This window comes from Paenibacillus sp. GYB003 (genome assembly GCF_036577625.1).
In the GTDB taxonomy this organism is placed as follows: Bacteria; Bacillota; Bacilli; order Paenibacillales; family NBRC-103111; genus Paenibacillus_AB.
Window position 1 is genome coordinate 1 of sequence record NZ_JARBDC010000073.1, and the last position, 57671, is coordinate 57671.

Consider the following 57671-nt stretch of genomic DNA (forward strand, 5'->3'; position numbering starts at 1 on the left):
TTCATCATAACGATTAAACTTTTGCCCCTTCTTGGGTGGCATAAAAAAATCCCCTCCGGTCAACAGTGCTGAATCCATGATATCATGAACTCTTTTTTCACTGTCTACCGTAAGGGGATAATATCAGCTCCTTGATCGGCGCAAGCCGTTTATTTGTCGAACAGCCGCAAGTACGATCCGTATCCTTCTTCCTCCAGCTTATGCTTCGGCACGAACCGCAGCGCCGCCGAGTTGATGCAATAGCGGAGCCCGGTCGGCTGCGGGCCGTCCTCGAACACGTGGCCGAGATGCGAGTCGGCCTCCTTGCTGCGCACTTCCGTCCGGATCATGTTGTGCGAGACGTCGATATGCTCCGTCACCTCGTCTTCGTCGATCGGCTGTGTGAACGACGGCCAGCCGCAGCCGGAATCGAACTTGTCGAGCGAGCTGAACAGCGGCTTCCCGGAAACGATGTCGACGTAGATGCCTTCTTCCTTATGATCCCAAAACTCGTTGCGAAACGCCGGCTCGGTGCCGCTGCGCTGCGTCACCTCGAACTGCATCGGAGTGAGTCTCCGCTTCAGCTCCTCCTCCCGGCCTCTGTCCTTCCAGCTTTCCTTCAAAAATTTCGCGCGCCCGGAACCGACGTAGTACGCTTCGTAACGGATCGGGTTCGTTTTGTAATAGTTCTGATGATAATCTTCGGCCGGATAAAACGGCTTCGCCGGCAAGATCGGCGTCACGATCGGCTTCGCGAACACGCCGCTTTCCGCAAGCCGCCGCTTCGACTCCTCGGCCGCCGCGCGCTGCTCGTCCGAGTGGACGAATATCGCCGTCGTATACGAATGGCCGCGGTCGGCGAACTGTCCTCCCGGGTCCGTCGGATCGATCGTCCGCCAAAACAAATCGACTAGTTTATCGTACGGAAACAGCTCCGGATCGAACGTAATTTGCACCGCTTCGACGTGGCCCGTCGTGCCCGAGCATACTTCTTCGTAGGTCGGATTTTCCACATGACCGCCCGTATAGCCGGATACGACGCGTACAATGCCGGGCAGCTTGTCGAACGGCTTCACCATGCACCAGAAGCAGCCTCCCGCAAACGTGGCCAGCTCGTAGCGCTTTTCTCGATCGCTCACGTTCATTTCTCCTTTCATTCGCCGATTGTGCAGTCCATACGGCTTTGTCTCATTATACCACTACGATTCGACGACCGAAAGAAAGCGCGCCCCCCCTCCGGCGATGTATGCTAAAATAAGGGGTGACATTTATACATACGGGAGAGATCCGCATGACCGCCATCTTGAAAAACGACTGGGCGCCGCTGCTCGAAAGCGAGTTCGGCAAGCCGTATTATAAGGAGCTGCGCGCGTTTTTGGCCGAGGAGTACCGCAGCCGGACCGTTTACCCGGACATGTACGATATTTACGCGGCGCTTCATTTGACCGGCTACGAAGACACGAAGGTCGTCATTTTGGGACAAGACCCGTACCACGGCCCCGGCCAAGCTCACGGGCTGAGCTTTTCGGTAAAGCCCGGAGTTCCCGCTCCGCCTTCGCTGCAAAATATTTTCAAGGAGCTGCAGGACGACTTGGGCTGCTTCATCCCGAACAACGGCCACCTCGTCAAGTGGGCGGAGCAAGGCGTGCTGCTGCTGAACACCGTCCTTACGGTGCAAGCCCATAGCGCGAATTCGCATCGCGGCAAAGGCTGGGAGTCGTTCACCGACCGCGTCATCGCGCTGCTGAACGAAAGGGACAAGCCTGTCGTCTTCATGCTGTGGGGCAGCCCCGCACAGCAAAAAATGCAGCTGATCGATACGTCGAAGCATTTCATCATTCGTTCGCCGCACCCGAGTCCGCTGTCCGCGTACCGCGGATTTTTCGGCAGCAAGCCGTTTTCGCGGGCAAACCGGTTTTTGCGGGAGCGCGGCATCGACGAAATCGATTGGCAAATTCCGAATCTATAATTGTAACGAATTTTTCCATACTTCCTTCCGTCCCGTTATGCTATGGTTGCTTGTACCAAGGAGATGATCGCATGAAGGCGGGACGCATCGTTTGCGCGCTGCGCGACCGTTCGCGGCCGGAGCGGTTCGGGAACGAATCCGAGCGCGGCATCGCCGTAAGCATTTACTATCCGATCGATGCGGATGCCGAAGCCTCCGAAACGATCGGCTGCGCCGACTTGTTCGCACCCGCTGCGGACAAGGCGCTTGCACTTCCGGGAAGCGGGCGCGAAACGAACCACGCCGCGATCAACCGGACGATGTCGGTTTTGTTGTCGGCTTTGCCCGGCCTTTATGAAAAACCGATGGATTGACAAAATCGCCCACGCTCCATAATATGGTGTAAATTACCGCAAAGGAGCGATTCGAATGGGAAGGTTGAAAGCGGCGATCGTCGGCGCTACCGGCATGGCGGGACAGCAGTTCGCGCTCGCCCTGTCCGGGCATCCGCAGTTTGAAGTCGTACGGATGGTTACGTCCAGAACGGTCGGCACGTACAAGGAAGCGCTGCTGGAAGCGAGCGGCGCTTCGAGATGGACGCAAAGCTCGCCGGTGCCGGACGATATGAAGGACGTCCCCGTATTGTCGTCCAAGGAGTTCCAACCGGAATCGGTCGACGTCATCTTCACGGCGATCGAGTCGGATTTGGCCAAAGAGCTGGAGCCCCGGTTCGGCGAAACGACGCCGACGTTTTCGACCGCGTCCGCATTCCGCTACTACGACGACACGCCTCTGCTCATTACCGGCGTCAACGACGACCATGCCCGCCTGATCGAGAAGCAGCGGCAAAACCGCGGTTGGAAAGGCTACGTCCTACCCGTCCCGAACTGTACCGTAACCGGCCTGGCGATCACGCTCAAGCCGCTGCACGAGCGGTTCGGAGTCGACTCCGTCCTGATGGTTTCGATGCAGTCGGTGAGCGGCGCGGGCCGAAGCCCCGGCGTCCGCACCCTCGACATCCTCGACAACATCATTCCGTATATCCCGAGCGAAGAAGGAAAAGTGCGCAAAGAGCTGCTGAAAATATTGGGGAGCCGCGAGGAAGGCTCGATCCGCGGGGCCGACGTCCGGGTCAACTGCATCTGTACGCGCGCGAACGTGCTCGACGGCCATACCGAGTCGGTTTTCGTCGGCCTGAAGCGGAAAGCGCCGCTGGCGGAAGTGCGGCGCGCGCTGGAGGAGTACGACCCGTTCGGCGGCATCGCGCTCCACTCGGCTCCCGATCGTTTCATCCGCGTATTTGACGACCCGTATCGGCCGCAGCCTCGTCTGGACCGGGAGCTCGGCGGCGGCATGACGACGAGCGTCGGCCGGCTCGAGGAGGAGCCCGTGCTCGGCGGGGTGAAATACGTGCTCGTTTCGCACAATACGAAGATGGGCGCGGGCAAAGGCGCCGTATTGCTGGCGGAATCGATGCTGGCGCAAGGATATTTATAAACGTACGGGACTACTCCGAAACGATGACGAAGGAGCGAGAGAACGTGCCGGAAGAAATCGTGCAATATTACGTAGTCAACGAAGAGCTGCCGATGTCGCCGGGCAAGCTGGCGGCCCAGACGGCGCACGCCGCGACGGTGACGGCGATCGATATGCTGCGCGGGGACGCTTCCCGCTTTCCCGCTCCCGAATTTTTGCAATGGTTTGCCGAATGGTATCGAAGCGGCATGAAAAAAATCGTCCTCAAAGGGCCGGCCGGCACGCTGCAAAAGCTGGCCGATCAAGGCTTCTATCCGATCGTCGACGGCGGTCTGACGGAAGTGCCGGCCGGCTCGCTCACCGTCGTCGGCCTGCCTCCGCTGCCCCGATCGAAGGCGCGGGCGTACGTGCAGGGCCTTCCCCTGTACTGAAGCCGGAACGAAATCGACTTGAACGGAAAGGAGCGGCTTTGCATGAAACGGGTCGTTATTCTCGGCTGCTCCGGATCGGGCAAATCGACGATGGCGCGGCGAATCGCCGAGCGAACCGGCCTGCCGGTTTATCATCTGGACGCCTATTACTGGAAGCCGGGCTGGGTAGCCGCCGATCCCGAGACGTTCGATGCGGAAGTGGCCGAAATCGCCGCGGAGGATCGGTGGATTATCGACGGCAACTATTCGCGCACGCTCGATTTGCGTCTTTCCCGCTCCGATACGGTCATCTTCTTCGATTATCCCCGGTACTTATGCTTGTACCGCGTCTTGAAGCGGCGCCTGCAGTATCGCGGGCGTTCCCGCGCGGACATGGGCGAAGGCTGCGAGGAAAAAATCGACCTCGCGTTTTTGAAATGGATATGGAATTTCCGGAAAAGGAGCCGCCCGAAGCTGCTGGACAAGCTGCGCCGCGTTCAGCCGCTGCAGGACGTCTATAGGTTCCGCACTCCCCGGGAAGCGGACGATTATTTGAAACGGCTTGCGCCGAAACCGTAAAGCCAAGATCGAATTTGCGTAATCGAAGCCGTTTCGCACGACAGGCCCCGTCCCCTTGCCGCTGATTCCGCACGCAAAAGGACGCTTTCGTCCCCACTTATCCGGCGGCTCCGAAAGCGTCCTTCCGTATTCCGTTCACATCCCGAACGATCAGCCGTTCGCGTAAATGTGCGGGTTTTGGCGGCGGCATTCTTCCATTACCGCCATTTGCTGACGAACCTGCTGAGGCGTAATTTCGAGCGGCGCCCCCGTCGTAAGCGAACGGTGCAGCATGTTGTACAGCGATCTCGTATTTTGATCGAACATCGAGAAGCCTTCTTCGGCTTCGAACTCCCACGAGCCTTCGTACCAGGTCAGCTTCTCGCTGCAGTATGCCGGTTCGCCGTTTGCGTTAAACAGCGGCGTGCGCGTCAGCTCTTGCTTCGGAGCTTCTTCCGGCTTGAAATATTTCCACTGCAGCTTGTTCGTGTTGCCGGTCAAGCCGCCGTTCGTGCCCTGCACGGTAAATTGCGCTCTCGGGAACGTGGAGCAGGACGAGATTTCCAGGTCGATCGTCGGGCGTCCTTGGCCGCGCATAATGATTTTCACGTAGTCTTCGGCGTCGCCGAACGTGTTCGCCCGGTCCATGATGCACGTAATTTGCGGCATGATGTCCGTACCGAACAGCTGCAGCGCCTGGTCGACCGGGTGCGGACCCGTGTTGAGCAGGTTGCCGCCGTTGTTCGCCTGCAGCGTTTGCCAGTCCCAACGACGGGCGAAGCCGTTGTTCGTGAAATCGACCTGCACGATCCGGCCGAGCACGCCGGAATCGATAATTTCGCGAATTTTCAAAAACGCCGGCATATAGCGCGATTGCTGGAAGACGGCGAGCACTTTGCCGGATTTCTCCGACGCGGCGATCAGCTGGTCGACTTCCGCCGGCGACTTGGCGAGCGGTTTTTCGCACAGTACGTTGAAGCCTTTATTGAGCAGGTCCAGCGAGATCGGGAAATGCAAATCGCTCGGGGACGCGTTGACGACAAGATCCAAATCTTCGTTCGCTACCATTTCTTCGTAAGTCGCGTACGCTTTGCAGCCGTATTCCTGCTCCGCGCGAACGCGGCGGTCTTCCAAACCGTCGGCGACGGCGGCGATTTTGTACTTGTCTCCCAGGCGAACGAGCAGGTTGCCGTGAATGTTTCGGCCGCTGCGGCCTTGTCCGATAATACCAACCTTCAAAATGCTCATGATTCGATTCGACTCCTTTTTCAGTTAGCTCGTTTCGAAGTTAGGCGTTCGTTTCGCTTTGAAACGTCAAAAAAGCAATTCCACGTAACTAACTATAACGTGGAACTGCTTTCGTCGCTTGCACTATTTTATTGATCGCGTTGATTTTTTTTTAGTTGTTGGACACCGCTTTTTTGTAATCCGTCGGCGTCATGCCCGTCCGTTTTTTGAACGTGCGGATAAAATGGCTCAGATGGCGGAAGCCGACCTGAAAGCAAATTTGCGTCATCGTATGCGCGCCGATGCGGATCAGCTCCTTGGCCCGCTCGATGCGCACCTCGTGCAGATATTCGACGAACGTTTGCCCGGTCGCCTTTTTGAACAGATGACTGAAATAGGCCGGCGTCATGCCCGCGATATACGCGCCCTGCTCGAGCGGAATATCTTGCCCGTAATTTTCCTGAATATACCGGATGACGTCGTGAAACTGCTCGTATTGCGGGCGCTGGCCGCTGGCCGTCTGGCGCTGCCGCTCCGTTTTGCGGAATTCCCGGTCGATCAGGATCAGCAGCTTGACGACGTTGATCTGGACGGAAAATTCGTAGCCTTCCTCGCGATGCTCGACTTCCTCCTGGATGTCTTGAAGCAGCTGCTCGACGAGAAGCTGTTTCGCCGGGGAAATGTGCAGCCAAGGCTGCAGCCATTCCGAAGACGTTCCCGATTTGCCGTATTGGACGACATGCTGAAACAGCGATCTTGAAAACGGCTTCAAATGGTCGCCGAGAAACGTCGGCATAAAATCGAGAAGGACGAACTCGCATTCCTTGTCTTCGATCGTGTTGATGCTGTGCGCTTGCCCCGGCGGAATGATGAACAGGTCGCCTTTGCCGACCGTGAGCATCTTGTCGCAAAAATGATGCGTGACGACTCCCCGGACCACGTACGCGATCTGGATGTAATCGTGCATATGGAGCCGCTGGCGGTGGTTGTTCCCTTTATGTCGAATGAATTTGAACTGAAAATCGTCCGTCAGTTGATCTTTGAAAAGCATAAGCTGGGCGCTCATGACGTTCCTCCCGTGATCCGGCTTATCCAGATGCCGACAGCCAAGCCGTTTCTACCATTAGTCTATTATAAAACGGCAAGCCAGACAACCGGGCGGCCTCACGCGCCATGTCCATAATATGTCCAAAATAGTCGATTTTCGTCTACGGCCGGTTCAGCCTCGTTACCGACCGGAGCGAGCCCCAGAACAACAGCAGCGCGACGACGGGATGCAGCGCGGCCATGGCCGGCACGGACGACAAGGCGGTTGCCGTCACGAACTGCAGGACGATGCACGCGAACAATCCGAGCGCCAGCCAGCGCTGCCCGCCGCGGATGTCCCCGACGAACGTCAGCAAAAACAGGATGAGCGGCAGCAGGGCGAACGCCCGGACGAACGACGTATGCAGCGCCCAGTTGTCGGCGCCGGCGAAAACGGCGAGTCCGGCGATAAACGCTTGCGCGACGATGCAAAATAAAAATATCCATGCCAGCACGGCGTAAAGCAGTCTTCCGGTCCGGACGATCGACGATCGTTTCGCCATACCGGCATGCTGCGGTGCGAGCGGTTGCTCCATGTAAACGGCCTCCTTGTTTCATCTCCTCCCTAATCGTAAGCTCCAACCCTAAAGAAGCCGTAAACAAATTCTAAAAAATGTATAAAAAGATTCGTTCGGCATTCATACCGGGCTCGCCGCTGACTCCGCCGGTGCAGTCGATGATCTCCGACAAAGACCGCCTTCCCGCCGGCAATGCAAAAAGCGGGAAACGGCTCCCGCTTCTAAATGGGCATTGCGGAGCATCGCGGTTACCGGACGCTCAACGAATAAGCTCCCGCACTTTGCCGAGCAGCGCCGGGTAAATGTCCGGATATGTCAACCGGTCCGGAATTTCGGACGTCAATTGGATTTCGGCCATTTCATATCCGGGCAAATCGCCCAGCTCCCGCACCTCGGCGTCATACAGCATGCCGAAGCTTTCCGCGCGGTCGCCGCGCCGCACCGAATACGCGGCAACCGGATGCAGCTCGCAGCGAACCGCTCCCGTTTCTTCGTACAACTCGCGCAGCGCCGCTTCCTCCGCCCGTTCCCCCGGCTCGACGCGCCCGCCGGCAAACTCCCACGTATCGCGCTCCGCGTGCCGGGATACGAGCCATTTCCCGTTCATGCGCGGCACGACAACGACATAATCTAGCACGCTTTCCGGCACTTTGTTCGGGTCATAGACGGCCACGTCCGTCTTGTTCATCCGGTTCCCCCCAAGCTTTTGCAAAGATCGAGCCCTTGCCCCGCCATCCATAATTCACTACAATGAGTAGAGACTACGAAACGAAGGACGGTCTTATGGTTACGATATACGATATCGCGAAACGCGCGAACGTATCCGCGATGACCGTATCCCGGGTCATTAACGATTCCGGCCGGATCAGCCCGAAAACCCGGGAAAAAGTGAAACGGATTATGGAAGAGCTGAACTATGTGCCGAATTCGACGGCGCGCAGTCTCGTCAAGCAGGAGACGAAAATGCTTTCCCTGCTCATAACCGATATCACGAATCCGTTTTTTACGACGCTGGCGAGAGGCGCCGAAGACGCCGCGATGGCGCTCGGCTACAAGCTTTTGTTCGGCAACAGCGACGAGAAGCTGTCGAAGGAGCGGGAGTACGTCGACATGGTGATGTCCACGCGCGTGGACGGACTGCTGTTCGCCCCGGCTTCCGACGAATCGGCCGAACATTTGTCCATGCTGAACATGCATCGCATCCCGTTCGTGCTCGTCGACCGGGACGTGCCCGGCGCCGAAGCGGACGTCGTGCTCGGCGAAAATCGGCCGGGCGCGGACCGGCTGACCGATTATTTGATCGGGCTCGGTCACCGCAGAATCGCCCTCGTGAACGGCCTCCGCACCGTATCGACGGCCCGGGAACGGCATGCCGGCTATCGCGACGCCCTGAACAGACACCGCATTCCGTTCGACGAATCGCTCGTCGTCGAGTACGGCTACAACCGGTTCGACGATCCGGACAAGCTGGAACGGCTGCTCCGGCTGGACGACCCGCCTACGGCGATATTCGCCGCCAACAACGTGCTGGCCGTCAGCGTCATCGCGTTTTTGCGCGACAAAGGAATCGGGGTTCCCGACCGGATATCCGTCGTATGCTTCGAAGACGTCGGACTCGCCTCGAAGCTGGACCCGTTTCTGACCGTGGCGGTTCAGCCCGCGTACGATTTCGGCTATACGGGCGTCCGGCTGCTCGTCGAAAAAATTCGCCGCAAAGAAGCGGCGGAGCGGCAAATCGTCAGGCTGCCCTCGGAAATGATCGTCCGCAAGTCGGCCGGTCCTCCGCCGCGCCGGGTTGAACCGCAACTTAACGAAAGGATGGGAGAACCTTGACCGCCGTCAACATTACCGGGCTTACGCCCGACTTTTTCATTACCGTAGCGCTGTTTATCCTGTTTATATTGTCCATGTTCGGCATGGGCGTGCTTCGGCTGTTTCAGCAAATGACCCGCCCCGGCATCTGGTTCATCGTGACCGGCTTGATCGGGATCGCGGCGTTTGCCGTCGTCTTGAACGTTTGGTACGTGTAAGGCTGCCCGGACCGGGGCCGCGGTCAGCCCCGCAGGCTGCTCGGCCATAAGACGAACGCGTCGCGGTCCGTCTCCGCGCCGATTTGCCGAAACAGCTCGGCCGCATCGGTGCGGGGAACGGAATCGCCGTCCCAGCTGTCGACCACGATTTTGCGCACCCCGGATTGCCGCATGACGACCCGGACCGCCTCCAGCACGACCTCGGCTTGCTCCCCTTCGCCTTGCAGCCGCTCGCGATCGATCGTCACGAACCGTTTGCCGTTGTTTTCGATCCAAAGCACCCATCGGCCCCGCCGGAAAACGAGAAAATTTCCGGCCTTTCGCGCGAACGACGCATGCTCGTTATCCGGCCATTTCAGCAGCGCGCCGTACGGATTCGCCGGATCGACCGAAGACAGCACGACGGTGCCTTCCCCGCCGTAAACGGCCAGCTGCCGAAGCCGCTCCACCGTATCCGGAGCCGCGACCTGCATATGCGGAACGCCGTCGATCCAAAATCCGCGCGCCAGCATGCCCCAGTCTTCCAGCTTGCGGATCGTGTCCTGCAGCCGTTCCGTTTCGGACGGGATATGCCTCGCTATGACGTCTCTCGTCACGACGCCGTAGCCTTGCAGCAAATGGTGGATCCAGGCGACGACCGTCTTCTCGGGAGCGATCTCCGCCCTTGCGGCCGCGTACCACCGGCCTAGGCCGGATTGAAACCCTTTCCTTGACGACGAACGGGAAGCGCCGCCCGTCCCGTGCATCCGGATCGGCGCGAACTGGTCGTTCGAGACGCGCCCTTCCCAAACGAGGCGAAGCAGCTTCTCCATCAGCTCGGACGGCGGCAAACCGGTTTCGCGGCTAAGTCCGGTCAGGAAGCTGGCGCCTTTGTCCCGGAGCAGAGCGAGCAGCGCGGGTTCGGACGTCGGATCGGCCGCCGGCGCGTTCGCCGCGTAAAGCTCCTTCGATTCGGCCAAGTAAAAAGCGATGCGCCCTTCCTTCTCGCCCTCCTCCTTGCGTCCGAACCATACCGCCTCGCCCGACGCGCACAGCAGGTCGAGCATTTCTTTCCGATAATCGGTGACGCGCAGCGGAAATACGAACGACTCCCAATAGGTCAGCGGCAAAAAAACGCCCTGCAGCTTCGCTATGACGTGACGCAGCCCTTCCATGCCGGACACCCGGCTTTCCGGCCAGACGTGCTGCAAGCCGAACAGCAGTCCGCAGTACCGGCTCGGCTCGACCGGCTCCGTCTGCCGCCGCATTTGCCCGATCGTGAACCGCAGCAGCCGGGAGGCGGCGCTTTTGCTCGTCCACAGCGGCTCGTCGGGCGATTTCGCGAACGGCGACCGTTCGATCGTCCGATCGTCGGCCCAGCGGCGAATCCACTGCTCGGCCGTTTCGCTCCCGATCCCGTACCGCCGCTCCAGCTGGTCCGCCGTAAAGGCGATTTGCCGCTCCGCATACCGTCTGAGCACGAACGAAGCGGAGACCGGGTCGTCCGGAAACGACGCGTACGTCTCCTTCTCATCGGCGCAAATCCATCTGCGCTCGCCCGCGATCGTTATTTCCGCGATCCGCCTTCGTTTGACCAGCTCCGCCAGCGCCGCCTCGGCCGAAACGTCGGCGCCGAGCCTGCCGGCGATTTCCGCGGGCGTCAGGTCGCCCTGCCGCTTCAGCAGCCGGTACAGCCGCTCGGCCGGACTTAATCGCCGAAGCCATTCGCCCGAATCGTCCGCATCCGCCGTCTCCTCCGGTTCGCCTTCCGGAGCTTCGGCCCCTTGCCGCCCCGCGGACGCGTCCGGCTTGTACGCGAAGCTTCCGTCGATCCACGCTTGCGCTTCCTCCGCATCCATGGCGTTCTGAAACGCCGAAGGCTCGAAAAATTGGCCGGCCAGCTGCTTGCTGACGGACAGCAGCCGGTACTGGATATCTTGCGATACCGCATCCGACTCGTAGATAAGCGTGTTGACGAATTCCCATACGAATTGGGAGGCGAACGGCGACGGATAGCCGGACGTCCGCGACTCGACGCGGACGGCGCCCTCGTCGATGCCGCGCAGCAGCCCGCGGACCCGATTCGGGTCGAGCGATTCGTACATGCAAATGCGCATCGCCTCCCGAATGAACGGGAACCGGTCGGCGTACGGAAGCGACTCCTCCAGCAGCCGCTCGCTCCGCATCCGCTGCTTCCATAACGGGATGCGCGAAAACCCGCGGGCGAGCAGCAACGACGTTTGCGCCAAATGGCGAAACGTAATGCCGAACAGCGGCGACGAAGGGATCGCCTCGGCGAGCAGCTCCTCCAAATTGTCTTCGCGAACGTTTCTCCACAAATCGGCGTACTCCGGGTTCCACTCCGGGAAAATGAATTCGATCCCGTTGTCCCGCACGTACGCGTACAGCTTGCCGGTCACCCGCGTCTCGTACATCCGCTGCAGCGCCATCATCCACGTCCGGTTCGTTCGGCGTCCGAACACCGTATGCAGCACGAGATGGTGCCGCTTCACGTCGTCCTCGTAATGCTCGACGACGATGCAGCGGCCGTGCGGTACGGCGCAGGCCGCCTTTTGCGCGGCGACTAGGCCGGTCAGCGAAGCGGCCGCATGCTCGTCCAGCCGGTATTGCGAGGCGAGCCAGGCGACGGTCGTCGATTCGGCCTCCGCCCCGGCTCTCCGCTCGAGCTCTTCCAGCAGCTCTCCGACTTTGCGCGAAAGCTCGTACGAGCGGCCGGCTCCGTCCCCCCGCCAAAACGGGATTTCGCTGTAGGCGTTCGCCTCGACCTCGGCCGCGTAAATGCGGTCCCCTTTGATCGAAACGATCCGGTACGACGCGGTGCCGAGCTGAAACACGTCCCCGGGCCGGCTTTCGTGCACGTATTCTTCGTCCAGCTCGCCGATATGGACGCGCGCGTCCGCATGATATACCGGATACGCGGAGCTTTGCGGAATCGTCCCGGCGCCGGTGAGCACCGCCGAAGCCGTTTGCCGCAGTCCGCGCAGCGTGCCGCTCTCGCGGTCCCACTCCAGCAGCGGGCGGCAATGCGGGTAATAGCCGGCGAGCACCCGAAGCGCGTCCGTCAGCCGGTCCCGCGAGACGTCGCGGAAGCTGTCGCTGCGCCGAAACAAAGCGAGCAGCTCGTCGACCTTCCACTCCCGGGTTGCGACCATCGCCGCCGCCTGCTGGCAAAACACGTCGATCGACCCTTCGGGGATGCGGATCGCCTCGATGCGCCTGTCCGTAATTTCCCGGGCGAGCACGGCGCATTCGGCGAGCTGTCCGCGATGCCGGGCGACGATAATTCCCCTGCTCACGTCCCCGACGGAATGTCCGGCGCGGCCGATGCGCTGTATGCCGGCGGCGGCCGATTGCGGCGAGTCGATCTGGATGACGAGATCGACATGACCGACGTCGATGCCGAGCTCGAGCGACGAGGTGGCGACGATGCAGCGCAGCGTGCCGTCCTTCAGCGCCTTTTCCGTTTCCAGCCGCCTCTCCCGCGAAACGCTGCCGTGGTGCGAACGCGCCATCTCGACGCCGGCAAGATCGTTCAGATGCAGCGTAACGCGCTCGCACAGCCTCCGGTTATTGACGAAGATGAGCACGGATCGGCTGCCCTCCATAAATTCGATCAGCCGGGAGGCGATGACCGTCCATATTTCCGACCGCTTTCCCTGTTGCGCGGAACGAATTTCCGGCATCGTCACCGAGACGTCGAACGTTTTGGCCATGGCGCTTTCCACGATCGTCACCGGGCGGGCGACAAGCTCGGCCGCGCCCACATCTCCGGAGGCGCCGGACTCCGCCGCTTCCGTCCAGCCTCCCAAGTAGCGGGCGACCCGTTCCATCGGGTTGATCGTCGCCGATATGCCGATGCGCTGCGGCTCCCTGCCGCACAGATGGGCGAGCCGCTCCAGCGTAACCGTCAAATGCATCCCCCGCTTGTCTTCCGCCAGGTCGTGGATTTCGTCGACGATGACGGTTTCCGCCGTCCGCAGCGTCTGCCTCGCCTTCTCGGAGGCGAGCAAAATATAAAGCGATTCCGGCGTCGTGACGAGCACGTCCGGCGGATTGCGCAGCATCGAAGCTCTCGTGCTCTGGGTCGTATCGCCGGTACGGACTCCGGCCGTAATGCCGGGCCACGTCTTGCCCGTTTCCTCCTCGTAGCGGCGCCCGTACGGCTCCAGCTCCTTGATGAAGCCGAGCAGATGATCGTGAATGTCGTTATTCAGCGCTTTAAGCGGCGTCACGTACAGCAGCCGCACGCCGTGCGATTCGTATCCGCCTTTCCTCGTGGCGATCCGGTTCAAACACGGGAGCAGCGCGGAAAGCGTTTTGCCCGAACCGGTCGGCGCGGCCAGCAGCACGTTTTCCCCGTTTGCGATCGGGTCCCATGTTCGTTTCTGAATATCGGTCGGTTCTCCGAACTTGTCCCGAAACCACGCTTCCAGCACGGGATGGCAGCCCCGTCCGGGCCCCGCCGCCCCGCGAGGCGACGAATCGTCTACTGTCATAAGGCTCCTCCTTTTTCCGATCGAATATATGTTCCTATCATACCATACATTTCCGGAAAATCGAAAAATGAACAACAGAACAAATTTTCCGAAGGATGTTGCAAAGAATTGCGCCGCCCGCTTTGCTATGATGAACGTGAATGGCACGATCACATATGGAAAGGGGCGAATATCATGGAACATCGAAACGGGGCCGAACCATCGGCGCAATCCGGTTCGAAACCGCTTTTTCGAGGGAAACGATTGACGAGGAGGTCGCTTCTCGCCTCGCTCGGGGCGGCGGGCGCGGCACTGGCGGCAGGCGCGGCGTTTCGGCTGACGACGGGCGACGCGGCGGCCGGCGCGAGCGTAATTGAAAGCGCATACGCGCCTCAGCCGGGCGCGACGTCGCCGGAAGCGTGCGCGTATCCGCAGGTCGATTTCGTCAAGCTGCTGCAAAGCCATAACGAAACCGCCGCGACGCTGTACGCGAAGGTGACCGGCGAACGGGCGCTCGACGTCCTCATCCCGTTCAAAGGGAAACGATGCGCCCACTATTCGTTCGCCAAAGATCCGAACGACGATTTCGTGAAATTTCTCGGCGGCTCCGTTTCGATTTTGGATACGGTATACGCGCAAACCGGCGCTCTCGACTACGAGACGAAAACCGGCACGTGGGTGACCGGCTTTCCGCCCAACGAATATACGACCCAGGTCGGCGCCGCGTTTTCGTTTTCGTTCGAGGGGACGGGGTTCGACTTTCAGCATTATGCCGACACGCGCGGCGGCGTATGGGAATTCAAGGTGGACGGCGCCGCGTCGGGAACGGTCAGCACCCACATCGATGCGGTGCCGACCGGGCAGCTGTCCGGCAACGTCGCCAAAAGACCGATCGCGCGCGGCTTGACGAACGGCTCGCATACGGTCGTGGCGACGTTCAAGGGAGACGACCCGAATCACGCTCCGTCGTCGGGGGCGGGGACGTCGAGAGGCTGGGTCCGCAACGCGGCCAACTATTCGAACAAGGCCGATACGTTCCGGACCGCCATCGTGTACGGAGACGACCGGCAGATGGGTGCGATCAAGCTGTTCGATGCGCTTCATTCGTGGAGCAACAAGGAGTTCGCTCTGAACGTTGCGCCGGCGGGCTCCGGTTACCCCGCCCATTGGCTGCCCGAGCATGTGAACGTCGGAACCGTATACGCCGTGTCGCAGCGCGTTTATTTCGACGACGCGGAAATAACGGACTGGACGCCGGACGCGTCCGTCCGCCCGGTCCGATCGGTGAAAATCGTCCAGCACCTGATCGGCAAGCATCCGTCCGATCCGGGAAACCCGGTTGCCGAAATCTATTGCGTCCATACGGCGTCGCCCGGAGGCGTCGCGGTCAAGTCGAAAATCAAATGGCTGAGAGCCGTCACGATTTCCGCCGGCTACGGCATGATGTTTCCCGTCTTCGGTTCGTTCGCGCGCAAATTCGCGACAAGCTTCGGCAACCTGTACGACGCCACCGCCGCGGACGGCAGCACGACCGATTTGGGCGAAAACGATCAAGCCGCAAGCTACGCCTACGTCCATGACGGCACCGGCTCGAACGGCGAGCCGGATACGGTCGTCGCGATGACGGTCCACGACATCGCCAAAACGTTCCGGCACGGGCAGCCCGGCCGGCGGAGCTCCGGCTCGATCGTCTGGCTGCAGCATCGCGACGCGGCGATGCAGAAGCTGTACCCGCAAGTGTACGATAAGTACACCGCCGCGGCAGGAGATACGTACGAAGCGGGCGGCGTCTACTTTATCGGCGAGCTCCCGCTTGCCTGCCGGTTTTACGGCTGAACCGCGAGGACCGGCCGTTTCGCGGCCGGTCGCCCCGCAGGTCCGACGACGAACGGCAATAGCAATTACGCTGTATTTTATCGGAAAGGACGAAGTTGGCGATTTGAAAGCCGGACAGAGCTTCGAGAGAGCATCACCTCGGTTGGCCCCGAGAAAAGTAACGCGACTCGCTGCGCACGATCGGCAATGCGCTTAACCAAAAAACAAAAGGAGCTAATCTCTTAGCTCCTGACGCACTTGTTTCAATAAAACTCGTCAGCTTCTCCGCTTCGTTCCAACGTCGTTGACAGCTATATTTATCGCCGGCCGTTCTCGTACCTTGTGAAGCGACGAGCAGCATCGGCCGAACCGGCAATCTTCGAATTGCGCCTTCTAACAAAGCTTGTTATCCGTTGCCTCTAAAAAAGTCCAAAATGGCTTCAAGACGTATTTTTTCGTTGCATTCCTCGCAGCAATACAACCCGTTCCTGTTTTTCTTGTATTGCTTGTATTCCTCGGTTCCTTCGTCTACTCTAAACACTTTCTTGCAGCTATAGCATTTTATCTCTAAGCTAAACACGTACATCCTCCTCAGATGCAGCCTTCCTTTATAGCCCCGAACATCGAAATCGGACCGCGAACTGAAGCTTACCGCTCCAGGCTCTCTTGTTTGCGACAATTTCGATAACCGCGAATGCAAGCTTCCGATTCGCATCCGTAAACTTCAGGACGAATAAAGGACTGGCAAGCAATAGCGTATTCGTTCACAAGCTGCTCAAGAAGCTCCTCCTTACTCGAAAAGTGATTTGCGATAAACCCGTGCCGATATTTGCATATTTCGCGATTTGTCCAAAAGAGGCTTGTGCCTATCCGACTTCGGCTAGATCCCGACAGCGACTCCACAAATATACGATCTGCTGGCTTTTTCAATTAAACAACATCTCTTTTTGGTTCGTTTTGAATCACGATTTATTTTAGCATATCATGCTAATTTTTCAATGAATCAGCAATTTCGGATGCATGTTTCCGCCAAATCGCAGACGAACCACCTGCGAACCGCTATCGCGCCGGATACTCGGGAACGCTCTAAGAATCGGCGAAATCGGCTTAAAACCCGGGTCCTTTCCGGGGCAAAACTGTGCGGCGGGATTCCATTTTTTTCAATCCGGTATGGAATCCGCCCGGCGCATGCGTTATGATGAACGCGAAGGAGTGATGGTAACGTGAACATTTTCGAACGGGCGGAAAGTTCCGGAACGAACGGCATTCGGGAAAGCCGCGGCGAAAACGTCGTCGAAGCGGGTGCGGTTCGGGACGAAGCAGCCGGTCAAACCGATTTCGTCCGGCTCCTCCGCGGCATGAACGAAACGTCGGACATCCTGTACGCCAAAATTTGCGGGGATCGCCGTTTGGAGGCGCTCGTCCCGATCAAAGGCGCGCGATTCGCCCATTACGGCTTCGGCAAAAACCAGCTCGACGACTTTATCCTGTTTCGCGACGGCGCGATATCCGACCTGGAACGGTCCGCCGACCCGACCGGCGGCGAAACGTTGAAAGCGGTGAAGCGGATCGAGCTGCTGCAGCCTTGGAGCAACAAGGAATACGCGATTTGCGTTTCGCCGGCCGGTACCGATTTCCCGCATCAATGGCTGCCCGAGCATAACCGGGTCGGGACGGTGTTTGCCGTTTCGCAGCGCATATGGCTCGATGACGAAGAAATGACGGATTGGACCGCCGAGCCTTCGTTTCGCGCCGTACGGTCGGTCCGAATCGAGCAGCATATGCTCGGCGTTCACCCGGACGCTCCTTCCGAGCCGGTGGCGGAAATCGATTGCACCCACCGCGTCGACGCCGGCGGCGTTTCGGTCCGCTCGGCCGTTCGCTGGCTTCGGCCGGTATCGATCCGCTCCGGCTACGGCATGATGTTTCCGGTAATCGGTTCGTTCGCCGGCAAGCTGGCAACCGGCTTCGGCCGTACGTACGATGCGGTCGCGACGGACCGCAGCAAAACCGATATGATCGAAGACGACCGCTGCGCAAGCTACGCCTTCATGGCCCGTCCGGAGGAAACCGGCGAAGCGGCGGACTACGTCGCCGCGATGACGGTAAGCGACCTGGAGACGACGTTTCGGCACGGGCTGGACGGGCGGCGGCAAAGCGGCTCCGTCGTCTGGCTGGAGCACCGGAACGCGTCGATTCAGAAGCTGTACCCGCAAGTGTACGACCGGTACACGGCGGACGCCGGGGACGTTTACGAAGCGGCGGGCACTTATTATATCGGGGAATGGACGAAGGCGGCTCGGGCGCATTCGTTCTGATGGAACGAGGATTTTTCAGGCGCGCGCAGAATGTGTTAATCGGGTGATCGATAATGGCTTCCATCGTGGCGGTGCCGGTCCCGGAATACATAAGGCCGGAAGACATGAACATGCTGCTGGCGAACGTTTCGCCCGAACGCCGGGACCGGGCGTCGGCCTATTATCGCGTCAAAGACCGCTACCGCTCGCTGTTGGCGGAATGGCTCGTCCGTTACGTTGCGGTCGATCGCGCCGGGCTGGCCCGTTCGCACATCCGCTTCGTCCGCAACCGGTACGGCAAGCCGTCTCTTGCCGGCAATTTCGGCTTCTCGTTCAATGTGTCGCACTCCGGGGATTGGGTCGTCCTGCTGTGGGACGCGCAGCCCGCCCGGCTCGGCGTCGACGTGGAACAAATCGTCCCGATCGACCTCGCCGTCGCGGACGGCGTATTTACCGCGGCGGAGCGCGAAGAGCTGTTTGCCGCGGCGGAGCACGAAAGGCTCGAGCATTTTTATCGGCAATGGACCTTGAAGGAAAGCTGCGTCAAGGCGCTCGGCACCGGTTTGTCGCGGGCGCCCCAATCTTTTACCGTCGCGCGTTCGGAAGCGGGCGGCTGGCATTCGCCGGAGGCGGGCCCGTTTCGGTTCGTCAGCTTTCGGCTGGACGAAGCGCACATCGTGTCCGCCTGCTCCGATTCCGGGGAAATAGCGGAAAAGGCGGATGTATGGGCATGGACGGAGCTGCGCGAAAGCTTGGCGAAACCGGCCGATCCGTTTCGATAGCCGTTGTTATCGGCCTGGGCGGCTTCGGCGCATGCCGGCCGACGTTTTGTATTCGCCGCTTCCGATATCGTGGAGAAAGCGATCCAGCGGTGTGCGTGCGCATCCTTGGTAATTGTAGTGAAAGGCTTCCGATCATACGGAAAATAACCCGACTGCATTTGCAGCCGGGCATTTCTTGTTATACCAATCATTTCGACGGCGTCGTCAAACTGCGCGGACGCATGTCCGTCCAATGCGCCTCGACATACTCGAGGCACCGTTCGCGGCTCTCCCCTTCGAACGCCGCGATCCATCCCGGCGGCACCGGGACGAACGCCGGCCAAAGCGAATATTGGCCATCTTCGTTCACGAGCACATGATAGACGCCGTCCGGCGCTTCAAACGGATTGCCCATATACGGCTTCCTCCTTTCCGCCGCGTCCGGCATCGGCGCAGGCGTCGGCACCGGCTTCGCAGCCGTTCAACGCGGCCAGCTTCGCCGCCAGCAGCCGTCCGATTTCCGCCAGCGGCCCGGGCTGGCATAAATCTTTATGGCGGCAATGCATATCGTGCCGCTCGATATGCCCGTCGATATACGGAAGCCACGTCTCCGGCTCGATCGGGTCGAACCAGTCCGGAATGACCGTGGACCGGAAAAACAGCACGTTCCCGCGAAACCGCCCCGGGACGTAAGCGCCCAAAATGCGCACCGAATTGACGTACGTCTCCTTCAGATTCATAATCGTGGCCGGCTCCAGCGAAGCGAGCGCGCTTCCGTCCCGACGCAGCAGGTCGACGGCCCCTTCCGGCGTGAGCGGCCGGTCCCCCATCCCGTCCGGATCGTAGCCGCCCAAGGCGAGCAGCGCGACGAGCGCCTCCCGTTCGTCGGGCCCCTCCTTCAAAGGCAGAAAATGGCTCGGATACGCGTCGAGCATAACGAGCAGGGCGACCCGCTCGCCTTCCCGCTGCAGCCGGACCGCGATCGCATGGGCGACGTTGCCGCCGAGCGACCAGCCGAGCAAATGGTACGGTCCGGTCGGCTGTACGCTGCGAATTCGTTCGATATAATCGTCGGCCATCGCGTCGAGACTTCGCGGCAGCTCCTCGTTTCGGGCGATGCCGCGGGCTTGCAGCCCGTAAATCGGAACTTCCGCGCCCAGCGACTTCAACAACCCCGCATAGCACCAGCTCAAACCGCCCGCCGGATGGACGCAAAACAGCGGAAGCCGTTCCCCGCCGGGCCGAAGCGGCAGCAGCACGTCGAGCGCGCTGTCGGCCGAGCCGCTATCCAGCCGTTCGGCGAGGGACGCGACGGTCGGCGCCTCGAACAGGACGCCGATGCCGAGCTCCGCGCCGAACGCTTCGCGAATGCGGCTCATCAGGCGGACGGCGAGCAGCGAATGGCCGCCGAGCTCGAAAAAGCCATCGTCGATGCCGACTCGCGGCAGGCCGAGAATGTCCGCGAACAGCTCGCACAGCAATTCCTCCCTCGGCGTCCTCGGTCCGCGTCCGGCGGCGGGCGCGATGTCCGGCGCGGGCAGCGCCTTGCGGTCCAGCTTGCCGTTCGGGGTGAGCGGCAGACGCTCGACGGCAACGAACGCCGCCGGCACCATATAGTCGGGCAAGCGGGAAGCGGCATAGTGCCGCAATTCGCCAGGCTCGACGTTTTCGCCCGCGTCCGGCACGACGTAAGCGGTCAGCCGCTTGTCTCCGGGCCGGTCTTCCCGAACGACGACGGCCGCTTGGGCAATGCGGGGATGGCGAACGAGCGCCGCCTCGATTTCGCCCGGCTCGATCCGGAAGCCGCGAATTTTCACTTGCTGGTCGGCCCGGCCCAAATAAACGAGGGAGCCGTCCGGCAGCCGCTTCGCAAGATCGCCCGTCCGGTACATCCGGTCGCCGGGCTCCCCGTACGGATCGGCCACGAACCGTTCCGCGGTCAAGCCGGGGCGCCCCAAGTAGCCGCGGGCGAGTCCGTCGCCGGCGACGTACATTTCCCCCGGCACGCCGGGAGGAACCGGCTGCAGCTCGCCGTCCAGCACATAAACCCGCAAATCGTCGATCGGTTCGCCGATCAGGCTGCCCGATTTGACGCGAGCCGTTTCCTCGTCGAGCGGAAAAAAGCTGACATGCACCGTCGTTTCCGTGATGCCGTACATGTTGACAAGCATCGGCGAATCGTCCGGATGACGCCTGTACCACTCCTCGAGTCGGGCGAGCTCGAGCGCTTCGCCGCCGAAAACGACGTAGCGCAGCGACAAAGGCGGCGAACCGGCCGGACGGTCGCGGTCCGCCTGCACGAGCTCGTAAAACGCCGACGGAGTCTGGTTGAGGACGGTAACGCCCTCCGCCGCCAACAGCTCCAAAAATCGCGACGGCGATCGGCTGTCGGCATAAGACACGACGACGAGCTTGCCGCCGTACAGCAGCGCCCCCCACAGCTCCCAAACCGAAAAGTCGAACGCGTACGAATGGAACAACGTCCATACGTCGTCCGGTCCGAACCGGAACCGACGCGCGGTCGCCCCGAACAGCCTGACGACGTTCCGGTGCGGGATGACGACGCCTTTCGGTAAGCCGGTCGAGCCGGACGTGTAAATGACGTAAGCGGGACTGTCGGGCGCGAGCGGCGCGATGCGGTCGGCATCGGCCGGGTTTGTCGAGCGGCAGGCCGCGAGCGCCTTAACGGTCGCGGGCTCGTCCAGCACGATCGCCGGGATGCCGCCGGTTCCCGGCAGCGTCGACGCGGCATCGCCGTTCGTGACGATGCACGTCGGAGCGGCATCGCCGAGCATAAACACGATCCGTTCGGCCGGATAATCCGGATCGAGCGGCACGTACGCCGCGCCGGCTTTGAGCGCGGCGAGCAGTCCGACGACCAGTTCGATCGATCGCGGAAGCGCCAGCGCGACGAACGTTCCCGGTCCCGCTCCGCGGCCGATCAACAGATGCGCCAGCTTGTTCGCCCGCGAGTTCAGTTCCGCGTACGAGACCGCCACTCCGTCGCACAGAACGGCAGCGGCATCCGGCCTGCGCGCCGCCTGGGCTTCGAACAGCTCCGGCAGCGCCGCCTCGCGCTCATGCTCTCGGACGCGGGCGGCATTCCGCTCGCGCCGCCCGGCGGTCCAGGCGTGCCGCTCCTCCGGCGACAGCAGTTCCAGCCGGCCGATCGGCAGCCCCGGATCGCTCGCGGCCGCCCGTAGCAGCCGGAGCAGCCGGTCCGCCATCGACTGAGCCGTCCTTCGCTCGAACAAATCTTCGCTGTATTCGATCCAACCGTCGATGCCGTCCGGCTTGCCGTCATCCGTTCGCCGCTCGCGCAGCTCCCAGGTCAAATCGAACTTGGCGGAGCCCGCGCTTTCGATCCGGACGTCGGCTGCGAGACCCGGTATGTCGATCGCTGCGTCGGGCACGTTTTGAAATGCCAGCATGACTTGGAACAGCGGATGTCTGGACCGCGTCCGAACCGGACTGAGCGCCTCGACGAGCCGCTCGAACGGCAAATCTTGATGCTCGAAGGCGACGAGATCGGCTTCGCGGACTTTGCCGACCAGCTCGCGGAACGTCGGATTGCCTGATGTATCCGTCCGGAGCACGAGCGTGTTGACGAACAAGCCGATCAACCCGTCGAGCGAATCGTCCGTCCGGCCGGCGACCGGGGAGCCGATCGGAATGTCGGTGCCCGCGCCCAGCCGCGTCAGCAGCGCCGCGAGACCGGCCTGCAGCACCATGAACAGGCTCGCCTTCGCTTCGCGCGCAACCGTCAGCAGCATCCCGTGCAGCTGTGGATCGATGCGCAGCTCCACGACGCCCCCCGAACGGCTCGGCTCCGCCGGACGCGGAAAATCGGTCGGGAGCTGCAGCTCGTCCGGCAGCCCCCGAAGCGCTTCCGTCCAATATGCAAGCTGCTTCGCGATCAGGCTGTCCGGATCGGCCGAGCTGCCGAGCAGCCGCCTCTGCCAGACGGCGTAATCGGCATACCGGACCGGCAGCGGCGTCCACGTCGGCGGGCCGCCCCTTCTGCGCGCGATATAGGCGGCGGACAAATCGCGGGTAAGCGGATGGAGCGACCATCCGTCGCCGACCATATGGTGCAGCAGCAAAAGCAGCACATGCTCGTTCGGCCCGAGCGCGAACAGATGGGCGCGAAAGGCCGGCTCCGACGCGAGGTCGAACGGACGGCGCACGGCGTCCGCGAGCGCGGACGGCAGCTCCGACTCGCGAACGTCGCATACGGTCAGCGCCGGCATACCGCGATCGGCGTCCAAAACATGCTGGCGCGCTTCGCCGTCCGATTCGGGAAAAATCGTGCGCAGCGCTTCGTGCCGCATGACGACATCGGCCAAAGCGGCCCGCAGCGCTTCCCGTTCCAGCTTCCCGGACAATCTGGCGACGAGCGGTATGTTGTACGTCGGGCTCGGGCCTTCCAGCCGGTAAAGAAACCAGAGCCGCTGCTGGGCGAACGAAAGCGGAATGTCGGCGGCTCGTTCGACCGGGCGAACGGGCGGCCGGGCGTTCCGCGCCTGCCCCAGCCGTTTCGCCAAGCCGGCGGCCGTAGGAGCCTCGAACAGAGTGCCGATGCCGACGTCCACGCCGAACGATTCGCGGATGCGGATCGTCAGTCGGCCGGCGAGCAGCGAATGGCCGCCCAGGTCGAAAAAGCTGTCGTCGATGCCGACCCGGGGAACGCCGAGCGTTTCGGCGAAAAGCTCGCACAGCATGTCCTCCTGCGGCGTTCTCGGCATCCGGCCCGCGGCCGGCGGGACGAAATCGGGCGCAGGCAGCGCCTTGCGGTCGATTTTGCCGTTCGGCGTCAACGGCAGCGCATCCAGGACGACGACTGCCGACGGGACCATATAATCCGGCAACACGGCGATCGCATGCTTGCGCAGTCCGGCCGGCTCGACGGCGTTACCGGCGGCGGGAACGACGTAAGCGACAAGCCGCTTGTCGCCCGGCCGGTCTTCGCGAACCGTTACCGTAACGCGCGATACGCCGGGATAGCCGGCCAACGCCGCCTCGATTTCGCCCGGCTCGATGCGAAAGCCGCGAATTTTGATCTGGTGATCGGCGCGTCCCGCAAAACCGAGCGAGCCGTCCGGCAGCCATACGGCCAAATCGCCGGTCCGGTACATTCGCGCCCCCGGCGGGCCCAGCGGGTCGGCGACGAAACGTTCGGCCGTCAGCCCCGGACGGCCGAAATAGCCGCGGGCGAGCCCGTCGCCCGCGATGTACAAGTCCCCTACGACGCCGGGCGGCACCGGCTGCAGGCCGGCGTCCAGCACGTAAACCCGCGTGTTCCAAATCGGCCGGCCGATCGGAGGAGGCCCCTCGCTATCGCCCGGCAATGCCGCGGCCGTGGACCAGATCGTCGTTTCCGTCGGTCCGTACATATTCGTAACGCTGCAGCCCGCTTCGCGCAAAGCGCGCAATAGGCCGCTCGGAAGAGCTTCGCCGCCGACCAGCGCGCGAAGCCCGTTCAATCGATGCGAAGCGGCCGACGCCAGCGCGTGCCATAACGTCGGCGTGGCCTGCATGACCGTGACACCGTTGTCCGCGATCGCCGCCGCGAGCGCTTCCGGGTCCCGTATCGTCGCTTTGTCGGCGACGATGACGGCGGCTCCCCGCAGCAGCGGCAGCAGCAGCTCCAATACCGATATGTCGAAGGCGATCGTCGTAACGGCGAGCAGCCGGTCGCGGCGGCTCAACGGAAACAACGACTCCATCGCGGCGAGAAAGTTGCCGAGGCTAGCAAACGGAATGACGACGCCCTTCGGCTTGCCGGTCGAACCGGACGTATAAATGACATATGCCGGATGGTGCGGCGATAACGGCTCGATCCGGTCGGCGTCGGACAAGTCGATATCGGGGCATTCGCCGAGCCGTTCGATGATAGCGGCATCGTCCAGCACGATCCGCGGCGGCGGCGCGAGTCCGCCCTCGGGCAGCCTCGAAACGGCTTGCGAGTCCGTCACGACGCACGCCGGCCGCGAATCGTCGAACATGTAGGCGATCCGGTCGGGCGGATAGTCGGGATCGATCGGCAAATAAGCCGCCCCCGCTTTATGGACCGCCAAAATGGCGACTGCCATATCGACGGTACGGGGCAGCGCCAGCGCGACGATTCGCTCCGGGCCTGCGCCTTGGGCGATCAGCAGGCGCGCCAGCCGGTTCGCCCGCCCGTGCAGCGCAGCGTAGCCAAGCTCCTCTTCCCCGCAGCGGAGGGCGATTTGACCGGAGCTGCGCGCGGCTTCCGCCTGCAGCCGCTCCGGCACGGAACCGTGCGGCAGCGGACGCGCGGTGTCGTTCCAAGCCGCCGTCGTCAGCCGGCGCTCCTCGGGCGGCAGCAGCTCCAGCGCCGCGATCGGCGTATCCGGCGACGCGTTCGCCGCACTGCGGAAAAGCCGCATGAGGCGCCGTTCGTGCCGCGCCAGCTCGTCCGCCCCGTATACGGCCGGATTGGCGTCGAAGTCGATCCGCAGGTCGCCGCCGCCCGCTTTTCCGTAGACGTTGATCGCCAGGTCGTCGACGGGTCCGGCCGATAGGTTGCGCGTCTCGCCCGTGCAAGGTCCGAAGCGAAGTCCGGCGTCGAACGGCATGATGTTGATTTGCGGCCCGTGCAGCCCTCTGCCGCTTCCGATCCGTTTCAAATCCCGGCGCAGCTGTTCGTGCCGGTACTTTTGATGGCGGCGCATGTGCCGAATCTCCTCCGCCGTTTGCCGCGCAAGCTCGGACAGCGTCATGTCGGGCCGCACCGCGAGGCGCAGCGGCAGCACGTTCATCACCATGCCGGGAATGCGCAGCGAAACCGAACCGAGGCGGCCCATCATCGGCAAGCCCAAAATAACGTCGGTCGAGCCGGTGAGCCGGTGCACGTAAACGGCTGTCGCGGCGATCAAAGCGTCGGACCAGACGGCCGCGGACGACGCGGCGGCACGCTCCAGCCGTTCCCGGTCCGCTGCGGCGAGCCGTTCCGTCCGCCGCAAAAAGTCGCGGGACGTTCGCGGCGCCCGGTCGGCCAGCCGGGGCGCATCCGGATCGTCCGCAAACCGTTCCAGCCAAAACCGGCGGTCCGCCTCGGCCTGCCCGGACAACCGGTACGCCTCCTCCTCTTCGGCGATCAGCCGAAGCGGGCCGAAGCCGCCGCGTTCGCGGGAAATGCCCGAAGCGCTCGCCGTGTACAGCTCGGCGACCCGCTTTGCGATCATCGAAAAGCCGTACCCGTCCATCGCGATATGATGGATGCGCTGATACCAATAATGGCGGTCCGGCGCCGCCCGAAAAAGCGCCTCGGCGAACAGCGGCCCCCGACCTAAATCGACTGGGCGGGATAAATCGTCCCTCATCCACGCTTCGGCCGCCGCCCGCGGGTCGGCTTCCCCGCTCACGTCGATTACCGGAAACGGCCAATCCGTCGACGGAACGATCGTTTGCCAAGGACCGTCCTCGTCCTCGCCGAATCGGGCATGCAGCGCTTCCGTTTCCGCGACCGTTTGCCGCACCGCCGCCTCGAACAGCGCCGTATCGATCGGACCGGCGATGTCCACGCATTCGGCCGCGTTGTAAATCGGATTGTCCGGCTCAAGCCGCTGGGCATACCAGATGCCGGCTTGTCCGCCGGTCAAAGAAAACCGTTCGTTCCGGCATGTCGTCATCGGACCGTTTGCCTCCTTTAGGTGGCGCATTCGTTCGTCTCCCCGGCCATCCGCGAAGACAGCAGCTTCGACCATTCCCCGAGCGTCGGCCGTTCGGCCAGCTCCGCGAACGTAATGTCGGCCCCGCGCCGTCGCCAGCTTTCGGCCAGGCTCATTATCCGCACGGAATCGAGTCCCCGGTCGACGAGATCGTCGTCGTCCCCTATTTCGGACGGCGTTTCATAAAGCAGGCCGGCGACCTGCTCGCGCAAGGCGCGGAGCGAAATCGAGCCGTCCCTCCGATGCCGCGCAGCGTTCGGGGACCGTTTCAACGCGTCGGCCGTTTCCTCGGCGGTCAGGACGACGGCGCATCGTTCCGCGGCGTATGTCAAGGCCATCTCGTGATAATCGCGGGAAAAATCGGCCACCGCATCGCCGACGAAAAACGGCTGCACGTCCTGCATGAAGGCGTCGCAAGCGGTCATGAGGCAGCCGATGTGCGCGTAAATGCCGCAAACGATCAGCTGATCCCGCCCCAGCTCGCGCAGCGTGTCGAGCAGATCCGTTTTGCGGAACGCACTGTACCGCCATTTCGTAATGACGATGTCCGATTCGTCCGGCGCGAGCGGCTCCACGATCCGTTTCCGCCCGGGACCGTCGTCGAGGCCGGGCCCCCAAAAATCGAGCAGCAGCGCGCGCTGCTCGGGCGTTTGTCCGCCCGGTTGGGCCGTGTATATGACCGGAACGCCCAGCTCTACGCAGTTCGTTTTCAGCCGGCGTATGTTCGCCGTCAGCTCGGTCAAAGGCGATTCGCCGGCGACGAAGGCGTCCGCAAAATATTGCTGCATGTCGTGAATCAGCAGGGCGGCACGCCCGGGGTCCGGGCTCCACGAAACGCGGTTGTCCGGCATGGCGGAGCGGCCCGGCATCGGATATGGTTGTATGGCGGGCAGAGCCATCGGTTTCCCTCTTTTCTATTATGAAAATGGATGAAAGCTAAACGGTTTGCGCTTCAAAGCGGGGTTTTCCCGTGGGCGGCCTGCCCCGCGGCCGTTTCGCGCAGCGCTTTTTTGCTCACCTTCCCGACCGCCGTTTGCGGAAACGAATCGACAAACTCGAACCGGTCGGGAATTTTATAGGCCGCGAGCCCCCGCTCCCGCAAAAACGACTTGAGCTCCGACGCCGACGGAGCCAGTGCGCGGGGGATGACGAATGCGCAGCTTTTTTCGCCCAAAAACTCGTCGGGCATCGAAACGACCGCCGTATCGCGCACGCCGGAATGGGCGAGCAAATGGTTTTCGATTTCCTCGGCGGCTATTTTGTCCCCGCCGCGGTTGATCTGGTCTTTGACGCGGCCTTCCACGACCAGATGTCCGGTGCTCAGCACTTTGACCAAATCGCCGGTCCGGTAAAAGCCGTCGGGGGTAAACGCTTTGGCGTTATGCGCATCGGCCTTGTAATAACCGCGAATCGTATACGGTCCCCGCGTCAAAAGCTCGCCGGTTTGTCCCGGCCCGACGTCTTGATCCGCCTCGTCGACGACGCGGATTTCGTCGTACGGCGACATCGGCCGACCCTGGGTGCCCATGACAAGCTCTTCCGGATCGTCCAGCCGGGTATAATTCACGAGCCCTTCCGCCATCCCGTACACTTGCTGCAGCCGGCAGCCGAGCGCACTCCGTACCCGGGCGGCCGCCTCGCTGCCGAATTTGGCGCCTCCGACCTGGAGCACGCGCAGGCTGGACAGGTCGCGATCGCGGCGCGACGCCGCTTCGATCCATTGGACGGCGAGCGGCGGAACGAGCGCCGTCATCGTGACGCCTTCCCGCTCGATCAGCGGAAACGCCGCGTCGGGGCTCGGATTCGGCGCGAGAACGACCCGTCCGCCGGCGTACAGCGTGCCGAGCGTGCCCGGCGAACTGAGCGGGAAATTATGGGCGACCGGAAGGGCGGCCATATAGACGCTGCTTTCGTCAAGCCGGCAAATATCGGCGCTGACCCGCAAGCTGTACATATAATCGTCGTGCGTGCGGGGAATCAGCTTCGGCAAACCGGTGCTTCCCCCCGACAGCTGCAGAAACGCGACGTCGGACGCATTCGGCCCCGGCAGATCGGCCGCATTGCCGGTCAGCTCCCCGAGCGGCATAAACCGTCCCGGCTCTCCAGCGACGAGGATGTGCCGCAGGACGGGCGCTTTGCTCCGGACATGCTCGGCCAAGCTCCGGAAGTCGAAGCCGAATCGATCGTCGGGTATGACGTAGGCGACCGCTTCGGCGAATTCGCACAAGTAAACGATTTCGCTTGCGCGGTGCGAAGGCAGCGCGAACACGGGCAGCGCCCCGATTCGGAACAAAGCGAAGCATACCTCGAAAAATTCCGCGACGTTCGGCAGCTGGACGACGACGCGATCGTCCTTCTTAATGCCCAGCGCGAGCAGTCCGCCGGCCAGCTTGTCGGCCCGGGCGTCCAATTCGCCATACGTCCATCGCGTCTGTCCGCTTACGACGGCGATGCGTTCGCCGTACGCCGCGGCCCGTTCTTTCAGCATGTCCCCGAACGTTTGGCCCAACCAGCAGCCCGTCTCCCGATAACGGTCGGCGAAAGGCTTCGGCCACTCGGTGCATCCAGGCAGCATAAACAATCCCTCCTTTTCGCATGTCGGTTAGCTCCATACGTCGTCGTCGTCGAGCCCCATCGCCCGAAGCATCGTGCGGAACTTGGCCGACGTCTCCGCCAGTTCCGCTTCCGCGTCCGACCCGGCTACGATCCCGGCTCCCGCGAACAGGCGCAGCCGGCGGTCCCGCACTTCCGCGCAGCGGATCGCGACCGCCCATTCGCCGTCGCCGGCCGCATCGCACCAGCCGACCGCCCCGGCGTAGAAGCCTCTGTCGAACGGCTCGATGTCCCGGATCGCGTCGCGCGCCGGTTCGGTCGGGGAGCCGCATACGGCCGGGGTCGGGTGCAGGGCTGCGGCCAGCTCCAGCGACGAAATCGACGGATCGGCGAGCTCGCCCCGAACGACCGTCGATAGATGCCACATGGTGGCGGTATGGACGAGCGACGGTTCGGTCGGAACGTCCAAGCGGACGCAAAACGGTTTTAGCGCCGCCGCGACCGCCTCGACGACGAGCGCGTGCTCGCGCCGGTCTTTGGCGGATGCCAGAAGCGCCGCCGCGCGCCGAGCATCTTCCGACGGATCGCCCCCGCGCGGAAGCGAACCGGCTAACGGATTCGACACCGCCCGCATCCCCGATCGGGAGACGAGCAGCTCGGGGCTGGCGCCTACCAGCGTCGGTACGGCGGACGAAAGCCCGTCGTTTGCCGTACCCCGCAGCGGCAGATCGACGGCGAACGTATAGCCGTGCGCATTGCGGCGGACGAGATTGCGCAGCAGCGCGCGAATATCGACGGCCGACTCCGCAAGCAGCTGCAGTGTCCGGGCCAGCACGATTTTCGACGATCGGCCCGAACGTATGCGGTCGAGTGCCCGCTCGACGCCGCGCCTATACTCCGCCGGTCCGGGAATCGGCTCCACATTGGCAACGGACGACGTCGTCCGCTCCGCGGGGGCGTCCGGGTCGGCCGGAAGCGGGCCCGCCTGCCGGACCGTCTCCGGCACGATCAGCCGAGCCGGCGATTCGCGGTCGAACGGCACCTCTCCGACAGCCAGCGGATTGTCCGTCTCGGACGCTTTCGATCGCTGCAGCGTCGCGGCGACTTCCCCGGGCAGCCGCCGCAGTCCGTCCGGCCCGCCCGGGCACGGCACCTCCGCCCGTATCCCTTGCGCCAGCATCGTTCGTTTCGCCGATGCCATGAAGAAGGACGAGCCGGGCCGATAGTCGTCGAGCAGCCGGCTTGCCGGCGATTCGGGAGTAACCGTTTGTTTCATCGTTCCATCCCTCCTGACGTATCGAATTAATTGCCCAATGTGGCGCCGCCGTCGACGCGCAGGTCTTGCATCGTAATATGCCGGGCCCGGTCGGATACGAGAAACAGCACCGCATCGGCGATGTCCGACGGCGCGGCCAGCCTTTGCAGCGGAATGCCGAGCCGGTACGCCTCCGGCGAGCCGGCGATGACCGCACGGGCTCCGTCCCCGCCCAGCCATAACGCCCGCTGCATCGGGGTGTCCGTCGAGCCGGGAGATACGACGTTGCAGCGGATGCCGAATTCGGCCAACTCCAGCCCGAGACATTTCGTAAACGCCGCGACCGCCGCCTTGGAAGCCGCATAGGCGGCCATATGCATTCTAGGCGTCGACGCGGCGTTCGATCCGACCGTCACGATCGAGCCCGACCGGCGCGGCGCCATATGCCGGACGACGGCGCGGCATATATGAAACACGCCGGTCGCATTGACGGCGAACGCCGCCGCCCAATCGCCGTCGGCGATTTCGGCGATCGGGCCGGTGCGCAATACGCCCGCCACGTTGACGACGATTTCGATCGGCCCGACGAAGCGCTCGATGCGCGCGACGGTCTCGTCGACGGACGCCGCGTCGTCCACATGCGCGGGGAACGCGCAAGCCCGGCCGCCGCCCGCGCGAATGTCGGCCGCGACGGCTTCCAGTCCGGCGGCGTTGCGGTCCAGCGCGGCTACGATAGCGCCACAGCCGGCAAGCGCCCGGGCGACCGCTTCGCCGATCCCTTGCGCCGCGCCCGTCACCAACGCGACTTTTCCGCGAATTCCCGTTTCCGTTTCAGCCATCTCCTCATTTCCTTTCCTGGCGTGCTTGGTTCGGTTCGGCTTCGGTTTGAACCGGTTGACACGGTTGGACCAGTTGGTCCGGTTGGTCCGGTTGGTCCGGTTGCTCCGGTTGGCTCGGTTGGTCCGGATTGGCCTGGTTGGCCTGGTTGGCCTGGTCGGCCCGGTTGCTTCGGTTGCTCCGAACTGGTCGGGGTCCGTCCGTTTCGTTTCGAAAACCGGCAAAGCTTTCAGTCGATTGTCAGCATCACCCCCTTTCAACATTCGTTTTTGATAATGATAATCATTATCAATAAATGGTCGGGCTCCGCCAACTACAAATCTATAGGACGGTTGTTAAAGCAATATTCCATGTGGCTAACCACCGTCATGTAACGGCGAACACCGCACGCCGGAGCTTCGCGCGGTGCGAAAAGGCACCGAAATCGTGCTTGCTGCAAGTTAGAAGTCTTTCCCGCCCTTTATTTGTCCGGAATCCGCCTTTCAGCAAAAATAGAAGATGTTCGGGACTCCTATTTCCGGCGAAATCGGACGAGTTCGCCTTTTGGACCGATTCCGGCGCCATCTAAGAGTCTCGAAAAGCTTCTATACCGGTTTCCTTTGCCGAACCGGTCAAAATAACGCGCTTCGGAGACTCTTATTTGGGCGAGTTGGAGGCGCACAGCGGTTTGTTGGCCAACGTACCGCCCGCACCTTCCGATACCATGACAGCGTGTCGGCTCGCTTCCACCCGCGCCTTGCCTGCCCTTGCTCCGTTAACCTCCGCCTTCCGAGGCAAAACGCAAAGCCCGGCTTACCAGCGCCGGCAGCACCGAAGCGTGCCCTTCGCCTTCGAACTCGTGGAACCGCGTATGCAAGCCGAGGCCGGACAAAGCGGCAAGCCGATCGGAAAGCGCCTTCGCATTGTCGTACATTCCGCTCTTGTGCCCCCGTTCCAGCTCGCCGACCCCGATCAGCAATCGGGCATCCGCCGCCCGACAGGCAAGCCGGGAAACGAATGCGCGCTCCTCCTCTTCCAGCAGCCGCTTGTTCCAGTGGATCGACGGACTGCCTGCGACGTACGTCCGAAACGATCCCGGCATCGCAAAGAGCGCGTGGAGCGTGAATAGACCGCCGAGCGAATGGCCGAAAAGCGTTTGGCGCGACGTATCGATCGGCATCGCGCTTTCGACGGCCGGCTTCAGCTCCTCCGTCAAAAACCGCAAAAACGCGTCGGCGCCGCCCTGCTCGGGCCACACCCCCCCGTCCGGCTTTGCCGGCAGCTCCGAGGCGTGCGCGGGCAGCGTATAATCGTAATAGCGCGCCGAATCGAACGGCGCTTCCGTCCGGTAGCCGATGCCGACGATGACCGCCGGAACGACTCCGGTTCTTTCCGGCCGGCGGCCTTGCACGCGCATCGCTTCCGTCAGCGTACCGAAAACGGCGTTCGCGTCCAACGCGTAAACGACCGGATACCCTGCGGGCGGAGGCGCGGCGGCCGGCTTCGCCACAAAAATGCGGTACTCGCGACCGTCGGCCCGGGAGCCGATGTCGTACTGGACGGCATGCGGAATCGTCGCCGCACGGCCGTTCGTCTCGCCGGCCCAAAGCCCGTTTTCCCCGATCGTCGGAATAGTCACCTTCAACCACGCCCCCTGTCTTTCGTTGATAATGATTCTCACCAATAATTATAAAAGCTGCTCCCCAAACCGACCATGGACGATTTCCGGAAATGCATATTCACTTTATCCGGGTCGGTAAAGCCGGAAATTCATCGAGGCGGACTCGAATCCTACAAGCGCGAATGCGCAGGAACGGGAGGCGCCCCGAAACCGACGCCGCAGCCGCAGCGCATAGATCGCGGTCCGCCCTCGTCACCCTTTTCTTTTTTGCCGATACAGCAAGTAAACGAAGTACGGGACCCCGATGATGGCGACGACGATGCCGACGGGCACTTCGGACGGCGCCAGCGCCACCCGGCCGATCCAATCGGACGCCATGACGAGCAGCGCGCCCGCGATTCCGCATACCGGAACCATTCTTGCGTGCGTCAGGCCGACCAGCCGTCTCGCGATATGCGGAGCCATGAGGCCGATAAAGCCGACCCCGCCCGAGACGGCCACGCAGGCGCCGACGATGCCGATGCCGCTCAGCAGCAGCGCCGCCTTTTCTTTCTCGGTATCGACGCCAACGCTCCGGGCGCTGCTTTCGTCCAGCTGCAGCAAATCGAGCACGTAGCTTTTCCGGACGATGACGGGAATGAGAGCCGCCAGCCAAGGCAGCATCGTGACGACGTACTTCCAGTTGGCGTTATATATGCTGCCCGCCGTCCAAACGGCCGCCATTTCGAAATCTTTCGCATTCATTTTCAGCGTCAAGTAAAGCGAAACCGCTCCGAGCCCCGAGCCGACGGCGATGCCGGTAAGCAGCAGCCGCTGCGGCTCCAGCCTCCCGTTCGTTCGGGCGAAACCGTAGATGAGCAGCGCCGCGATCACTCCGCCCGCCAGCCCGAACATCGGCATGGCGAGAACCGGCACCCACCCCGTGCTTGTGGAATGCCCTTGGAAAAAAAACAAAAACACGACCATCGCCGCGCCCGCCCCCGCGTTGATGCCGAGAATGCCCGGATCGGCGAGTCCGTTTCGCGTGACGCCCTGCACGGCGGCTCCGGCTATGCCCAAGCCGGCTCCGACGAGCGCGGCGATGACGATGCGGGGCAGCCGGAACTCGAGAATGACGAGGTCCAGGTCGGGCTGCGGATCGATGCGAAGCAGCGTCCCGAACACGTCCTTCACCGACATGTCGAACGCGCCGTTCGACAAGCTGACGTACATCGTTACGAGCAGGAGCCCGGTGCCGGCCGCCAGCAACGCGGCGTATCGCCGTTTCGAACCGTCATGCATGCTTTCCGCCCCCTCTCGTCCGGATCAAATAAAGGAAGAAAGGGACGCCGAACATCGCCGTCACGACGCCGATCGGCATTTCGTACGGCGCGTTCAGAAACCGCGCGAGCACGTCGCACAACGCCAAAAACAGTCCGCCGAGCACGCCCGCGCACGGGATGATCCGCCTGTAGTCGACGCCGGTCATAAAGCGGGCGATATGCGGAACGATGAGTCCGACGAAGCCGATTTTGCCCGCCAGCGCGACGGCGATGCCGGTCAAGACGACGACGCAGGCCGTCGCCGCCAGCTTGACGGCCGCCGTTCGCTGCCCGAGGCCCGCGGCCGCGTCGTCTCCGAGCGCAAGCACCGTGACCGGCTTGGCCAGCCGGTAGGCGAAGGCGATGCCGACGACCGCGAACGGGATCGCCAGCTTCATCAGCTGCGGATCCATTTGATGCAGCCGGGCGTTGTACCAGAAGCTGATATTTTGCGAGATTTGAAAATAGATCGAAATCGCCGCGGACACGCTGCTCAAAAACGTGCCGACGATCGTCCCCAAAATCGCCAGCCGAACGGGAGAAAGCCCGCCGGGCAGCAGCGAAGCCATCCCGAACACGAGCACGATGCTGAACGCCGAGCCCGCGAACGAGTACAAAATCATCTCCATGGACGACGAATTCGGCAAAAGCGCCATGCAAAGCGTAATCGCGAAGGCGGAGCCGTCGGTCACGCCCATAATCGAAGGGGAGGCGAGAACGTTTCTCGTCATCCCCTGCATGAGCGCCCCCGATATGGCCAAAAACGCTCCGATCAGCAAGGCGCCGACGACGCGCGGCAGCCTGGAATGCATAATGATTTGATGATTCACGTCGCCCGGATCGAATCGAAGCAGCGCCTCGCGGATCGTGACGGCGTCGATGTGCTTGGCCCCGTAGCAAATCGATACGAGCATCGTCAGCGCGATCAGGAGCGGCGCGCTCCACATGAAAAGGGCGAAGGCGGGAATCCGGTTCCGCATGCCGCTCCGGCTCATTTCGTCGGAACGATGCCGCTCGTTTTGACCGCCTCGAGGAAGCGGATTTTGCTGTAAGCGGTGCCTCCTTGGGCGAGCGGATCGACGACGTTCACGTAGACGCGGCCGTTTTTGACGGCATTGATGCTTTTCCAGATCGGATTGTTTTGCAAATCGTCGAGCGCCTTCGGCGTATCTTTATTTTCGTCCTCCGCGAACTGTACGAACAAATAGTCCGGATTCATCTCCGAAAACTTTTCCAGCGAAACGATCTGCTGCGCCTTCGCCTGCTTGATTTCCTCGGGAACGGCCGCGCCCAAGTCCTCGTAGAGCGACGGGTTGAAAAAGACGTCCGCCGGGTACAGATTGATGCTTCCGGTGCGGATGCGGACGGCGAGAACCTTCTTGTCCTTGAACACGGGCGCGATTTGTTCCCGCATCGTTTTGACGTCGTTTTTGTACGTTTGCAGCACCTGCTTCGCCCGCTCCTGCTTGCCGGTCAGCTCCGCGAGCAAATTCAGGTTCGCCTCCCAATCGGTCGAAATGTGCGACACCGGTATCGTCGTGCCGACCTTGCCCAGCTTTTCGGCCGTTTCCGCGGGAAATTTCGTGCTGCTCAGGATGACGTCGGGCTTCAGCTTCAAAATCGTCTCGATATTCGGCTGCGTCTTCTCCCCGATTCCTTGCGTCCCGTCGGTGATGCTCGCGAAAAGCGAATGGAATTTGCCGCCGACGGTAATGGCGCCGACCGGCTTGACGCCGAGGACGAGGGCGTCCTCCATCGCTTCCAGCGCGCCGGTAATGACCAGTTTGTCCGTTTTGGCCGGAACCGTGTATGCTTTGCCCAAATATGAAATCGTGCGCGGCGAAGCCGCAGCCGTCGCATTGGCCGCGCCGGCGGCCGAAGCGTCTCCCGCGGAGCCGCCCGCAGGCTGGACCTCCTCTTTGGCGCCGCATGCCGTTAGGCCCAGCAGCAAAACGGACGCCAAGCCGATCAATTTCCATTTCCGCATCATGTTGCTCGTTCCCCTCTCCGTCTCGTTATCGCTTGTTCGGAAACATCCACAGCAGCGCTTCCGGAAACCGTTTCGCGAATTGCGGCCATTCGGGAACCTCCCCCGGTCCGACCTCGAAACGCACCGTTTCCCGGCCGAAGCCGCGCTCCAGCAGCCGGTACAGCTCTCCGTTCCGCACCGCCGCATGCTTCTGGATCGTCGTCTTACCCGCGCCCTCCTCGCTCCCCGCGTACAAATAAATGCGGCAGTCCGTTTCGGGCAGCGGCGCTTGATGCATTTTGCGATCGTTTCGATCGCCGCGTGCAGCGTTTTTTGTTTGAAAATGATTATCATTTGATTGATAACCATTCTCAATGACGATTATAATCGACGTCCGCAGCCGCGAACATGGACGATTTCCGGAATCCGTTTGGACGATTTCCGTATACGAGCCGGTTCAGCGCGTCGTCGACCATCCGCTCGCACGCATATGCGGAATATTCCCGCCACGGGTCGGAGGGAATCGGACAGACGGCGTTGCCGCGAACCGCACGCAAGCCGAGCCACGCCGCGGATTGCCGCAGCCGTTCCCAATGGGCGAGCGTTTCGGGCTCCTGGCATATGTTGAGCATAATCCGGTCCGCGTCGAGCTCGGCCAGCCCGTCCACCGTCACCGCCACATGGATTCGGTCCGCGGCGGATTCCGGCGCGGCGTTCAGCTTCAAGTCGCGGTACAGCATATCGCGAATCCCCCGCGTCGGGCTTATATAAAAAGTTTGCTTGAACAGGCTGACCGCGGCGACCCGCTCGCCGCCCAGCTCGCGTCTCAGCAGCTCCCGCGCCGCCGCGACCTTTCGCTCGTAGCTTTGCAGCCGTTTCTCCGCCTCCTGCGTCGCCTCGAGCGCCTCCGCGATCAACAGCAGCTGCTCCCGCCACCCGTTCTCCCGGTACGGCACGGCGAGGACGGGCGCGATGCGCTCGAGCCGCGCTTTTTCGCCGGGCGGCAGCTCGTCGCAGCATACGATCGTATCCGGCCCGGCCGCGGCGAGCGCCTTCCTGTTCGATTCCATATCCCGGTTGTACCGGTAGGCGCTGAGGTGAACGGGAATGTCGTCCCGATACGTTTTATAGTAATAAGCGGTCCATTTCGGGTGGAGCGGCGCCGCGTAAGGCACGATGTTCAGCGCCAGCAGCTGGCCGAGCGCGGAAGACGTGTACGCGGCGATTTTGCGGCGGCGGCTTTTGATGTAAACGGTAGGCGAAACGCCGACTTCCTTTTTGAATTTGCGGCTGAAATAAAATTCGTCGTTGTAGCCGACTTGCTGGGCGATGTCGCGCAGCCGCGCGCCGGAGGCGACCATCAGCTTTTTCGCCCGGGCGACGCGCACTTCCGTCAAATAGTCGATTGCGCTTTTGCCGTACGTTTTTTTGAACAGGTCCACGTAATATTTCGGGCTAATATCGGCCATGCGGGCCAGCTGCTCGATCGTTATGCTTTCGTTGTAATGGTCGTCCATGTACGCTTTCGTCCGTTCGAGCGCCGTTCGCGAATCCGCCTGCGAGTCCGGCCGGACGCTGCGCATCAGCCAGTACAGCAGCTCGAGAAACGCGGATTGGGCGCGAAGCCGCTCCAAGCCGTCCTCACTGCGGAACGAGGCGAATGCCAGCTCCCCGAGCATGCCGATCCGCTTCTCCGGGTAAAAAGGCGCCTCACCCCGCGGCGGAAACGGCTCGCTCCTTTCCCCGCAGCGCAGCAGCTCGAATTTGAACGCGAACAAAGCCGGAACGTCGGCCTCCTCCGCGAGCAACCCGACCGTTTGGCCGGGGCGGGCGAAAAAGGCCGTATCCGGCTTCACCGTATATTCGTGCAGATCGAGCGTCAGCCGTCCGCCGCCGGTTTTCGGCAGCAGCAGCACATGCGTATCGACCAGCCGCTGCTCCATTCCGCCGCCGCCCAGCAAGTCGGCCCCCCTAAGCCGCGGCCACATTTCGTCCAGCGATCCGTATCGCTGCGGACGTTCCCGATCGTCTTCGTTGCGATGCATGACGTACGCGCACCTCCATTTTGACAATGATAATCATTATCAATATGAACGGTAGCATAACGCTCCGGCTCGGTCAAGCGGGCATTGCGCTCGGCGGCGCTCGGCGGCGCTCGGCGGCGATCGCGCCGTTTGCGCGCTTTCGAGCCTTATTTCGCCGGGCGGGCACCGCGCCGGGGCGACATAATGCTCTTTCGCGCACTACAGCCGCTTCGCTCGCATCCGCCGGCCGGGCGATCGCGCCGTTTGTGCGCTTTCGAACCTTATTTCGCCGGGCGGGCACCGCACCGGGTCGATATAAGGCTCTTTCGCGTACTACAGCCGCTTCGCTCGCCTGCACAAAAAACCCGCCTCCGAAGAGGCGGGCTTCCGAGCATAATCGGCTCGTCATGCTTTCCGGTTGCATTCCGCGTGAATAAACCGCAGCAGCTCGACAAGCTCGTTCAGCCGCTGCGATTGCGACGCGTACAGTCGCTCCGGCTTCCTGCGCCGGATCGCTAGCGCTTCCCGCACCAGGGCGTGGAAGCGGACCGGGAGCAGCAGCAGGCCGTACTCGCCGGCCCCCTGCTTGCTCGTCACATCCCGCTCCCGGATCGTGTACAGCTGCCGCAGCATGCCGAGCGTGCACCATTCGACCGCGTAATCGACCGTTTCCGCGGCGACGTCCCGTTCCGATCCGCGAAGCTGCTCCGCCAAACCGGCAAGCTTGGTCACCCAACCGGCCCAATAGCCGTTCATATTGCCGACGACGTATTCGACGAGCGGCTCGACCGGCGTCTCGAAATCGAACGGGACGCTTTCTCCGTGAACGCGCATGCCGTATTTTTTCAATATCCACCAGGTAACCGGATTCAAGTCGGCGCCGCTCCCGTCCGCATGCAAGGCTCCGTTAAAATAACACGGAACGGGACCGATCCCGGAGGCTTCCTTGCCGAGCTGCTCGCGGAGCACATACGCGCCCATCACATCGGCGCCGGGAAGCGCCTTCTCCAGCTCCGCGTGCGCCGCCGCCATGTTCCGAAGCTCCCCGGCCCCAGGCGGATGCCGCACGATGGCGATAAAGTCGATATCGCTGGCTCCTTCGACGTACGCGCCGAGCGCCGTCGAACCGTATACGTAAACGGAACCGATCAGTCCGGGACAGTTGGCATCGAGCGCGGCGCAAAGCCGGTTCATTGTCTTGCTTACGACAGCGGGCATCATGCGCATTCCCCCACGGTTTGATGACGAACGGTTCCATTGTAAACCGTTCCCGCGACGCGGGAAAATGGGCGGTGCCTGATAATTCGGTCATGGGCCCCCGATAAACCGGCTTTATTCCTGCAAATACGTGCTCACTTTGTTTTGCACCGTTTTGACCACTTCGTCGACCGATTTTTGACCGGCGAAAAACGGCGCCGCCTCCTGTTCGATGATCGCTTTCACTTTCGGATCGGTTTCGGCGTAAACGCGAACGCCGTTCAGCGCCTGCTCGATGGCGTCGATATCTTTTTGCTCCGGCGGCTGGGGCTTGAATTCTTTGCCGTCCTTCGACATCATTCGAATCTGGTTTTTCCCGTCGCTAGACCCGATCTCCTTCATCTTCGCCTGGTGCTCCAGGCTCGCCTTCCGATTGACGGCGAAGCCGAACAGCTCGCGCGTTTTTTGCATCTCTTCGGACAAGAGGAACTTGACGAACTCCCACGCTTCCTTCTTATGGCCCGACTTGGCGTTGATCGACAGCAGCATGTCGGACGTAAAGGAAAGTCCGCGATTGTCGTTGTAGGACGGAACGTTGTACAGCGTCCCTTTGCCGTCGAACTGCATTTGCTTGAACAAAGCGACCTCGTCGTAGAAGCGCGGGGTGAAACTTTCGAACAGGACGTTCATCCGATCGGGCCTTTCTTTCGTGATGAGCTTGCCGTCCTCCAACGCCTTGCTCATCTTCAGCATATCGGCGAACATCGCGGCGTCGAACTTTTTATTTCCGTAATCGACGAGCTTGCCGAAGCTCGAATCGACGATCGTGGACAGCAGCCCCGCCCCGTCCGTATTGACCATCGCGAAGCTGTCCGGATTGCCGTCCTTGTCCGCGTCTTTGGCCTGCGCCTCGACGAGCGTCTTGAAATCGTTCCAGGTCCATTTCGCGTCGTCGATTTTGGCGCCGCCGAGCGCCGGGGTGTTGCCGAACATCCAGTTGAGCGACAGCTTGGCCGGCAAAGCGTATATTCCGTTTTTATACAGCATGGCGTCGAAAACATTCGCATAATAATCGTCGCGCTTGAACGAAGCGTCGTTTTTCATCAAGTCGTTCAAGTTTTCCAGCAGCTTTTTGTCCGCGTATTTTTTGTAAGGGAAGCTGCCGTCGGTCAAAATGATGTCCGACGCTTTGCCGCTCATCAGCTCCGTATTGAGCGTGCTGACGAACTTCTCCGAGTCTTTCGGATCGGGCTTTCCCGGCGTCCGGATCATCATTTTGCCGTCCGACTTCGGGGCCGCGACGCTCTCTTTGATTTCGATTTTGACGTTCGGATGGCTCTCCTCGAACTTTTGCTTCGCCAATTCGAGGAACCGGTCCGACGTTTTGACCGACAGCGTAAGCGTCACCGGTCCGGTCGCGGCGGAACCGTCGCCGTTTCCGCCGGTCGACGTTCCGGCTCCGGCGTCGGCGCCGGCCGGTTTTTCGTTTCCTCCGCAAGCCGTCAACGCCGCCATTGCCAGCAGCGTTCCCCCCGCCAGCAAAACACGCAAAGATTTGTACCGCATGATCTTCATCCTTTCTTTCTTATAAAGGTTGTTTGCGGGGACGGCGCCGATAGCGCCGCCAACCCTAACAAGCTCGCGACAACGAACAGCTCCCGCGGCCGAATCGCGTATTCCGCACCGGTCAGCGCGGCGATCGCCGCGGTCAGGACGACCGCGCCGCATGCGTAGACGGCCAAGCGAACGATGCGCCGGTCCGGCGCGAGTCCGACCATCGCCCATTCGCGAACGCCGATCCAGACGAGCGGCAGGCCGACCAGAAAGCCGACGAGCGTAAGCCGGTCGACGAGCAGGCCGACCTTCGCGTACAAAAGCTCGGAAGTCGATGCCACATAGCCCATCGCCGCGACTTCGCTCCGCCACCATTCCAGCAGCTTGTCGCGGTAAAACGACCCGTCGATCCACTCTTCCGGCACGAGCTCGGCCGGAATATAGAAGCGGTACCGGATCGACAGCCACAACAAAACCGCGCAGGCGGACAAGGCGAGCAGGGCGGCCGCGTCAACCGAAAGCTCGCGGCGGTACCGCTTGACGACGTCCGGCCAATCTTCGACGGACAGCCCGCGCCGTATCAAGCGGACCGCCCGGCCGATCCGCAAAGCCGCAAGCCGCGCGCACAAAACGAGCCCCGCCGCGCCCGCCGCCGCCAGCAGCAGCGTCGGCTTTTGGCCGACCCAGCTTCGTTCCGCCGCCAAATTGACGATACGGTACCGGGAAGGCGGCTTCCCGATCGCGGACAGCGCCGACCGGACGTCCGTCTCGCCGGAAATCGCGGCGTTCGGCCCCGCCTCCAGCTCGATCGTGGCGACTTTGACGGACGCATTCAAATCGATGAGCGTCGTGATCGGCAGAAGCAAATCCGGCTTGCCGTTATCCGTCATCCGATGCAGCAGCGATTCCGCCTGCTCGTATACGCCGATGACGGTGAACGTCGCCCCCATCAGCTGCAGCTTCATTCCGACGACGTCGCGGGTGCGGAACAACTGTTCCGCCAAGCCCGAGCTCACCATGACGACTCTGGAATGCTCTTCGATCGACTTTTCCGTTATCATGCCGCCCCGATACAGCCATACGTTCGCAAAACGGTCGTAGCTGCCGCCGACGCCGATCGCGTCCGCCTCCGTTTCCGTGTCCCCCGCCGTCGCAACGGCCGGGGCGCGAGCGGAGTAGTGGACGGGGCGCCCCCATTTTTCGGCGAGCTTCTCCGCTTCCCGGATCGTCAGTCCCGCGGAGCCGGTCGGATCGGCGGCCAAATCGACATTGACGGTCAGCTTCCCCTGCGCGTTCGGACCGCCGAGCTGCCGCCACTGCGCCAGAAACGACTCGGACAGTCCGATGCCGGCGACGAGCAGCAGCACGCCCGCGAACAGGAGCCACGATGTCAGACGCGTTCGTTTCATGCCGCTCCCTCCTAATTCGCCATCATGACGCGGTCCCCGTCGCCGACCGATTTGCTGCTCGACACGATAATTTGATCGATCGGCGTAATTCCGCTTTCGATCGACGTTTTTCCGTCGTCGCTGTCGGCGATCGTCACGTTGGCCCGCTGTGCGTAAAATTCGTTGCCGAGCGGCCCTTTCTTCTCCTTGAGCACGAGCACGTATTTGCCGCTGTCGTCTTCCCGGACCGCGGCGTTCGAGACGAGCTGTCTCGATTGCGGCATTTTTTTCGAAACGAACAGCTCGCCCGCTTCGCCGCCCTTCAACCGGTTGTCCGCCAAATCGACGACAAGCTCCTTGCGCGAGTCGGTCGCGCTTGCCGCGCCCGAGCCGGACGTTTGTCCGGACGTTCCGGATAGCGGATCGTTTACGGCGTTCAGCTTTCCTTTCAGCCGGGCGTTGTTAAGAGACGGCACGACGATGTCCACCTCGTCGCCCGGAGCGACGTATTTCGCCTTCGACGTATCGACCGTCGTTTTGAACTGGAACCCTTTCGACTCGTCCGTTACCCGGGCGATCGCGCGGCTGCCCGACGGTGCGAGTCCCGTCGTGGCGTTCAGCTCGACGACCGTTCCGGTAACGGTCGAAACGAGCGCCGCGCCGTGCGCCAGCTGCTCGCGCAGCTGATTCAGCTTGCGCTCCTGAATTTGCAGGTCCAGCCCGGCGCTGTCGAGATCCCGCCCGAGCGAGCGCTCCTGCGCCGAGTTGCCCGCCTTCATCGCTTCGATCAGATTGTCCTGCAGCTTTTGGACGGACAGCTTCTTCTGCTCGTAGCGGGCTTCCTCGTCGAGCAGCGTCGCGCGTGCGTCGTCCGTCTTGAACGTGACGAGCGTCTGGCCGGCCGTCACTTTATCGCCGACCTTGACGAGCACCCGGTCGACCGTCCAGCGGGTGTCGACGTTCAAATCGGCGATTTCCGCCGCTTCGATCGTCCCCGTGCCGGACACGTCGTGCGACAAAAAGCCGGGCGCCGGCTTCTCGACGGTCACCTGCGGCAGCGAGTATGTAAGCAGCGTGTTCGAAAACAGCGTGAGCGTAATCATGAGCAGCGCAAATGCGACAATGACGCTGCGGACCGTACGTTTGCGCACGGATGCGGCGAGCGGCTGCGGCTGCCCTGTCTGATCGGTCAAATTCACCGTCTCCATGGCGGTTCGTTCTCCTCCGTTTCCTAGTCGTGGCGCCCGCGCTAGCCGGCGGACGAATGCCGGCCGCCTTCAGCCTTTGATGCCCGAAAGCTGGATGCCTTCGATCAAATACTGCTCGGCATACAGCATCATGAGCAGCATCGGGGCCATGTAGATGGCGCAGGCGGCGAAAGCGATCCCCCGCTCCCCTTCGCCGACGACGGACAAGTATACCGACAGCGGCTGCTTGATCGCATCGTGCAAAAAAATGAGCGGCTGCTCGACCATGTTCCAGTTGTCGACGAACGCCAATATGGCGAGCGCCGCCAAGCCCGGCTTGCACATCGGCAGGACGACGCGGGCGAAAATGCGCAGATGGCCGGCCCCGTCCGCGCGCGCCGCTTCGATATAGCTGTAAGGGACGACGAGCATGAACTGCCGCATCAGGAAGACGCCGAACGCCCCGAATATGCCCGGGAGTACGATCGCGAGATACGAGTTCAGCAAGCCGAGCTTGTCGGCGACGATGAAGTTCGGCACGAGCGTCACCTGAAACGGCATCAGCATCGTGACGATGTATACGAAAAAGAGCGGCTCCCGCAGCCGGAACCGGAGCTGGGAAAACGCGTAGCCCGCGAGCGAGGCGATGACGAGCTGGCCGGCGATGATCGGAACGACCATTCGGACCGAATTCCAGAACATCAGCAAAAACTGCTGCTTTTTAACGAGCACGTCGTAATATTGGCCGATCGTCACCCGGTCGGGAATCCATTTCAGATTCACGTACGATCCGGATATTCGGGGGTCCGACGCGTCGGGCTTGTCTTTCGATATCGCCGCAAAATTGACCGAAATTTCGCTTTCGGTCATGAGCGAGTTCGTGAACGTCAGGACGATCGGAAAAACGAACGCCGCGACGAGTCCGAGCAGCACGGCCGTAAGCAGCGCTTTCCGCGCCTTTTCGCCGAGCTTGACGGCCGTTCGCAGCTTTCGCCTCCACGGCGTCCCGGCGGCCGGATTGTCCTGACGGGCCGGCATGGCCGGCGCTTGCGCTTCCGGTTGCAATCTCTCACCCCCTTCCGCCGCGCGTCACCCAAGCGATTTGGCCATCCGCCGCTCGACCGCGAACAGGACGAGAACGAGCGCAACGACGACGGCCGCCATCAAAAACGCGGCGCTGGTCAGCTTCTGGTAATCGAGCGATTTGAACATGTTGTTCATATAGTGCTGCAGCATGTAAATGCGCTCCTGCGGATATTCGCCGGCGATCATGTACGTTTCGCGGAACACCTTGAACGAATTGATGACCGACATGATGAAGACGAAAAAGGCGGTCGGCGTCAAATAGACAAGCGTAATCGTCCGCCACTGGCGAAACTTGCCGGCTCCGTCGATCGAGGCGGCTTCGTAATAGTCGGCCGGGATGTTTTGCAGGCCCGCCAAAAACAGCACCATGTTGTAGCCGACGTTTTTCCACAAGTAGACGATCACGACGACCCAGAACGCCGCGCCGCTCTCCATCCAATCTTTCGGCGCACGGCCAAGCGCGACGAGCCAGCCGTTCAGGCTGCCGTTCAAGTCGAACAGCACCTGCCAGACGAGCACGACGGAGGCGACCGGGATGACGAGCGGCGCCAAAAATCCGATGCGCAGCCAGTTGCGGGCGTACACGCTGCGGTTCAGCAGCATCGCAAGCAGCAGCGACAGCAGCATGTTCAGCGGCACGCTGACCGCGGTGAACGCGAACGTGTTGACCGCCGCCCGGCGAAACACTTCGTTTCCGAGCAGCTCGGCATAGTTGCGCAAGCCGACGAAGACGCCGTCGATCGGCGTGTCGACGAGCGAGTAGTAGAAGCCGACCCCGAACGGGATGAAGAAAAAGACGGCGAAGCCGGCCAGGCTCGGAGCGAGGAACGCGATCGCGGCGCGGCCGTCGTGAAAGCGGAATCGTCCCCGCCTCCGCGCGGCCGGTGCCCCTCCGCCCGGATCGCCCCGTTTGCGGGACCGGCCGAAACGGAAGCGAGCGAATCGGGCCGGCGGCCCGAGCCGTTTCCAGTGCAGTTTCATCAGTGCGATGGGCACCGCCTTTCGTCCGAATTCGCGCACGGAAGTGCGCAAATGTATCGTAACCGGTCAATGTGACAACGGTGTGAACTGGTGCTACAATGGGTGCGGGAGCGTGGTTGACGATGGGCAAAACGATACTGATCGTCGAGGACGAGCGCAAAATGCGCAATCTGCTCGTCGATTATTTGCGTCACGAAGGCTACGGGACGATCGAAGCGGCGAACGGCACCGAAGCGATGGAACGGTTTGATCCGGCCCGGATCGATCTGGTCATTCTCGACATCATGATGCCGTTTATGGACGGGTTCGCCGTCTGCAAGGCCATTCGCGAAAAGTCCGACGTGCTGATCGTGCTGTTGACCGCCAAGTCGGAGGAATACGACAAGCTGCAGGGCTACGGACTCGGCGCCGACGACTACGTGACGAAGCCGTTCAGCCCCAAAGTGCTGATCGCCAAAATCAAAGCGCTGTTCAAGCGTCAGGACGGCGATTACGGAGAAAGCAAAGCCGCGGCCCTCGTTCCGGGGCTCGAGCTCGATCCGGACGCCCACGAAATCCGGATCGACGGCCGTCCGGTTTTTTTCACGCGCAAAGAATACGAGCTATTGACGTACTTGTACCGGAATCCGAACATGACGCTGTCCCGCGAGCAAATATTGGATCAGGTGTGGGGCTACGATTACGACGGGGACATCCGCACCGTCGATACGCACATCAAACGGCTGAGGCAAAAGCTGGAGCATAAAGCGGACCTGATCGCCACGGTCAAAGGGTTCGGCTACAAATTCGGGGTGAAGCGATGATCCGGCGATTCCGCAAAATATCGACAAAGCTCTTCGTGCTCGTGTCGCTGTTTCTCATCTCGTTTTTGACGCTGCTGATGATCGTCCAGTCGGGCTTTTTCGAATCGTATTACGAGCGCAAAAAAACGAACGAGCTGAAAAAGGGGCTCGAAGCGTTCAAAACCGAATATTATACCCCGACCGGCAACGTCGACCGGCTGCCGGAGCATTTTTCCGAATTCGAGAAGCGCCACGCGGCTTCGATCGCGATCGGCCAAGTGCGGGAAGGGTTTCTCGTCCTGGCGCCGCAGCCGAGGATGCTGTTCCTTCAAAAGCTGGACAAAGACGGCAATGCCGTCGAGCAGCTGCAGCAGCAAATCCGCATCCCGAATCCGTCGAACAATCTCACGACCTACATGCTGACCGCGATGCGATATTGGCAGGAGCAGCCGGGGCTCGTCCGCCGGGTGCTGGAGCTCGGCGACACGGTCACGTTCGCGAATCCGTACAGCGGCTCCTCCAGCACGATCGCGGCCGTCGCTCCGCTGCCCGGCGGCACGTCGACGGACTATGTTCTGCTCGCGATCACCTCGCTTCAGCCCGTCGGCGAGGCGGCCGGCATCGTGCGGGACTTTTACGTTTATTTTTTGCTGCTGGCGATCGCGCTTATTTTGCTGCTGACGTATGTGTTTTCGCGGATGATTTCCCAGCCGCTCGTCAAGCTGAACGAGGCGGCGGGACGGATGGCGAAGCTCGATTTTACCGCCCGCTGCGACGCCGATTCGCGCGACGAAATCGGCAGCCTCGGCAACACCCTCAACTTTTTGTCGCAAAATTTGAACGACACGCTCGGCAAGCTGCATTCGGCGAACGAGCAGCTGAAGGCGGACATCGAAAACGAGAAGCGGCTCGAACGGCTGCGGCGGGAATTCGTCGCCAGCGTCTCGCACGAGCTGAAGACGCCGATCAGCTTGATCGGCGGGTACGCGGAAGGACTGAAGGACGGCATCGTGGACGGAGAACGGCGCGACGAATATTTGAACGTCATCGTCGAGGAGACGGAACGGATGGCCAACATCGTCGGCGATATGCTCGACTTGTCGCAGCTCGAATCGGGCAAATTCAATCTGCGCCGGGAGCCGTTCCGCATCGGCGCGCTGGCCGAGTCGCTGACGGATAAAATGTTCGTGGAGCTGAACAAGAAGCGGATCCGCTGCGGGGTCGATTTGGAGGATGCGGACGCCGTCGTCATCGGCGACGAATTCCGCATCGGGCAGGTGCTGACGAATTTGCTCGCCAACGCGATCAAGCATACGCCGGAAAACGGCAGCATCCGCATCGTCACGTCGGAAGGGCCGGGCGTCGGCGTCCCCGGCAAAGCCGGCACGGTGCGGGTCGAGGTGTTCAACGTCGGCGAGCCGATCCCGGAGGCGGATTTGCCGCACATTTGGGACACGTTTTACACGGTCGACAAATCGGGCAACCGCGAGCTGGGCGGCTCCGGCATCGGGCTGGCCATCGTCAAAAACATTTTGACGCTGCACGGGAGCGACTTCGGCGTTCGCAACGAAGACGGCGGCGTACTGTTTTATTTCACGCTGCCGCTTCAGGACGCGCAGCCATGACCGGGTGCGGCTGGCGGGGCGGGATCGTGCTCGAAAGAGCACTATTCCCGCTTGTGCGCTACCGCAGGCGGGCGGGAACGGCCGGGTAGTGTTCGAAAGAACACGATCCCCCGCCTTCGCCGGCGCTTTCGCGCATATAGTGCTCGAAAGAGCACTATTCCCGCTTCTGTGCTACCGCAGGCGGGCGGGAACGGCCGGGTAGTGTTCAAAAGAACACGATCCCCCACCTTCGCCAGGCGTTTTCGCGCATATAGTGCTCGAAAGAGCACTATTCCCGCTTCTGCGCAACCGCAGGCGGGCGGGAACGGCCGGGTAGTGTTCAAAAGAACACGATCCCCCGCCTTCGCCCGGCGTTTTCGCGCATATAGTGCTCGAAAGAGTTACTACTTAGGTCAGGTTTAGCGAAAACAAAATTCACCACGAAGAACAGCAGTCAGGGAGGTGAGGACGGGGAGATTTTGCTTGCGAAGAGTGGAAATAAAACCGCGGGCACGTGCAAACTGTTCCGCTCCTTCCCACGTACGGAATGTACCGGAAATCTTTTGTTTCACTTTTGCCATGCGAATGTCGCGTTCGGCTTGGTTGTTGTCAAACGGCACACGGGCATCTTGAAGAAACCGAAGGATCGCCTCCTTGTGTAGCCGGAAGCGTTCGCCCAGATTCGCCGCCTTGCTCTTGCTTTTTCGGCCTCGGGGGCCCGTCTTTTCGCGTATCCGGCCGCTCCCCCATTCCGACTCGCCTTGCCGGATTATTTGATCGTAGAGCTGTTTAATGCGCTGCACCTGATCCGGCGGCAAGGCCCGCTTGGCTTGTCGGACTGCCCGAACGAGCCGCCAACTCACTTGCAGTAATCGTTTCATTCGGATCGCCCAGCGATGGTGATCATATTGTGCGATTCCTTGGCATTCCCGGATCAAATGGGCGCTGCACAAGGCATGGCTGTAGGCATACTTGTCTTTAAAATACGGCATGTTGCAGTCGTGCATGAGAATACCGGTGTAGTTCGGCAAGATCCCGATGTCGTCAAAAGCTTGACTGCCGCGGGTGTCATGAACCGCTTGGTAGGTCCAATGGGAAGTCGACACATTGTGGAGCCACTGCTTTTTGCCTTCGATCCGGATGCTAGTCTCATCGGCATGTGCAACTGGGGAAGCAAGCAGTTGCTTCCGGATCGTTTGCACGTGGGGCGCCAGATCCTGATGCACCGTTTTCAGATGGGAGAGCAGGGTGGCTTCGCTGGGGCGATGCCCGGTCAGATCGGCAAAAAATTGCCCGATCCTCTCGAGAGGCAACATATGATACATGTTCAAATAGACCGTCCAGGCGGCAAAGCCCGGTCCAAACTGAACCGGTGCTCGGACCTCGGCGGGGAAGCTGGCTTGCTGAAGGGTCGAGCAGTGCGGACAGCGCCGTTTCTCCGCACGATGCTCCGCTACCAGAAGACGGGGTTCGGGCAGGTCGAATATCTGGCGTCTTTCGTAGCCTTCACAAGGGATTCCCGCAAGAGAGGCGGAACATTGCGAACACGTCGTGATCGTATGCGTGATCAGCGTATCCGGATTCTCGACCATCTTCAGCGTGTGTCCTTTATGTCCCAAAGGCGCCCCTTTTTTACCGCCAGGCTTTCGAAGATTGGTCGGTTTCCGAAAACCGTCACTGGACGGAGGTTTGCTGCTGTTCTGACTGTTTTGACCCAGTTGGCGTTCGAGCTCCTTGACGCGATTCTCGAGGAAATCGATCCGATTCAACAGTTGCGTAATAAATTCGGCGATTTCAAGATCGCCTTTGCTGATTTGTAATACTTGCTCCTGTGTGAATTTCAATGAGGAGTGCCCCTTTCCCGCCTAGACTTGGCTACTTCCTTATTAACCAAGTTTCCAGAATTTGAAAAGGGGTACCTAAGTAGTAACTCGAAAGAGCACTATTCCCGCTTGTGCGCTATCCGCTCCAGCCCTGCCCGAAAAAATTAATATAACCATCGCCGCAAGCGATGGTATTTGTTCATTTTATCAACTATCGCCTGACGGCCATAGTTTTTTTGCGCTTTGGCGGAGGCAGATCCGACAGTGGAGCGACCCGGATAGACGGCTTACGAACCCAGAAATCGTTACCAGAGCCGAATGAGACGATTTGAATTTGTAACGAACTCCCATATCGTTATTCCCGGCAAATTGGTTCGTTTTCTTCCCCTTTTGGCTCAATAACGCTGCCAGGATTCGTTAGCCAGGAAAAACGATCAAATTCCCGCCAATAAGCATGATACGATTCGTTAGCTCCCATTTCCCCGGGTCCGCCCCAATGCTAAGGAGCGCCCCGAGCTCCATGGAAGCAAGGCATTATTTTCTGCAAAAAAATGGTTTTCTACATCGATGTATAAAGCTCGCTTAGGAGGCACCCTGATTCGAACAATGGGTCCATGATCATGGTTACGATTACCGGTCCGATCACCGAAAAGAAGTTCGTAGAACCTCGGAGGAGGGAGATTCGGGCGGAACGAGTACGGGCCGCCTTTGATGTCGGGTTGTTCCCCAAAAATCGGATCAAGACAGAGACTTCACCTGCGGCCGGACCTAATCCCCATTCCCTCGGTACGCTAAGAAAAGCTTCTATCGAACCTTTTCGATGGTGTACATCCGTTCTTTAGCGGCAGCTTGTTCTTGGTTAAGAATGTCGCACTTCACTTTAATGCTTTGGCGAGATTCAACCTTCTTTATCGATAAAAAAGACCGTTGGAGCGCCTTTCTCCAGCGGTCTTTCTTCATATGCCGATTCGATGCGCATAGCTATTTTTTTAACCAGACTCCATTCAACATCATACCAAAACAGAAATGTTCAGTCTACTTTTTTGCCAAAAAATGTGCGAAGCTGATGGGGCGCGCACAACCGAAGGAATGGAGCTGCTGCAAAATGACTCATGTACCGGAACGATTGAAAGCGTACGCGAAACGTTTGCCCGAACTGGAGCGGGCCGTAGCGTGGCGGACGTTAAGACGATGGTCGCTGTCCGAAGTATATCGGATCACGCTCAACGGCGGAGAGACCCGCATCGTCAAATGGGGAGGCGGCGAGATGGCCCGAGAAGCGTCCGTTTACACGGACTTGTTGATCCCGCTGCAAATCCGATCGCCCCGCCTTTACTTCGCCGAAAGCGACTCCCGGCAAGGCATGCTGCTTATGGAGGATGTCGGTCCGAACAACGTGGAGCAGCGTCCGGAGCCCGCCCATTTTGCGGAAGCGGCGAAAGAGCTGTCCCGGCTTCGAAAATGCGCCTCCGCCCATTTGAAAGGCGGGCGGATCCCTCGCGGCGTTGCGGACCGCTACATCGTTACGGCCGAAACGTTTTTGCGTCAGCTGGATCGGCTGCTGCATGCCTCCCCGTACTCCGGCAATCCCGTCCTGCCGCGCGTCCGGCAATCGCTGCCCGGGCCGCTCGACCGGTTGTATCGTTCCGAGCCGATGACGATCGTTCACCACGATTACCACGCCAAAAATTGGGTCGTTCAAAACGGACGCATCATGCCCGTCGATTGGTCCAATGCATACTTGAGCCCGCATTTGGGCGACTTATACCGCCTCGCCGTTGAAGCGAACGATTTTTGCGGCGTTCCGCGAGACGCGGTTCTGAACGCCTACTTGGAAGAACTCGCGCAGCCCGGCATGAGCGCGGCCGAGCTGAAACGGCAAACGGCCGTCGGCGGCCTTTGCTGGCTCATTCGCAGCTTGTATTGGCTCGCGAACGGCGGAACGAATGCGATTCCGGGCTCGGACGGCTGGATTCCCGATCTGATTGGCGATATGGAGCCGCTTTGCGAGGAACTGCCGTAATCGTTTTGCGGTCGGGCGCCTACTGAACCGGGACGCGTACGCATATACTGGCGTAGGCTCGAAAACGACCCGCAAAGGAGGCAGCCCGATGAACCGACACTTCCCGATCCCCCAGCCCCAACCGCCGCTGCAGCAAAAAGCGAGAAGCCTGCTCGGACAGCCCGTCGGCATTTCGTTAAAATCCGGCCAAGGCGTAGCCGGCATTTTATGCCAGGTGCAAGCCGGCGAACTATTCATCCTGCAATATTTGTACCATGCGCAGTTCGCCACGTTTCATTATCCGTTCCAGGACATCCAGGACATTCATGCATTCCCGAAATGCCGCCAAGGTCCTTTTTAAATAAGAGATGCCCTCGAAAACCTGCAACCCGGCGGTGACCGCCGCGGCGGGCTTTGCCGCTTTGACCGCTTCGATTGAGTAGGCGAAGGCCGGACTTTCCGTGATCGTAATCGCGCGCGGGATCACGCGAAGACGGACGCAATGACGCCGACTGCCACCGGCAAAAACGACGGAAAACCGGAAAAGACGGCCGTTATGCCGTCTTCTTCCCTTTTGCCCCCGTACCGCGCCGCCCTGTCCGTCCCCCGCTTGCAAACGCTCGCTCCCCACAGCGCTATAACCCTTACACAAGAAACCTGCTTTGCGAATCGAGCAACTGCGTATCGAAAAATCCGCACCTGCAGCCACCCATTACAAACAAAAGCAGCCGGACGCTGCGCATAAGCCGGACATGCTCGTGCCGTCGGATCGACAACGCCGTTTGTCCGGGGAAACCGTCCGTTTGCAGGCGCAGCTCCCGCTCGATGACGCTCATGCCGCCGCTCCTTGTTTAGTCCGGTCAAAAGCCGAAATGGACAACTGTTCGATGACTGCATTTACAGATCCGGGAATCGCCAAAAATGAATGCCGATCCGGTTCCCGAAAAAGCATGATCGGCCTATAGAAAGCGGCGATAAGCCTAATTCGTTGCCGGCTCCGGCTTTGTATGATAAAAGCGGAAAGGAAAACGCTTACCGAAAGGAGCTCGAATTGATGAACAAAGCCAAAACATGGACCGCCTCGCTGCTCTCCGCCCTGATCGCGGCCGCGCTGCTGCTTCCGGGAGCCAACGCCGCCGAGCCGGCCGCAACCGGCATGCTGCCGGCTTTTCCCGGAGCCGAAGGCGGCGGCATGTATACGTCCGGAGGCCGCGGCGGCGACGTGTACGAGGTGACCAATCTGAACGATTCCGGCCCCGGATCGCTGCGCGATGCGGTCAGCCGAGGCAACCGGACCGTCGTCTTTCGCGTGTCGGGCAACATCGATTTGAAATCGAAGCTCATTATCCGCGTCTCCAACCTGACGTTGGCCGGACAAACCGCACCCGGCGACGGCGTCAGCATCAACCATTACCCGGTCATCGTCGATGCCGACAACATCATCATCCGCTACATGCGGTTCCGGCTCGGCGACATTCCTCCCGGCGAGGAGGACGCGATGTCCATCCGCAAGCATAAAAACATCATCATCGACCACTGCTCGTTCACGTGGGCGATCGACGAAGTGCTCTCCCCTTACGAGAACGAAAATACGACCGTCCAATGGTCGATCGTCGGCGAAGCGCTGCACATGTCCAAGCATAAAAAGGGACGGCACGGCTTCGGCGGGCTGTGGGGAGCCGGCAATTCGACCTACCATCATAACCTGCTCATCCATAACGCCAGCCGGAACGCCCGATTCAAAGGAACGGTCCGCGAGGACCCGACGCTCGATTTCCGCAACAACGTCATCTACAACTGGAACTATCAGTCCGCTTACGGCGGGGACGCTTCCGACCTGAACATGATCAACAACTATTTCAAATACGGACCCGATACGGCGCTCGACAAGCGTTCCCGACTGCACGAGCAAACCGGCTCGCGAGGCTCGTTGTACGTCGCGGGGAATTACGTCGACGGCGATCCGGCCGTGACGGCCGACAACTGGCTCGGCGTCGTATTGGACGCCGGCAAGCAGGTGCGAAGCGAACCGGTGCCCGCCGCTCCGGTCACGACGCAGACGGCGGAGGAAGCGTACGAGCTCGTGCTGAACGGAGCGGGTGCGATTTTGCCGAAAAGGGATTCCGTCGACGCCCGGCTCGTCGGCGACGTCCGGAACCGCACCGGCAGACAGATCAATTCGCAAACGGAGGTCGGCGGCTGGCCCGTTCTGCAAAGCGCGCCCGCCCCGCAAGATTCCGACCATGACGGCATGCCGGACGATTGGGAGCAGGCCCGGGGGCTGAATCCGCACGATCCGGCCGATCGCAACGGCGACTTGGACGGCGACGGCTACACGAATCTGGAAACCTATTTGAATGCGATCGCCGCAAACGGATCGAACAATCCGACGGTCCGGCTCGTCAAGCCGGAGCAGCACGAGCTGTTCCGTGCGAAAAGCACGGTCGTGATCGCCGCGGACGCATCCGATTCGGACGGGACGGTAACGAAGGTGGAATTTTACGCAAACGGCGAAAAAATCGGCGAAGACGCGAAGGCCCCGTTCCAAATGACCTGGAACCACGTGGCCGACGGCACCTACTACGTCATGGCGAAAGCGATCGACAACAGCGGCACGTCGACGGATTCGACCGCCGTACCGATCCATGTCAACACGAATACGAGTACGTCGCCGTGGAAAACGGTCGATGTCGGAACGCCCGGAATTCCCGGACATACGTCGGTCACGGACGATGTGTACACGTTGAAAGGCTCCGGCAATTGGCGCGAAAACGATTCGTTCCATTTCGCCTACCGCAAGCTGGAAGGCGAGGGCGAGATCGTCGCCCGCATCGACCGCATTACCGACGTCGCGCCCAACAACAGAGCCGGCGTCATGATGCGCGAAAGCCTTGAGCCAGGCGCCCGCGAAGCGATGATGGCGCTGTCCGTGCGCGGCGAAGCCTACGTCGCCGTCTTTTATGACCGCGACGCGGTCGGAGCGCCGCTCGCCGAGACGCCGCCGATCGCCGGCCTGCATACGCCGTATTGGGTGAAGCTGGTCCGGGCGGGCGATACGTTATCGGGCTACATATCCGCCGACGGGGCAAGCTGGAGGCTCGTTTCGTCCGCCGCGCTGACCGGGGCCGGCCCGTTATACGTCGGTCTCGCCGTCGACGCCGCCGAGGAGAACAACTTGATCGACAACTATAACGCCTCCGTTTTCTCCAACGTCGCTTTGAACGGAGCGGCGAAGTAAGGAAATACAAAAAAACCGTCCGAATCGGACGGTTTTTTTGCGTTAAGACGATAGCGGTCCCAAGCCTCCTTAAATCGAGTCTTCACGAAACAAATGGCCGGCACCCCACGTCACAAACCGCGAGCAAAAGACGAAACAGAGAATACAGGCGTAACGCCCCTTGACTTTAACAAAAGAAAAACAGTAAGGAATTGCACCGGACGGTCCTTAGATGTGCAAACCCAAACTTAGGTGTGCTGGAAATAGGGACTAGGCTCCAACCGTTGGTTTTGAAGTCTTATTCGTTCCGCCTCCATCCCCGCTCCCTCTTGACTTCCTGCGAGCTGCTTTCGATTTCCATTCGCCTTCCGGATTTCGGACATACGGCTAACGAACCGAGCGATCGTTATCGGAGCCGAGCGAGGGGGGTACAATTTGTTTACGAACTCCAGTATCGCTATTGCCGGCAAATCGGATCGTTTTCTTCCATGTTTGGCTGGATAGCGATGTCCGGATTCGTTAGCCCAAAAAAAAATTCGTTTTTTCGGCGAAAAGCATGCTACGATTCGTTCCATCCCGCATCAACCGGCACGGAGTCCGGTTGCCGGGCGATCCTAAGAAAAGCTTTTGATCGGAGCCTTTCGATGCGGCGCATTCGTATTGTAGCGGCAGCCTGTTCTTGGCAAAGAATGCCGCACTTCGCTTTAGTACTTTAGCGAAGTTAAACATACTTTATCGATGAAAAAACCCGCCCTCGACAGAGAGCGGGATTTACTGTTTCGGACATAAGCAAACACAAGTAGGATTTCCTCGACATCCATATTATTAGTATAAACCGCGGGCGAATATAAGTCTATACTTTTCCCGATTTTTCCATTACTTTTTTGAAGGAACCGAAACTTCGCCCAAGGAGGCCCCGATGCCCGCATCCCCCGCCCTCGGAAAAATCCGCTTTATCGCGACCCGGCTCGCCCCGCACAAAGGCAAAGCTGCCTTGCTGTTCGCGCTTCTTGCCGCCGGTATCGCGCTGCAGGTATACAGTCCCCGCTACCTGCAGCTGTTCATCGACCAGGCAAAGGAAGGGCGCGACCTGTCCGTGCTGGCGACGAGCGCTGCGCTGTTTCTGCTGCTTACGACGCTGCGGCAGGTCGCGACGGTCGCCGCGCAGTCGATGACCGGCAAGCTGACGTGGGACGTGACGAACCGGCTGCGGCTCGAGCTGACCCGGCTCTGCCTCGACCGCGGCTCGGAATTCCACAAGCTGCACCCGCCGGGCGAGCTGCTCGAGCGGATCGACGGCGACGTCGGCAGGCTGAACAATTTTTTGTCGGCGTTCGCGCTGAAGGTCGTCGGCAATCACCTGCTCGTCGCGGCGGCTGCGGCCGCCGTCTGGATCATCCATCCGGTTGTCGGAGCGGTCGTCGCCGCGTTGACCGCCGCAGCCTTGATCGTGCTGCACGGGATGGGCGGCCGCGGCACCCGAACCGTCCGCCGGTATTTGGCCGAATCCGCCGATTTGCTCGGCTATATGGAAGAACGCATGGCCGGAAGGGAAGATATTCGCGCGCTCGACGCGGCGCCGCACGCGCTTGCCGTCTATTACGAACGGCTGCGGAGCGTGTACCGGACGCGCCGACGGACGGGAACCGTACTCGGGCTGACGCTGAACGCCGGCGAAGTGACGCTCGCCGCCGTCACGGCCGGTACGCTGCTATGTCTCGGTCTGGTCGCGCTGAACGGGGCCGATTTGTCGATCGGAACGATGTTCCTCGTCCATTACTACGTTGCGATGCTGCTCGTGCCGCTGCGCAACATCGTCGCCGAAATGTCGGACCTGCAGCAGGCGGGCGCCGCCCTGCACCGCATCGGCGAGCTGTTCGGCGAAGCGCAAGCGAACGACAACACGGCGCGCGCCGCCGGCAGGCGGGCCGTCCCCGACGGGCCGGTATCCGTCCGTTTCGAAAACGTGACGTTCGGTTACGAGAAAACGAATCCGGTCGTCCGCGAGTTCAGCCTGCATGTTCCGGCCGGGCGGTCCGTCGGCATCGTCGGCAAAACGGGCAGCGGCAAATCGACGGTCGCGAAGCTGCTGTTCCGGCTGTACGAGCCGCAGCAAGGGACGATTACGATCGGCGGCGCCGATATCCGGCAATTCGACACGGACGCCGTCGGCGCGCGCATCGCCTACGTCCCTCAGTCGGTCGAGCTGTTCGAAGGATCGCTGCGCGACAATATAACGATGTTCGACGACTCGGTGGAGGACGAACGCATTCACGAAGCGCTGCGGCTTCTGCATATGGAGGCATGGTTGAGCCGCTTTCCGGAAGGTCTCGACAAGCCGATCGGCATGGACGGGCATAACGTGTCCGCGGGAGAAGCGCAGCTGATCGCGTTCGCCCGCGCCTTCTTGAAGCGCCCGGACATCGTCATTATGGACGAAGCGACTTCCCGCATCGATCCGGAAACGGAGCGGACGATCGGCGCCGCGACCGAAACGCTGCTGCGGGGTCGGACGGCCATCGTGATCGCCCACAAGCTTGAGACGCTGGCTGCAACGGACTATATCCTCGTCATGCGGGACGGAAAAGCCGTCGAGTTCGGCGAAACGCGGTCGCCGTCGCGCGACCCGGCCGGCGTATACGCCAAGCTGCTGCGGGAGGCGGGCGAAAACGAATGAGAGACGTACGTACCGTCGTAAAAGCGATTTTCCTTTATTCCCCGTTTCGATACGGAATCGTCGCGTTCATCCGCATTTTCGGGTATGCCGGGTTGGGCGCGCTGTGCGGATTGCTGATCAAACGTTTTTTCGACCTCGCCTCCGCTTCGTCGCTGACGGTCGGCGCCGTATACGAAATCGCGGCGCTTCTGGTCGCCGTCCCGATCGTTCAGGCGATCACGTATTCGATCGATCTGGCGCTCAGCTACGGCTTGACGGAAATCGTGCGCGCGACGTTCCGCCGCAACCTGTTCCGGTTCGTCCTGGAGCGACCGGGGGCCGCACCGCTGCCGATCGCGGAAGGAAAGCTGTCGAATTTGC

44 protein-coding genes (1 of these 44 running past the window's edge) are annotated in these 57671 nt (G+C 61.2%); 17 read left to right on the top strand and 27 right to left on the bottom strand.

Annotation, left to right across the window (positions count from 1 at the left end; all coding sequences use genetic code 11):
• Positions 1–149: 149 nt before the first annotated feature.
• Positions 150–1124 carry a peptide-methionine (R)-S-oxide reductase MsrB gene (gene msrB / locus PV407_RS23850; RefSeq protein ID WP_332092514.1) on the bottom strand — a complete coding sequence of 325 codons (975 nt, stop codon included), beginning with the start codon at positions 1122–1124 and terminating at the stop codon, positions 150–152.
• 146 nt (positions 1125–1270) lie between these two features.
• On the opposite strand from msrB, the gene PV407_RS23855 reads away from it, so the two are divergent.
• The 5 genes from PV407_RS23855 (at position 1271) to PV407_RS23875 (ending at position 4392) form a co-directional block, all read left to right on the top strand.
• Positions 1271–1948 (top strand): uracil-DNA glycosylase, encoded by a 678-nt coding sequence (locus tag PV407_RS23855; RefSeq protein ID WP_332092515.1) that lies wholly within the window; start codon positions 1271–1273, stop codon positions 1946–1948.
• Between the two features lie 71 nt (positions 1949–2019).
• Positions 2020–2301 (top strand): hypothetical protein, encoded by a 282-nt coding sequence (locus tag PV407_RS23860; RefSeq protein ID WP_332092516.1) that lies wholly within the window; start codon positions 2020–2022, stop codon positions 2299–2301.
• Positions 2302–2356: 55 nt separating this feature from the next.
• Positions 2357–3424 (top strand): aspartate-semialdehyde dehydrogenase, encoded by a 1068-nt coding sequence (gene asd / locus PV407_RS23865; protein ID WP_332092517.1) that lies wholly within the window; start codon positions 2357–2359, stop codon positions 3422–3424.
• 23 nt (positions 3425–3447) lie between these two features.
• Positions 3448–3834, top strand: a complete 387-nt coding sequence (locus PV407_RS23870) for an aminoacyl-tRNA hydrolase (RefSeq protein ID WP_332092518.1) — start codon at positions 3448–3450, stop codon at positions 3832–3834.
• Between the two features lie 42 nt (positions 3835–3876).
• Complete coding sequence (locus PV407_RS23875; RefSeq protein ID WP_332092519.1) at positions 3877–4392, top strand: DNA topology modulation protein; 516 nt, start codon at positions 3877–3879, stop codon at positions 4390–4392.
• Positions 4393–4542: 150 nt separating this feature from the next.
• Here the strand turns inward: PV407_RS23875 and PV407_RS23880 are convergent, their stop codons facing one another.
• The 4 genes from PV407_RS23880 to PV407_RS23895 all read right to left on the bottom strand — a co-directional run bounded on the left by PV407_RS23880 (position 4543) and on the right by PV407_RS23895 (position 7890).
• A complete protein-coding gene (locus PV407_RS23880) occupies positions 4543–5619 on the bottom strand; it encodes a Gfo/Idh/MocA family protein (RefSeq protein WP_332092520.1) in 1077 nt (358 codons plus the stop codon).
• Positions 5620–5770: 151 nt separating this feature from the next.
• Positions 5771–6664 (bottom strand): AraC family transcriptional regulator, encoded by an 894-nt coding sequence (locus PV407_RS23885; RefSeq protein WP_332092521.1) that lies wholly within the window; start codon positions 6662–6664, stop codon positions 5771–5773.
• A gap of 142 nt (positions 6665–6806) precedes the next feature.
• Positions 6807–7220 carry a DUF6220 domain-containing protein gene (locus PV407_RS23890; RefSeq protein ID WP_332092522.1) on the bottom strand — a complete coding sequence of 138 codons (414 nt, stop codon included), beginning with the start codon at positions 7218–7220 and terminating at the stop codon, positions 6807–6809.
• Between the two features lie 241 nt (positions 7221–7461).
• Complete coding sequence (locus PV407_RS23895) at positions 7462–7890, bottom strand: NUDIX hydrolase (RefSeq protein WP_332092523.1); 429 nt, start codon at positions 7888–7890, stop codon at positions 7462–7464.
• Positions 7891–7985: 95 nt separating this feature from the next.
• Here PV407_RS23895 and PV407_RS23900 point away from each other — a divergent pair, with 95 nt between their 5' ends.
• On the top strand, positions 7986–9035 hold the full coding sequence (locus PV407_RS23900) for a LacI family DNA-binding transcriptional regulator (protein WP_332092524.1): 1050 nt from the start codon (positions 7986–7988) through the stop codon (positions 9033–9035).
• Positions 9032–9232 carry a hypothetical protein gene (locus PV407_RS23905; protein ID WP_332092525.1) on the top strand — a complete coding sequence of 67 codons (201 nt, stop codon included), beginning with the start codon at positions 9032–9034 and terminating at the stop codon, positions 9230–9232. The genes PV407_RS23900 and PV407_RS23905 overlap by 4 nt, the downstream gene beginning before the upstream one ends.
• A gap of 23 nt (positions 9233–9255) precedes the next feature.
• Here the strand turns inward: PV407_RS23905 and PV407_RS23910 are convergent, their stop codons facing one another.
• Positions 9256–13728, bottom strand: coding sequence for a DEAD/DEAH box helicase (locus tag PV407_RS23910; RefSeq protein ID WP_332092526.1), 4473 nt, complete (start codon positions 13726–13728; stop codon positions 9256–9258).
• A gap of 243 nt (positions 13729–13971) precedes the next feature.
• Between PV407_RS23910 and PV407_RS23915 the strand changes: the two genes are divergently transcribed.
• Positions 13972–15543, top strand: a complete 1572-nt coding sequence (locus PV407_RS23915; RefSeq protein WP_332092527.1) for a hypothetical protein — start codon at positions 13972–13974, stop codon at positions 15541–15543.
• 385 nt (positions 15544–15928) lie between these two features.
• Here the strand turns inward: PV407_RS23915 and PV407_RS29635 are convergent, their stop codons facing one another.
• Positions 15929–16237, bottom strand: a complete 309-nt coding sequence (locus PV407_RS29635; protein WP_442951698.1) for a DUF2197 domain-containing protein — start codon at positions 16235–16237, stop codon at positions 15929–15931.
• A 508-nt stretch (positions 16238–16745) separates the two neighbouring features.
• Here PV407_RS29635 and PV407_RS23925 point away from each other — a divergent pair.
• Positions 16746–17840, top strand: coding sequence for a hypothetical protein (locus tag PV407_RS23925; protein WP_332092529.1), 1095 nt, complete (start codon positions 16746–16748; stop codon positions 17838–17840).
• Between the two features lie 53 nt (positions 17841–17893).
• Complete coding sequence (locus PV407_RS23930) at positions 17894–18601, top strand: 4'-phosphopantetheinyl transferase family protein (RefSeq protein ID WP_332092530.1); 708 nt, start codon at positions 17894–17896, stop codon at positions 18599–18601.
• A gap of 187 nt (positions 18602–18788) precedes the next feature.
• Here the strand turns inward: PV407_RS23930 and PV407_RS23935 are convergent, their stop codons facing one another.
• The 18 genes from PV407_RS23935 to PV407_RS24025 all read right to left on the bottom strand — a co-directional run bounded on the left by PV407_RS23935 (position 18789) and on the right by PV407_RS24025 (position 45206).
• Positions 18789–18995 carry an MbtH family protein gene (locus tag PV407_RS23935; RefSeq protein ID WP_332092531.1) on the bottom strand — a complete coding sequence of 69 codons (207 nt, stop codon included), beginning with the start codon at positions 18993–18995 and terminating at the stop codon, positions 18789–18791.
• Positions 18979–26235, bottom strand: coding sequence for an amino acid adenylation domain-containing protein (locus PV407_RS23940; protein WP_332092532.1), 7257 nt, complete (start codon positions 26233–26235; stop codon positions 18979–18981). Before PV407_RS23940 ends, PV407_RS23935 begins: the two co-directional genes overlap by 17 nt.
• Before the next feature lie 17 nt (positions 26236–26252).
• Entirely contained in the window at positions 26253–27173 is a 921-nt protein-coding gene (locus tag PV407_RS23945; protein WP_332092533.1) for an isochorismatase family protein, read from the bottom strand.
• Between the two features lie 53 nt (positions 27174–27226).
• Positions 27227–28849 carry a (2,3-dihydroxybenzoyl)adenylate synthase gene (locus PV407_RS23950; RefSeq protein WP_332092534.1) on the bottom strand — a complete coding sequence of 541 codons (1623 nt, stop codon included), beginning with the start codon at positions 28847–28849 and terminating at the stop codon, positions 27227–27229.
• A 27-nt stretch (positions 28850–28876) separates the two neighbouring features.
• Complete coding sequence (gene dhbC / locus PV407_RS23955; protein WP_332092535.1) at positions 28877–30103, bottom strand: isochorismate synthase DhbC; 1227 nt, start codon at positions 30101–30103, stop codon at positions 28877–28879.
• A gap of 26 nt (positions 30104–30129) precedes the next feature.
• The gene (locus tag PV407_RS23960) at positions 30130–30921 is read right to left on the bottom strand and encodes a 2,3-dihydro-2,3-dihydroxybenzoate dehydrogenase (RefSeq protein ID WP_332092536.1); all 792 of its coding nucleotides are present in this window, start codon (positions 30919–30921) and stop codon (positions 30130–30132) included.
• Between the two features lie 752 nt (positions 30922–31673).
• Positions 31674–32531: an alpha/beta hydrolase gene (locus PV407_RS23970; RefSeq protein ID WP_442951699.1), complete on the bottom strand. Its 858-nt coding sequence runs from the start codon at positions 32529–32531 to the stop codon at positions 31674–31676.
• Between the two features lie 240 nt (positions 32532–32771).
• Positions 32772–33800, bottom strand: coding sequence for a FecCD family ABC transporter permease (locus PV407_RS23975; RefSeq protein ID WP_332092537.1), 1029 nt, complete (start codon positions 33798–33800; stop codon positions 32772–32774).
• Positions 33793–34800 carry a FecCD family ABC transporter permease gene (locus tag PV407_RS23980; protein WP_332092538.1) on the bottom strand — a complete coding sequence of 336 codons (1008 nt, stop codon included), beginning with the start codon at positions 34798–34800 and terminating at the stop codon, positions 33793–33795. Before PV407_RS23980 ends, PV407_RS23975 begins: the two co-directional genes overlap by 8 nt.
• An 11-nt stretch (positions 34801–34811) precedes the next feature.
• Positions 34812–35810, bottom strand: coding sequence for an ABC transporter substrate-binding protein (locus PV407_RS23985; protein ID WP_332092539.1), 999 nt, complete (start codon positions 35808–35810; stop codon positions 34812–34814).
• Between the two features lie 25 nt (positions 35811–35835).
• On the bottom strand, positions 35836–36087 hold the full coding sequence (locus PV407_RS23990; RefSeq protein WP_332092540.1) for a hypothetical protein: 252 nt from the start codon (positions 36085–36087) through the stop codon (positions 35836–35838).
• A gap of 73 nt (positions 36088–36160) precedes the next feature.
• Entirely contained in the window at positions 36161–37834 is a 1674-nt protein-coding gene (locus PV407_RS23995) for an AraC family transcriptional regulator (RefSeq protein ID WP_332092541.1), read from the bottom strand.
• Positions 37835–38218: 384 nt separating this feature from the next.
• Positions 38219–39034: an aminoglycoside adenylyltransferase domain-containing protein gene (locus PV407_RS24000; protein WP_332092542.1), complete on the bottom strand. Its 816-nt coding sequence runs from the start codon at positions 39032–39034 to the stop codon at positions 38219–38221.
• Positions 39035–39145: 111 nt separating this feature from the next.
• Positions 39146–40576, bottom strand: a complete 1431-nt coding sequence (locus tag PV407_RS24005; RefSeq protein ID WP_332092543.1) for an ABC transporter substrate-binding protein — start codon at positions 40574–40576, stop codon at positions 39146–39148.
• Between the two features lie 5 nt (positions 40577–40581).
• Positions 40582–41973, bottom strand: coding sequence for an ABC transporter permease (locus PV407_RS24010; RefSeq protein WP_332092544.1), 1392 nt, complete (start codon positions 41971–41973; stop codon positions 40582–40584).
• Between the two features lie 11 nt (positions 41974–41984).
• A complete protein-coding gene (locus PV407_RS24015) occupies positions 41985–43160 on the bottom strand; it encodes an efflux RND transporter periplasmic adaptor subunit (RefSeq protein WP_332092545.1) in 1176 nt (391 codons plus the stop codon).
• Positions 43161–43229: 69 nt separating this feature from the next.
• Entirely contained in the window at positions 43230–44204 is a 975-nt protein-coding gene (locus tag PV407_RS24020; RefSeq protein WP_332092546.1) for a carbohydrate ABC transporter permease, read from the bottom strand.
• Between the two features lie 24 nt (positions 44205–44228).
• Positions 44229–45206, bottom strand: a complete 978-nt coding sequence (locus PV407_RS24025) for a carbohydrate ABC transporter permease (RefSeq protein ID WP_332092547.1) — start codon at positions 45204–45206, stop codon at positions 44229–44231.
• Between the two features lie 122 nt (positions 45207–45328).
• Here PV407_RS24025 and PV407_RS24030 point away from each other — a divergent pair, with 122 nt between their 5' ends.
• Together PV407_RS24030 and PV407_RS24035 are read left to right on the top strand one after the other, a co-directional pair.
• Entirely contained in the window at positions 45329–46009 is a 681-nt protein-coding gene (locus PV407_RS24030; protein ID WP_332092548.1) for a response regulator transcription factor, read from the top strand.
• Positions 46006–47613 carry a sensor histidine kinase gene (locus tag PV407_RS24035; protein ID WP_332092549.1) on the top strand — a complete coding sequence of 536 codons (1608 nt, stop codon included), beginning with the start codon at positions 46006–46008 and terminating at the stop codon, positions 47611–47613. Before PV407_RS24030 ends, PV407_RS24035 begins: the two co-directional genes overlap by 4 nt.
• A gap of 398 nt (positions 47614–48011) precedes the next feature.
• On the opposite strand, the gene tnpC is transcribed toward PV407_RS24035, so the two are convergent.
• Positions 48012–49436, bottom strand: a complete 1425-nt coding sequence (gene tnpC / locus PV407_RS24040) for an IS66 family transposase (RefSeq protein WP_332092550.1) — start codon at positions 49434–49436, stop codon at positions 48012–48014.
• Between the two features lie 1084 nt (positions 49437–50520).
• Here tnpC and PV407_RS24045 point away from each other — a divergent pair.
• Both PV407_RS24045 and PV407_RS24050 read left to right on the top strand, forming a co-directional pair.
• The gene (locus PV407_RS24045; RefSeq protein WP_332092551.1) at positions 50521–51438 is read left to right on the top strand and encodes a phosphotransferase; all 918 of its coding nucleotides are present in this window, start codon (positions 50521–50523) and stop codon (positions 51436–51438) included.
• Between the two features lie 88 nt (positions 51439–51526).
• Positions 51527–51778, top strand: coding sequence for a hypothetical protein (locus PV407_RS24050; RefSeq protein ID WP_332092552.1), 252 nt, complete (start codon positions 51527–51529; stop codon positions 51776–51778).
• A gap of 283 nt (positions 51779–52061) precedes the next feature.
• Here the strand turns inward: PV407_RS24050 and PV407_RS24055 are convergent, their stop codons facing one another.
• Positions 52062–52253, bottom strand: coding sequence for a hypothetical protein (locus tag PV407_RS24055; protein WP_332092553.1), 192 nt, complete (start codon positions 52251–52253; stop codon positions 52062–52064).
• Between the two features lie 218 nt (positions 52254–52471).
• On the opposite strand from PV407_RS24055, the gene PV407_RS24060 reads away from it, so the two are divergent.
• The 3 genes from PV407_RS24060 to PV407_RS24070 all read left to right on the top strand — a co-directional run.
• The gene (locus PV407_RS24060) at positions 52472–54655 is read left to right on the top strand and encodes an Ig-like domain-containing protein (RefSeq protein ID WP_332092554.1); all 2184 of its coding nucleotides are present in this window, start codon (positions 52472–52474) and stop codon (positions 54653–54655) included.
• Between the two features lie 898 nt (positions 54656–55553).
• Positions 55554–57311 carry an ABC transporter ATP-binding protein gene (locus tag PV407_RS24065; RefSeq protein WP_332092555.1) on the top strand — a complete coding sequence of 586 codons (1758 nt, stop codon included), beginning with the start codon at positions 55554–55556 and terminating at the stop codon, positions 57309–57311.
• Positions 57308–57671, top strand: partial view of an ABC transporter ATP-binding protein gene (locus PV407_RS24070; protein WP_332092556.1) — the 5' portion only. 1349 nt of this gene lie beyond the right edge of the window; 364 of the gene's 1713 nt are visible here — the first part of the coding sequence; it begins with the start codon at positions 57308–57310; its stop codon lies off the right edge, out of view. The genes PV407_RS24065 and PV407_RS24070 overlap by 4 nt, the downstream gene beginning before the upstream one ends.

Coding starts and splice junctions, on each gene's coding strand:
- msrB (WP_332092514.1), bottom strand. CDS start 1,124: ATGAACGTGAGCGATCGAGAAAAGCGCTACGAGCTGGCCACGTTTGCG.
- PV407_RS23855 (WP_332092515.1), top strand. CDS start 1,271: ATGACCGCCATCTTGAAAAACGACTGGGCGCCGCTGCTCGAAAGCGAG.
- PV407_RS23860 (WP_332092516.1), top strand. CDS start 2,020: ATGAAGGCGGGACGCATCGTTTGCGCGCTGCGCGACCGTTCGCGGCCG.
- asd (WP_332092517.1), top strand. CDS start 2,357: ATGGGAAGGTTGAAAGCGGCGATCGTCGGCGCTACCGGCATGGCGGGA.
- PV407_RS23870 (WP_332092518.1), top strand. CDS start 3,448: ATGACGAAGGAGCGAGAGAACGTGCCGGAAGAAATCGTGCAATATTAC.
- PV407_RS23875 (WP_332092519.1), top strand. CDS start 3,877: ATGAAACGGGTCGTTATTCTCGGCTGCTCCGGATCGGGCAAATCGACG.
- PV407_RS23880 (WP_332092520.1), bottom strand. CDS start 5,619: ATGAGCATTTTGAAGGTTGGTATTATCGGACAAGGCCGCAGCGGCCGA.
- PV407_RS23885 (WP_332092521.1), bottom strand. CDS start 6,664: ATGAGCGCCCAGCTTATGCTTTTCAAAGATCAACTGACGGACGATTTT.
- PV407_RS23890 (WP_332092522.1), bottom strand. CDS start 7,220: ATGGAGCAACCGCTCGCACCGCAGCATGCCGGTATGGCGAAACGATCG.
- PV407_RS23895 (WP_332092523.1), bottom strand. CDS start 7,890: ATGAACAAGACGGACGTGGCCGTCTATGACCCGAACAAAGTGCCGGAA.
- PV407_RS23900 (WP_332092524.1), top strand. CDS start 7,986: ATGGTTACGATATACGATATCGCGAAACGCGCGAACGTATCCGCGATG.
- PV407_RS23910 (WP_332092526.1), bottom strand. CDS start 13,728: ATGACAGTAGACGATTCGTCGCCTCGCGGGGCGGCGGGGCCCGGACGG.
- PV407_RS29635 (WP_442951698.1), bottom strand. CDS start 16,237: ATGCGAATCGGAAGCTTGCATTCGCGGTTATCGAAATTGTCGCAAACA.
- PV407_RS23930 (WP_332092530.1), top strand. CDS start 17,894: ATGGCTTCCATCGTGGCGGTGCCGGTCCCGGAATACATAAGGCCGGAA.
- PV407_RS23935 (WP_332092531.1), bottom strand. CDS start 18,995: ATGGGCAATCCGTTTGAAGCGCCGGACGGCGTCTATCATGTGCTCGTG.
- PV407_RS23940 (WP_332092532.1), bottom strand. CDS start 26,235: ATGACGACATGCCGGAACGAACGGTTTTCTTTGACCGGCGGACAAGCC.
- PV407_RS23945 (WP_332092533.1), bottom strand. CDS start 27,173: ATGGCTCTGCCCGCCATACAACCATATCCGATGCCGGGCCGCTCCGCC.
- PV407_RS23950 (WP_332092534.1), bottom strand. CDS start 28,849: ATGCTGCCTGGATGCACCGAGTGGCCGAAGCCTTTCGCCGACCGTTAT.
- dhbC (WP_332092535.1), bottom strand. CDS start 30,103: ATGAAACAAACGGTTACTCCCGAATCGCCGGCAAGCCGGCTGCTCGAC.
- PV407_RS23960 (WP_332092536.1), bottom strand. CDS start 30,921: ATGGCTGAAACGGAAACGGGAATTCGCGGAAAAGTCGCGTTGGTGACG.
- PV407_RS23975 (WP_332092537.1), bottom strand. CDS start 33,800: ATGCATGACGGTTCGAAACGGCGATACGCCGCGTTGCTGGCGGCCGGC.
- PV407_RS23980 (WP_332092538.1), bottom strand. CDS start 34,800: ATGCGGAACCGGATTCCCGCCTTCGCCCTTTTCATGTGGAGCGCGCCG.
- PV407_RS23985 (WP_332092539.1), bottom strand. CDS start 35,810: ATGATGCGGAAATGGAAATTGATCGGCTTGGCGTCCGTTTTGCTGCTG.
- PV407_RS23990 (WP_332092540.1), bottom strand. CDS start 36,087: ATGCATCAAGCGCCGCTGCCCGAAACGGACTGCCGCATTTATTTGTAC.
- PV407_RS23995 (WP_332092541.1), bottom strand. CDS start 37,834: ATGCATCGCAACGAAGACGATCGGGAACGTCCGCAGCGATACGGATCG.
- PV407_RS24000 (WP_332092542.1), bottom strand. CDS start 39,034: ATGATGCCCGCTGTCGTAAGCAAGACAATGAACCGGCTTTGCGCCGCG.
- PV407_RS24005 (WP_332092543.1), bottom strand. CDS start 40,576: ATGCGGTACAAATCTTTGCGTGTTTTGCTGGCGGGGGGAACGCTGCTG.
- PV407_RS24010 (WP_332092544.1), bottom strand. CDS start 41,973: ATGAAACGAACGCGTCTGACATCGTGGCTCCTGTTCGCGGGCGTGCTG.
- PV407_RS24015 (WP_332092545.1), bottom strand. CDS start 43,160: ATGGAGACGGTGAATTTGACCGATCAGACAGGGCAGCCGCAGCCGCTC.
- PV407_RS24025 (WP_332092547.1), bottom strand. CDS start 45,206: ATGAAACTGCACTGGAAACGGCTCGGGCCGCCGGCCCGATTCGCTCGC.
- PV407_RS24030 (WP_332092548.1), top strand. CDS start 45,329: ATGGGCAAAACGATACTGATCGTCGAGGACGAGCGCAAAATGCGCAAT.
- PV407_RS24035 (WP_332092549.1), top strand. CDS start 46,006: ATGATCCGGCGATTCCGCAAAATATCGACAAAGCTCTTCGTGCTCGTG.
- PV407_RS24045 (WP_332092551.1), top strand. CDS start 50,521: ATGACTCATGTACCGGAACGATTGAAAGCGTACGCGAAACGTTTGCCC.
- PV407_RS24050 (WP_332092552.1), top strand. CDS start 51,527: ATGAACCGACACTTCCCGATCCCCCAGCCCCAACCGCCGCTGCAGCAA.
- PV407_RS24055 (WP_332092553.1), bottom strand. CDS start 52,253: ATGAGCGTCATCGAGCGGGAGCTGCGCCTGCAAACGGACGGTTTCCCC.
- PV407_RS24060 (WP_332092554.1), top strand. CDS start 52,472: ATGAACAAAGCCAAAACATGGACCGCCTCGCTGCTCTCCGCCCTGATC.
- PV407_RS24065 (WP_332092555.1), top strand. CDS start 55,554: ATGCCCGCATCCCCCGCCCTCGGAAAAATCCGCTTTATCGCGACCCGG.